Origin of the sequence: Mobiluncus mulieris ATCC 35243 (genome assembly GCF_000160615.1) — a bacterium.
Lineage (GTDB): Bacteria > Actinomycetota > Actinomycetes > Actinomycetales > Actinomycetaceae > Mobiluncus > Mobiluncus mulieris.
This window is the reverse complement of record NZ_GG668520.1, coordinates 253,356-310,680: the sequence shown is the minus strand read 5'-3', so window position 1 is coordinate 310,680 and position 57,325 is coordinate 253,356. Positions and strand designations below refer to the sequence as shown.

The following is a 57,325-nucleotide window of genomic DNA, read 5'->3' as shown; positions in this document are numbered from 1 at the left end:
TGGCACCAGCGCCTCGCTAGATATCCAGGAACTGCTGTAGCCAGGCGTGCTGCTTGTAGCGGTGTGTCAAACCCACCCCCTGGTGTTTGGCGAATTCATAGACCTCTACCGATTTATCGCCCGCCCACTGATTGATAATCGAGTACGTGCAAGACGGCGGCACGTATTCGTCTTGCAGCGACACCGAAAAGTAGCACGGTGTGGCGGCCAGGCGCGCGAAATTCACCGCGTCGAAATACGCCAGAGTCTCGCGCACCGCCTCTATCCGCTGTGGTTTCACCCGCAGATACCGAGCCAATTCGTAGTACGGCACTGTGTCAGTGAGCATCGCCCCACGTAACAGATTCCCCAGGAAGGCCACATCCGCCAGTCCCGCGCGCACCTGCGGATGCCACGCACTAGTGATAGCCGCAAGCCCCCCACCTTGAGAGGCACCCGCACAAAACACGCGCTTAGAATCAACAAAAGGCAAGGTCAACACCCCGTCCACCGCCCGGATTGCGTCTGTTATCAGGCGGCGGTAATAATACGTCTCGCGCGACTCGATGCCGTTAGTGAAGAACCCCAAAGCATGCGGGCTCACCGGATACGGGTCGGGGGTGTCCCCGCCGCTGCCCCAATCCCCGCCCTGGCCGCGGGTATCCATCAAAAAATGCACAAAGCCGCTCGAGGGCCAGAAAGGTTCCTCGCCAGGCAGGCCACGACCCCCACCATAGCCGCGGTACTCGACGATTACGGGTTGCGGGTCGGCCTGGGTGAACCCGGGCTTCCCCGCCAGCCAGCCTTTGATGGAATCGCCGTTAAATCCCGGGAAAGTCACATCATAGTATTCCAGGGTCTCCAGTGGGGTCGGGGTTGGTTCCAGGCTCATCCCAGCGGGGGTCTCGCGCGCTTGCGCCAAGGTTTTATCCCAAAAATCCTTGAAATCCTGGGGTTGTTTCACATCGGGTTCAAAAACCTGCAATTCTTCGAGCGGCAAATCGGTCAGCATCAAAATCCTTTCCACGCAGCGGCTAGGGGAATTCTAGCAGCGTTACTGCGGGTCGAGACCACGAACACATAAGCAAATTCTCACCGATTCTCAATAACAAAACCCAAGGTCACAGGGTTATCTCGAGGTCGAGATAACCGGATTTCGGGGTATATGTAAGCTTGTCAAGTTTTTTAAGTGGGGTTTGGTTTGTTAGTTTGTTTTGAACCTTTCGGGGTAGCTTAAGTTTAGGGCTAGTTCTTGTAGTACTTTCGGCCAGTTACTTACTGTTCGACCTTCGAGACGGGATAAAACGCTCCCAAGCGATTTCCCACCCCCTCACCGACGCGGGATACTTCCTTCCCAACTCCAAATCTGTGAAGCCCTGCTGGCCACCGGAGGACTTGCTGGCTAAATTTCCACGGAATATGAGAAAGCTCGCATCTAGTGACAGTGCTGGTGGTATCGAATAGCACCTCATGAAACCGGTAAAGCGACCAGCGCTATCTCGGCAAAGTACTTGGTGACAGCTCGGCAAACCAACCGATAAGTTCCCGGCAAAACGACCGATAAGTTTCCGGCAAAACGACCGATAAGTTTCCGGCAAATCGACCGATAGACTGATAAAATGCCGGTATGCTCACGAAAATTCCTGGCGCTCCCGAGGACTATCTACCCCGGTATTTAGACGAAGAACTACGGGAATTGTTCCCGCAGCTGCCCGCGATTGCGATTGACGGCGCCAAGGGCGTAGGGAAAACCGAAACCGCACAGCGGTGGGTAGAGCATGTACTGGCTTTGGATAATCCCGAGGTGGGACAACTCATCGCCGCCGATACCGTAAACCAGCTGACTAAATACGCAACAACCTGCATAGATGAATGGCAGAAATACCCACCCGTGTGGGACGCGGTACGCCGCCTCGTGGATCAACAAACACCCAACAGGTTCCTGCTGACCGGCAGCGCCACGCCCGTTTCCGGGGTGGACACACACAGCGGAGCGGGACGTATCGCTTCGCTGCGACTGCGCCCCTTGAGCCTGGCCGAGCGTCCCAGCACCAGCCCCAGCGTGTTCATTAGCCGCTTGTTCTTAGGCGACGCGGAAATATCCGGGGAAACCAATTTTGGACTCCCGGATTATGCCCAGGCTATCTGTGAGACCGGGATGCCCCAGATTTTCCGCGCCTCCCCACGCGCCCGACGGATTTTGATAGATGGCTATATTCAGCGCATTATCGACCATGACATCCCCGAACAAGGCGTGTTGATGCGTAAACCCCAAAGTCTTAGAGTCTGGATGAGTGCCTATGCCGCCGCATCCTCAACCACCGCCAGCTACTCTGCCATTTTGGATGCCGCTAGTCCCGGAGAGCCCGATAAACCTGCGAAAAGCACCACCCAGAATATTCGCGAGTTGTTGACCCAACTGCGGATTCTCGATCCGGTACCCGGTTGGGCACCGACTGGAACGTCCCTGAAACGACTCACTTTCGGACCCAAGCATCAACTATTCGACCCCGGTATCGCCGCTGCTCTGACGGGAACCACCCCCGAAACACTGCTCAGTGGCAACCCCGGCAGTATGGAAACCTTCGGGCAGCTCTTTGAGGCACTGGCTACTTTAACTGTGCGTGCGGCCGGACAAGCCGCTGAAGCCAAGTGCTACCACCTGCGCACCCGCGCCGGGGAACACGAAATCGACCTGATTTTGGAGCGCTACGATGGGAAAGTCATTGCTTTCGAGGTCAAATTAGCCACCACCGTGAGTGAAAACGACCTGAAGCACCTGCACTGGCTGGGCGAACAAATCGGAAAACGGCTGGTCGAACGCATCGTAATCACCACCGGACAGTTCGCATTCCGCCGCCCCGACGGCATCGCCATCGTCCCACTCGCTCTGCTGGGGTAACGCTAAGATACCTTTGTACGAAAGTTAACCGCCAAGGGTCGCTCTGCCTGTCGGAGTATTCGCAATCGCTGCGCGATTGCGTACCCCTTAGCCGAAGCGGCAAATACCAGCACGCTTCAGGCTCTGACCGAGGTGTGAGTGTTGGATTTTATAGGTGCCATCCGGGGGCTGCGGGCGAAGCTTTTAATTGTAAGCAAGTCCACATTACAAATTTGTGCCCAAACCTGCGCAAGCACCTCATGAACCCCAAAGTGCCGCGCACCCGCTAAACGCAAAATTTGCGGATAATTTGCAAAAAATGCAAATAAGTATTGTAGACTTTGAGTTGTGCTGCTATCTTTCACCGTTGAAAACTACAAGGGGTTCGCAACCCGCTCCACTTTAAGCATGTCGGATGCTGTTTTGGAACGGCGAAGAACTCCTCCCAAGGGCGATTCATGGGCGGAACACACGCAGCGTGTCGCGGGAATCTTCGGAAGTAACGCTTCGGGGAAAACTACTTTCTTAGAGGCATTAGCTCTGTTAATCAGGTCAATCCGAGACGCACACCGGTCTCCATCTGAACTTCACCAACCGAATAGACTGTTTCCCGAGTTGAATCCCCAGCCTACATGCTACGAACTAGAGGTGGTTCTCGATGACGTGAGGTGGAGATACCAGGTAGCAGTTGATAGCTCCGGCGTCCAGGAAGAAACCCTTACCAGGTGGCGAAAGTCGCGACCAGTGAAACTGATTGAGAGATTCGGTTCCAAGGGTATTGTTGCGGGTGTCCCCGACCTTTTACTGGAAAAAATTGGCGTCAATCCGGATGTACTTTTCATTAATCTGGCTCGGATGTTCAAATCTGAGGCGGTCATGGAGTTCGTAAATGGTTTAGCTAGATTCCTGTTTATCTGGCCCGATGAGGTGGACAAAATGGTTCGGCATAACTGGTTGACCAATGTGCTACTCGGCGACAGAAGCTGGGTCAAGCTGGCGGTAGAGACTTTGAAGCTAGCCGACCTGGGGATAAGCGGAATCTCAGTTGATGAGCATCAGGTGCCGGCTAAATACATAGAAATCGCTAACGCGGTTAGCAAGATTTTAAGGGGAGGTGCCGAACTCGGAGAGACCGGAGAAATCGGTGAACTTCCCGAAGAGGAACTGGAACAGATTGCGAAAAGTATCGTGTTGCAGCATGTTGCCCCAGCTGATGGCGAGACGGTTAGTTTCAACCTGGTCGACGAATCCAGAGGCACTATTTCCTGGCTGAACACCGCGATTCCAGCTATATATGGTTTGAAAAAGGGAGCTGTCGTGGTCTGCGATGAACTCGATGAATCGCTGCATCCTGTTTTGGTGCGGGAATTGGTGGAACTATTTAAGAATGAAGCGATTAATGCTAAAGGTGCCCAGCTTATTTTCAACACCCATGATGTGACGTTGTTGGATAGGTATCCCGATTCTGCCTTGGCGCCTCATGAAACGTGGTTTACCGAGAAAAGCGCAGGTGAGGGCTGTGTACTGTACCAAATCGATAAAGGAATTCGAAAAGAATCAAATCTGGCCAAGCAATACTTCCAAGGCGCATTCGGGAGCGTCCCCAACATCAACACTGCCGATTTGTACGAGGTCTTGACAGATGGCTAGGAGACATTCACGTAGTGCCAGACCTACGTTCCTGATTGTCACCAATGGAGAGGTTACCGAGAGGCAGTACTTTGAGCACTTTAGAAGATCTGTTCCCAGCCTGCGGATTAAGACGATTAAAGGAGCCTCGCCTAAACAAGTAGTAGAAGCCGCCAACAAGTTTTCCCGCGAGGCCAAAAGAGAAGGTGCCCAGTACACCAAAGTTTGGGCCGTTTTCGACCAAGACAATTTCGGAAAAGAAATCAAAGACTTGAGGCAATCGCGACAGTCGTGCGTGCTGATTACTTCGATTCCATGCTTTGAGGTTTGGCTGATTTGGCACTTTGAGGATATGGGTGGTGCACCAGAGACAAAGCAAGTCCAAGACAGGTGGGAAAAGGTTATAGGAAAGTATCTGGCTGTGAATAGTAAACGGGCGCAAACTGCGAAAGCTCGCAAGCAGATTCCGGGTGACTTTCCCTACGATAAATGGTCAGAAGCTCACCAACGTTACCAAAGACTGAACGGAGAAGAAATTTCTGCCCCAATCGGTGACATTCTCATGGAATTACGCAATGTATAACAGACACTGGCGATTTTGGATAGCCATGCACTCGCCGCACCCTCTACAATTTTGAGCCAGCGCCTCATGGATGCGGGGGTGATAGCGGAAAGCGATTATGGCAACGTGGACTTCATGACCTGAGTTGCACATATTTGTAGCATATGGTGGGTTTTCTGGCTGTTTGTGCTGGTGGCGGGGTTTTGGGGTGGTGGTTTTGGGTCACTCCGTTATGGGTTAGTGTTGTGGCGGGTACAGCCTCGACGAGACGTGGCATCCAACAGTCGGTCAAGCAACTCATCACTGAAAAACTCACGACGCAACTCACCCGCCGCGCCCTCCACCGCCACAACAGCAGCCTTATCATCAACAGCACTCATAGACATAATCAGCATCCTTTCATCTCACCCACCACTTACACAATCTATTTGACACCCTCTCATCGCTCGTATAACGAACTGTGGCACGTGGAGCAGTCCTTGACGCATATCCAAAACCGATTTGCGTGCCAGGCCGATTTTCCACCGGCAACGCGACGCTATCGACGCGCATCTGACTGTGGTCATGGCCGTTTTGGCAGTCTCCCGCTATTTGTACCAAAAGACCGGAATCACCACCAAGAAACTCGTGCGGAAACTCGGGCCAATCTGCAGAACACTAGCCAGAATCGGTAACACAGAAATCCCGATAGACGACCCCATACCAGACGAAATCCAACAAATCCTGCAGAAAATCCCCTTCAACCCCCACACCTAAAATGGGTCACTCCAATTGTGCAACTCAGGTCTGATATGTTCTTGAATGGACACTGGTATCGTCATTCCTTTCCTTCCTGACTAATAGAAAAAATCATTCATCAGGAACCTAAGCCACGAACGAGCCAGTGTCCCCCACAACACGAGGAAACACCCAAACCCGCCAGCCCCTAAAACTGAGCCACCAAGTAGCTCAATTCCAACCGCTCAAACGGCTCACTTTTATTTGACCACACACAACCATCCACGACCTACGCCACACCGCCATCTGTATCTGGCTAGCCGCTGGAATAGACCTCGCCACCGTAAGAGCCTGGGCCGGACACGCCGACCTCACCACCACATCACGCTACACCCACTGGCTAGGAACCAAAGCCGACCAAACCTCCCTAGCCACACTCAACCAAGTCATCCAAAACACCACCAGCCCCAGCCCCGTCACCAGCATCAGCGCAGTAAACGGGGGTACGCACGGGGTACGCGAAAAATGAAACACGACCATGTAACACAAAATCAAACAGGCTACCACCTGGGAAAACAAACAGTCGGGGTACCTGCAATCGCTGCGCGATTGCGTACCCAACGCACAACAAGGATTCAAAGAAAAAAGCCGGGGTACCTGCAATCGCTGCGCGATTGCGTACCCCTCCCTCGCTCGCATCACAAGCTCGAAGGCTTCGCCTTCGGTTTGGATGCTCGCTCGGTCGGGGTGGCGGGATTTGAACCCGCGGCCTCTTCGTCCCGAACGAAGCACGCTACCAAGCTGCGCTACACCCCGTGTGTAACTCTTCGAGTATAACGGCAAGCCGCCATTTTTGGAAACTCACCACATACGTGGCAAAAAAGAGTGAGTATCGTGGTTTTGCGGGAAAAATCCCCGCAAAACCACATTTCTTCACTGATTTCTGCCACACTCCACCAAAAACGCGGCTGGCGGACAAAACACGCGCCACGGCGTAAACGGCGAAGTCCCCAGCCCAGGACTCACACTCACCCGCATCGCACCGGGTTCCATCACCCGGCTTGGCTGTCCGTCAACCCAAGAAAACACCCCCGAGGCAAAACGCGACCCTAAATCACAGTTCGTCACCAAGGCACGTCCCCCTGGCCAACACACCTGACCCCCATGCGTATGCCCACAAAACACCACATCCGCGCCCGCCGCCTCGAAAGCATCCAAAACCCGCGCATAAGGCGCATGAGCCAAACCAATCCGCAATCGCGCACGATTCCCGGGCGACTCGCCCTCCCGCCCGGCGCTGGAATTCCCGATGGCACCTAATGAATCCGCCCGAAGCGACACCCCACCAGCCGCACCCGCACCCGGAAACCCCGGGAAAACATCGCGACCGATATGCGGATCGTCGACCCCCGCCAAAGCCACCCGCCACCCCGCAGCCGATAACTCCGTCTGGCGGTTATTCACATCCACCCACGGGGAATCCGCCAGGAAATCGCGAAATACCCGACCAAAATCCCCGGAGCCCCCCTGACTTCCGGTTCGCTCAGACCGCGAAACCCGCCGCGCGCCACTCCACATACCCGCGCGCGCCGAGCCAGCCGAGCCAGCCGGGACAGCCGCCGCGAAACACCGACCGGATCCACGCAATCCAGCGAGCCACCCAGCCACGCCCTTTACCAGGTATCCCAAGGGATTCCCCGCCCGGTTTGCGTAATAATCATGAGCCCCAAACACGTACGCCCCCGGAACCCCGCTGGCCACCAGCGGCGCGAAAGCCCGCGTGGCCAGGTGCGCGTCGCCAAAACTGGTGGCCAACATATCCCCGGTCAACACGACGAAGTCAAAATCCTGGCCGGCGCGAGTCGCCAAACGACGCAGCCACGCCGTTAAATCCTCGCGCCCACGATACAAATGCGTGTCGCTCAAGTGCAAAATCCGCAGCGGAGGCACCGCCCCGGGGGTCGACTCAGTCGCCGCTGTGCCACCGTCCACCGCGTCGCGCGTAGGATTCGGCGATGGAAAAGCCGATGTTTGCGCCGAATTCATGAGGCGCGAGCCGCAAACCCGGGCGGGAACCTGGAATCGAACCAACTGATAGTCATGGGAAGCTCGCTCAGCTGCCCAGGCTGCTGTGCCTGCGGCTATGCCACCAAGCGCCACCCACTGTCCTAAGGCCATAACTTCCCTCTCTGTCTATGCCGGAACTTCCCTAGGCCACGTTCGCAACCGCAGTGACGGCCACGACTGGCCGCCACTGTCACTACTTTAGAAAAGTTACCATTTGATAAGTATCCGTTTTCATTGCGTCGCCCCGCCGGGTGCCGGAGCCGGCGCGGGAGGAGCCGGCGCGGGAGGAGCCGGGTTGCCGCCCGGGTTCGTGGAATCCCCCGAACCGCCGGGGCTCGTGGCATTTCCGCTACCTCCGTCCGCTCCACCGTCCGCTCCACCATTCGCTCCACCATTCGCGCCGCCATTCGGTCCACCATTCGCTCCACCATTCGCGCCACCACCAGGTTGAGCGGGGGTAGTCGGATTGTTGGCGCCATTACCCCCGGCGTTGCCAGAACCACCGTTATGTAATCCCCCGCGGCCGTTTCCTCCCGGGACACCCGGGGCACCCGGGGTCGGAGTGCTGACATTCGGAGTGGGCTTGATGGTAGCATCAGGATCCGTCACTTTCGCAAAGGCACGTCCCCCTCCCAAACTCACCTGAGGTAATGGGGCGACTGGCACGCCATTCAAAGCGCCATTCATGAACGTCGCCCAGGCTGGAGCCGCCAGGGACGCACCGAAAAACGAGCCGTAATAGCGTCCCCCGATAACCTGGTGACCCACCGGAATATTACCGTTAGAATGCCCCACCCAGATGGCGGCCGACAGCTGCGGGACGAAACCCGCGCACCAAGTATTGTCGTTCACGTCGGTGGTGCCGGTTTTACCCGCCGCCGGGCGGGAAATCGCGGCGGTGGAACCCGGACCTCTGCGCAGTGCCCCTTGCAGGGTAACAGCAACCTTGTCGGCCACATCCGGGGTTAACACTTGGTGGCAGTTCGCGGTGGGCACATCGTAGGATTTCCCGGTGGAATCCGTCACTGAGGTGATGCCTACCGGCGAACAAAACACCCCGTGGGACGCGAAAGTCGCATAGGCATTCGCCATCTGCAGCGGGGTGGCGTTACCCGCCCCAATCACAAAAGCCGGGTTGGGAGTCAGCGGTGTCCCGTTAGGCTTGGTAACACCCAATTTTGCGGCAGTATTCGCAATATCGCACAAATCCATTTTGGAGGCCATATCGATAAACACCCCGTTGACTGAGTACGCGGTACCACTCTCCACGGTCATCGCACCGCGCTTGAGTTCGCCGGTTTCCGAAAAGGAATAGTCCACCGCCAGTTCCGGAGCACAAGAGATATTCCATTCGTGTCGCGGCACCAGGTAGCGACCGCCAACCACATCCAGCCCGCCGTGGCCTTCTTGGTACCACTGGGTGAGGGTAAAGACCTTGAAGGTTGACCCGGTAGGGAAACCCGCATTACCCCCGTGGTTGTAATCGGCATTATACGAAGTCTCGGTCACCCCGTTATTACCGGGTTCAACCCCAAAATTGGTGTTTTGCGCCATCGCCAGAATTTTGCCGGTTCCCGGTTGAACGCTGGACAGTGCAATCTTGACATCCGAGGGGTCGCCTACGGGGATACGCCCGGTTATTGCGTCAAAAGCGGCTTGTTGGGTTTTGGGATCCAAGGTGGTTTTAATCTCTAACCCCCCGCGCAACAGCAAGCGTTGGCGTTCGGCGTAGGTCGCTCCGAATTCCGGCGAAGACAGAATCTCGCCCACCACCCAGGAACAAAAATACGCCGCGTTGCCGGCCAGACCGCAGCCTTGCTGGGCATTCGAGACTTTCAACAGTTTCGCTACAGGGAATGCGGCCGCTTGGTCACGTTGCGCGGCGGTGATATATCCGTCGCGCACCATCGCCGCTAAAACCGCGTGTTGGCGTAGGGTGGCGGATTTCGGGTTGGTTACGGGGTCGTGTCCATTAGGTGATTGCGGAATTCCAGCTAAAAGCGTGGCTTCAGCCAAAGAAAGGTCTTTAGCGGATTTCGAGAAATAATGTCGCGAGGCGGCTTCCACCCCGTAGACCGACGGTCCGAACTGGGCGATGTTGAGGTAGCCTTCCAGGATGTCAGATTTCGACATTTTTTGTTCCAGGGACAGTGCTAGTTTGGCTTCCCGCGCCTTGCGTTCAATGGTGGTCTCGGAGGCGGCATCAATCATATCGGGGTCGCCAGCAGCCCGGCCTTGTTCTATCAGCAGGTTTTTAACATACTGCTGGGTCAAGGTAGAGGCTCCCTGCAGGTTGTTGCCTGCCAGATTCGACAACAGCGCACGGCTCATGCCCTCAATATCCACCCCGCGGTGTTCCAGGAAGCGGCGATCTTCGATGGCCACCACGGCTTGTTGCAGGGTACGCGCCACGTCCTTCAACGGCACCGCTATCCGGTTTTCCGCGAAAAATTCAGCGATTTGAGTGCCGTCGGCAGCGGTGATAATGGATTTCATCGAAGGCTGCGAAGCCGTGAAATCACTGGGTAAATCGTCGAAGGATTGCATTCCTTTGGCGCTGACCAGAGCGGCGGTTCCCACCACCGGCAAGGCCAGTCCGGCGGTAAAAATCCCGGCCACGGCACAGGCCGCCACAAAGGCTATCAGCAGTCCTACCACCCGAATTTTGCGTACTGGACACCCGGTGTTCACGGTTTCATTCCCCATGTCTCAAGTTTAGAGCCTCTCCGCTCGGGTTTCCACTAGATTCAAAATCAGCTTGGCGGCGGCATTTGTGCCGCTGCCAAGCGAGGTTTCCCCGCGTTGCGTCCGGGGTGAATGTCAGGACTTCCCGCCGCCACCCGTGGTGGCCTAATTCGTGTTGACCTGGGATTGTACCCTAAAAAGCTTGGCTTCGCCCGCCCAATCATCAGAGCGGCCTTGAAGTTTTACCGTTTCCTGACTAGGATTTTAGACGTTACGGACGTCTAGTAGAAAGATGAGTATGTCAGTCAATGGAGACCAGACGTGGGCCGCGCAAGCTCTGTGCGCGGATATCCCCCCAGATCAACTTTTCGTTCAAGGAGCTGCCCAGCGCGAGGTTCGCTCGATTTGCTTCGGCTGCCCGGTGCGTATCGAATGCCTTGCCGATGCCCTGGATTCCCGCGCCTCTTTCGGGGTGTGGGGGGGCTTGACAGAGCGGGAGCGCCGCGCCATGTTGCGTAACTATCCCGAGGTCAAGTCCTGGGAGAAATGGTTGCGTGAAGCCGACGACACTTTGGCCGAGGAATTGCGCACTAAACACGCTCCTCACGTTTTGGCGCATGTGCGAGCCTCGAAACGCGCTACTGCCGTGAAAATAGGATAGAGTGCAGACATGACGAAATGGGAATATCTCACAGCTCCGCTGCTGGTTCACAACACGAAACAGATTCTTGACCAGTTCGGTCAAGACGGCTGGGAGCTGGTTGCGGTTGTGCCCGGTCCGGGTGGTTCGGATTCGCTGGTGGGTTACTTTAAACGTCCCCTCTAGGGGTCGGTTTCACGAGGTGCCAGCGTAAATTCTTGGCACCTCGTGAAAATATATCCCCCCGGGAGTCACCAAAGCCAAGCGGGGCAGCCGTAACCGCGTCGCCGGTTCAAGAGGCACGTCGGTTCAACCGTTCCCAGTCAATGATGGTAATTAGCCGGTTTTCGTGGGTAATCCAGGCGCGATTACAGAAATCCGCCAGGATTTTATTCGCGGTTTCCCGCGAGGCTCCAATCATTTGTGACAGTTCCCGTTGGGTCAGCCCGCGTGGCAACACCAGTCCGCCTTCGCTGGTTTCGCCGAAACGCTCCCCCAGATACAGCAAAACCGCTGCCAAACGTCCGGGCACGTCCAAGTCCCGGATTGTCATAGTGCGTTCATAGCGTTGTTGGGTTAACGCCGCAAAGGATCGCAACAGTTGCATTTCTAAATTGTGGTTGTCGGCCAGAACCTGGCGCATATCCTCGACGTGCGCCCAGGTGACCTCGACTGATTCCATAGAGGTAGCGGTATAGAACCACACATTCTCGCCCACCAGTGCTTCCAGGCCGAATACGTCACCCGGACCGAGGATTTCCAACAGGTGGTCACGCCCTAGGGTTGACAACCGCGTCAACTTTACTTTCCCGGATTTCAAGGCAAAAACCCGATTCAAGGGGTCGCCAGAGTTGGAGAATTGAAACCGTTCCTCCATGGTGACCCGGTTAACTTTATCGCCCAGCTTTTTCATGACCCGTTCGAAAAACTCGCCGGTGCGGATGCGCATAGTCGCCAGATTGGTTTCTTCGACCACTTATCCCTCCCGGTATTCTTTGGCGCGGATTCTGGTGGCGACCGCGCGCCAGCTAAAATTCACCGGAGTTTCGGCTCGCGCCTCGTGAAGTCGCAGGCTTCACGAGGTGCCATCCGAAACCCTGGCTTTTCGTTTTATTGTAGTGCTTCTGTCTTGGCCAGGGCCTTGTCCGCGATTTGGTCGGTGCGACCGCGACGCCGCGCGGTGTGACCCACAACCCCAATCATTAACAGGGCGACCCCCATCGCCAGGAAATCCCCCGAGAAACCCGAAGAGGCCAAGAAATAAGACAAGTTCTGGAAAGGAATAAGCTTGGAATTCGACAACCACGTCAAGGTTGAATCAAGGTTATTCTTGATAAATACCGGCATCACCACAAAGGATAATCCGCCAAGAGTCACCAGGATTCCCACCAGGAAGGGACCCAGCGAGGACAAGCGAGCCGCGAGTCCCATTATCACTACCAGCGCCAGGCCTAATACCAGGTAGCTCAGGCCTTCTATCGAGTAGCGACCCGTATTAAAAGTGGATTCTGCGGTTGCATAGAGCAACCCGTGAGAGTGCTTCAGGAAAGCCCAGGCAAAAGGCAAGGCCAACAGACAGGTCAGCAAAGACCCGAAATGTGCCCCCGCGCGCGAGATTTTCGCGGGCTTGATAGAAGCGCCGGCCAAAACGGTGGCCTCGTTGAGCTGGGTGTCTTCCTTGCCCAGCAGTTGCGCGGGTCGCGGCTGCCACTGGGGTTCTCCAGTTTCACCCGTCGGGGGATTAAGCGGGGCAATAGTTTCGGTGGTTTGCCCTCCCAGCAGGGATTTGCGACGTACCACCGTGGTTTCCGAATCCCCATCCGTGGTGAAATTGGCCTCAGCTTGCGCAGCTACCTGCGGTTCTTGCGGTAATTCTGGTTGCGGATAGGGACTGGGCACGCCGAGGACAGGGGCAGGCTTTTCGCCCGGCGCAGCCTCGTTCGAGTCCGCGCTTCGCGGTGGCGCGACCGCCGTTTCCGGGTCTGGCACCGCGTCGTCCTCCGGTTGGATTACGGTTTCATGAGGTGCCTCGGAGGAAACCGGACTTTTCTCTACCGGGGCGGGACTTTCCTCAGCTGCGGCGGGGCTTTCGCCCGCCGCGTTATCTTCCGATTCTGGGTCTTGCGGCTCGGGATTTTTCGTTTTCCCCAAGACGGGACTTGATAGAGTTGAATTTTCCGGGGAGTTAGCCGTGTCCGTAACCGCCGCCGCTGCTTCCGGTTCCCTCGTTTCGACCGGTTGAGGCGGCACATCCGCCACCGTAGTGGGCGGCACATCCGGGGTATCGACCCCCGGGGTTTCCCCTGAATCCTCACGACCAGCAGTGGACGTGATTGACGAATCTTCGGGAAGAACCACCGGTGTTTCCGTTAGGCTCTCTTCAGAGAGAAAGATAGCATTTCCTGTCAAATCTGGCTCTTGCTTGCGCAGATATTCTGGCAGGTCTTGGGTCTGATTATCGGTTTCGTTCACGGGTCTCTCCTGTCGACAGTCTCCCTCTAAGTTAGCTCAAAACCCCCGTGATACTCTGCTGCCACACCGTTATAACTTACGCCCGGAACGTAAATGGCACCTCATGAACCCTAAATGACCCCAGTGGCGGCGAGCTCCTCGAGCTGATCACGCTTACCCGACTGGCGACACCAATACAGGGTTAAACCGCAAGCTATCAACACAAACCCGAAGGCAGTCAAAGGCCCGCCCGACACGTGCATCGAAGCGGTGAGACGCTCGGAAAAAAACTGTACCATATGCTCGGTCCACCCGGAAGTGGAAACCTCGCCGAAAGTCAAAACTACCCCAGGAATAACCCCGCACACGAAACCCGCCACGAACAGACCCGCCGCCGAACGCGAACCCGCGTAAACCTCTATAAACAACAGCAAAATCCCTAAAATCGGCAGACCATACTGTGCCACCGGCGGGAACTCCGTGATATGCCCCGTCGCGCCTGTAATCACCGCCAGACGATCATGCAGCGGAATTAAAGACAGCATCCCCCCCGTGTTACACACCAGGGCAATAACTATGGACAGGAAATGATCGCGGTGGCGCGACCGCGGCACCACCGGCTCGCCCGGCTGTTTATCTACCGTTTCCATCACCTGGTGTTCTTTGCGGGTCATTTCGCGCCCCGAAAGATACGCCACCTGGGAAGCCAAGGAAGCCCCCACCATCACAATCGCCATGGTCGGGAACAAACCTGAAGCCGTCAAAGTCGAGACCCCACCCAGGAAATCCCACCACAAGGAACGATCCGAAACCCCGGTTAACGTGTCGTTATGCGAGGCCACCAGGGAACGAATGGGACCGGCCAAAACCGTGAGCAACACCGGCCACAAGGCGGAAACCGCCCAAGACAACGACGAGAAATACCCTGTCACCACGCCAGTCAAGGCAAAAAGCGAAGTCGCCGCGAGGATTTCAAACAACCCCAGAATCACGGCGGGAATCCCGCCGGCATGGGCAGCATCCATCATGGTTTTACAGCCGTAAATCATAAAGCTCATCGCTACGGGCGTGATGAAAAGCCCTGAGAAAATCCCAATCAGGTTGGATTTCAAGGTATTGGGCGGCGGTTTGGGGGCTTTGGGTTCCGCTGGGGGCTTGGATTGGTCACGAACCGGGGCAGTGGAATCGGCGGTTTCAGCCGAAGGCTTCGCGCCAGGCGCGCCAGGCGCGGCGCTCGGTTCGACCCCGGCCGGATTGGTCAAGTCACCCGCACCCAAGTCCGGCGCATCATCCACAGCGTCCGGCGCCGTCAACTCTATCGTTTCCCCCGGCTCAGGCTGGATTTGATTCGGGGTCTGGGCGGGGGCTTGCCCTGGAACAGGTGCGCCTTGATTTAGAGAATCCGGCACCGCCTCGACTGAAAATGCAGTCAATTCGTCTGGTTCAGACGATGTCAGCGGCACTGGATTTTGTGCCGGGTTCGACACACCTGGCGCGCGATTCGCGGCTCGACTGGGGGCTGGTTTTGGCCGGGGTCGCGCCGCTCTGCCGGTCGGGGCGGCCGGAGCGGCCGGAGCGGCCGGGGTGGGTGACGCGGGTGACGCGCCCTGCCCGGCAGCGGATATGCTGCCGGCTTGGCGCCTGGATCGACTCGTCATTCGCGCGACTGACGGTGTCGCTTGAAAAGCCTCGGGGTTTGCAGCCACGCCGGGTTGGTTCGGTGCGGCTGATGGTCTCGGATTCATGAGGGGCATGCCGGATTGGCTGGCACTCCCCGAAGAAAACGCTGGACTAGTGGGGGTTCCCGGCGTGGGATTTCGGCGCGGCATCGCTGGTGCGCCACCTTGACCCGGCATCCCGGGCGGGCCAGGGTGGGGCTGTCGCGCCATTCCTGCGCCAGGCATACCCGGCATCCCCGGCATTACGGGTTGGGGTTGTCCCGGCATTGGTGTCATTCCCGGCATCCCCGGCATTCCACCGGGTGGAACCGAGCCGGGCATTCCGGGTCGTCCTGCCGGTCGCGGCTGCCCCGGTTGCGCGGCTGCCCCGGGCATTCCGGGCATTCCTCGACCTGGGTTTAGGGGCTGTCCGCCGCGATGACCCGGCGTGGGCATCCCCTGGTTTGGCACCGGTACCACCGGCCACTCCCCAGCACCGCCGCGACGATTACGGCGCGACGGGAAACCGACCCGCCCCGAATCTGCGGGCGGTTGAAACGGTGGTTGGGGCGTATCAGACACAATTCGATTGTATAACGCCGGTCATAACACTTCCTAAGTTTGCGCTAAACAGGTCCTGAAAACAGAAGTTTTCCTTGGCCAGATAGTGGTTTTCTCAGTTTTCCACAACCGGGCTAAAACCCCTTTAATCCACAGGAAAATAATCTGTGCCTGGTTCTCGGCCTCTGCCGCCCGCCACACTGGGGTCATGGAAAACATCGCCACGCTGTTATGTACTCGGGATGAAACCCAGTTGGTTCAACACGTTACTCGCCTGGCTCACTTGGCGGGAATCGTCCTCAAGGTTGACCGCCAGCCTTCGCCCGGCTATTGGCCAGGCACCGCTCTGGTTTTGACATCCCCCCAAGTTCGCCATCTCGCGCCCCGCCACGCCGTGGCGGTGTCTTTGGCTGGCAGCGGCTCTAAAAGTGACCTGGTGTTGCCCCAAGACGAAGAGCAAGTCCTCGCTTTGCTCAGCTCTAAACGACCCCAGGCTCAAGTGATCGGGGTGCGCGGTTTGGTTTCCGGGGTGAACACGACCGTCACAGCGGCCTTGCTTGCCCAGTCTTGTTTCGAGGTTGCCTGGAGCCAAGAACAAATCACATCTAAAACCTCTGGCGCTGTCGATTTAGGAAACTATACTGATTCCGACTGGAAAAATACCGTGTGTCTAGTGGATTTCAGCGGCTCAACTTTACCGCTCGGAGCCTATTTGGCTCCGTTTCACGGCACTAGCTGGGATTGGCGCCAGCTACTGCGCCCCGGGCTGCCCGCCCCTTTCCGTCTCGCGGCGGGACTCCCCCGGTGGGGCGAGGTCGCGGTGCTCAGCGGCTCGGGTTTTATTCCCCCCAGCCAGCTTTCGCAAGCTCAAGCGGTGCTCCGTGCCCTCACCCAGGCTTTTCGTCTGGTCGTAGTGGACTTCGGGATGGCGGTAAATCCACTGGATTTGGCGGTGGCTGCCCAGATTTGGGTGGGAAACTGCACCCGGCAAACCGTTTTGGCCTGGGAAGACGTGGTGTTGCACCCGAGCAAAGCAGCGAACAAAGTGCCGACGTACTTGATGCAAGAATCCGCCGGGAGCCTTCCCGTCAACCAGGTCAACCATGCTTTAAAAGCGACACATCTAGATATCCCCGTATTCCGCCTCGCTAATCACCCCAAAGACCAAAAACTGTGGAATCAAGAAGGTATCTATTGGCCGGCGCGTAAAGCGGTGCGTCGCGAATTTGAGGCCATCGCCCATCGCGTGTACCAAGACCTGGACGCGTTTCAAAACCAGTGGCCATCGTTGCGGATTACACCTCATGAATCCGCCCCCACCAACGCAACCGGCTGGCAGGTGGAAGCATGAGTGTGCTCGCGATGCGCCGGGCAGTGGCGACCGGCACCGCCCCGGAGGAAGCATTCCTGCAGGTCGCTCCCCCTTTCGCCACCACGTCTGAGCTGGCAGCGGGGGCGCGGGGTTTACGTCAATCTCTCGAAGGCATCGATGCCCCGCTGGGTGCCTTGCTGTCACGACCCGGAGTGACCGACGTGCTGGTAAATTCGCCCGAAGAAGCCTGGATTGATGCGGGACACGGCCTGGAACGCGTCGAGGATTTCCATCTGGATTCCGCTGGGTCTTTGCGGCAAATGGCGGTGCGGATGGCTGCGGCCGCTGGGCAACGCCTGGATGATGCGACTCCGATAGTTGATGCGACCCTACCTTCCGGGGTGCGCCTGCACGCGGTGTTACCCCCGCTTTCCGGGGCTTCCACCGTGTTGTCGTTGCGCGTGCCGGCTCCGCTGGCGATGAGTCCAGAACAGCTGATTGCCTCGGGCATGATTACCCCGTGGCTGGCCGAAGTCCTGGGGCGACTTGTCCAAGGCAAGGTATCCGGGCTGGTCACGGGGGCTACGGGCACCGGGAAAACCACGTTGCTGGCGTGTTTGTTGGGGCTGATTGACCCCGGGGAACGCCTGATTTGTATCGAAGAAGTCTCGGAGTTGCGTCCCAATCACCCCCATGTGGTCCACCTGCAGGCTCGCAAGGACAATGTACAGGGTGCCGGCGGGGTATCGCTGTCGGATCTAGTGAAAGCCGCGATGCGGATGCGACCCGATCGGCTGATTCTGGGCGAGGCTCGCGGCCCGGAGGTGCGCGAGATGCTTTCGGCTTTGAATACGGGGCATCGCGGGGGCTGGGCTACGATTCACGCCAATTCGGCCGTGGAAGTGCCCGCCCGACTAGAGGCCTTGGGAGCTTTGGCGGGGATGAGCCGCGACACCGTGTGCGCCCAGGCACTGCCGGCCTTCGAGGTGGTGGTGCATTTGCGGCGCTTCCAGGCAGAGAACGGGCGAGTGCGACGCCAAGTAGTGCAACTAGCGCGGTTATGTCGCAATGCGCGCGGCGAGTTGGCCGCCGAGGCCGTGTTAGAGATTGGCGCCGACGGGGTGGCACGGGGGCTCACGGCCTGGCCAGAGTTCGCCGCACGACTGGGTTTACCCGCGCGGATTCCCAGCGGCGACAGCGGTTTTAGTGCTGGGGCGGGTGGTGCCGCAGGTGGTGTCGACGGTGCCAGTGACACCCCGCCGTCCGCTGGAGGTTCTGGTGGAGCTGTTGGTTGCGTCGGGGTTCATGAGGGGATAGCTCTGGGGAGGAGGCGATTGGATGGATAACACCCAAGAAATATCTTTAGTTGTGGCTGTGGTGCTGCTGGTCGGCGCAGGAATTATCGCGGGAATAGGCGCGAATATCCGCAAAGTCGACGCTGAATTAGGCCAGGCACCAAAGCAGAGGAAACGCCGAAAAATCGGCTCGCGCCTCATGAAACCGAAACTAAAAGAACTTGACGCGGGAATGCTGTGCGCCGAGGTCGCGACGCGGCTGATTGCCGGGGCGGATATTGCTTCGGCCTGGGAAGTGACTTTGCGTCGTTTACACCCAGATTTGGATTTTGCGGCGGCAAAAGCCTTTGCCGAGAATCCCCACGAAAACTGGCGCCACCGATTCCGGGGGCAGGTTGCGCGCAATCCGTTGGCAACCCTGCACCACAAAGAAGCCACAGCGGCCGCTCTGCGCGCCATGTTTATTGCTACCGCCGTATCCACCGAGGTCGGAGCGCCTTTGGCCGAGATTTTGACCCGGGTGGCCGATGGGATTGCCGCCCAACTTGAAGCCGGGGCGAAACGTCACGCTGCCCAGGTCGGCCCGCGTGCCACCGCCCGGTTGTTGGGGGTGCTGCCCCTGGCGGCGCTGGTAATGGCCAGTTTCATTGGGGTAGACGTGCTGGGGATGGCGTTGTCTGGGGGCTTGAACACGGGGATTTTCGTGGTCGGAGCGGTGTTGATGGTGGTGGGCAATCTGTGGTCACACGCGATGATTCGCCGTGCCATGAACCCGGGGGTTAGCGGCCTGGATCCGACCCTGGCAATGGATATTATCGCGGCCTGCCAGGAAAACGGGGTGTCGTTGACGGCCTCTTTGCAGGCCGTGAGTGCCGCCAGTAGCGAGACAGATTTGGCTGTAGTGGCGCGGATGCTGCTGTTGGGGGCGAGCTGGGAGGAAGCCTGGTCGGATTCGGATGGGAAATGGGAACAGCTTTCCGACGTGTTGCAACCCGCCTGGGAGGAGGGAGCCTCGCCCGTGCCGCTGCTGGTGCGCGGCGCGGCGCGAACCCGGGCGCATTTGACCCACGAGGCGGTCAATGCCGCCGAGAAACTCGGGGTGCGGCTGGTGGTGCCGCTCGGGGTGTGTTTACTGCCGGCGTTTTTTGCGCTGGGAATCGTGCCGGTGGTGGTTTCCACCCTGGAGGGACTGCTGGCGAACTAGACTTCCCCGCAAATCTGCGGGGCGGGTCGACTGGGTGCCCAGTCGACAATTTCCAAGAGAATGAAGGAGAAAATAATGGAAAAGAATCCGAAGAATATCGACAATGCTGCGGTGGCGGTGGATGCCGGGCAGGTTGCCGGGCAGAGTGTTGGGAAATGGGGGAAACTCTCGCGTTTCTTGGCCTGGAAGCTGCGCGCCGAAGAAGGCATGGCTACCGCCGAATACGCAATTGGAACACTTGCGGCGGCGGCCTTTGCCGGGCTGTTGTTGATGATTATGAAGGGCGGGGAAATCAAGGATGCCCTGCAGCACATTATCCAAACCGCGCTGCAAATCTGATGAAAACACGTCAGTTAGGTAAAAGCCGCGTGAACGCGTCACGGCGTGTCGGACTGCGAACCCGTTTGGGTTCGGAGTCCGGCATGGCCACGGCCGAACTGGCTTTGACTTTCCCGGCGGTAATCCTAGTGATAGTTGCTTTGGGTTTGACCGGGATGGCAGGCATGACCCAGGTACAGGTCAGTGCGGCGGCACGAGCGGCTTGCCGCGCCGTGGCTATCGGGGAAGACACCGGCAAGGCGCTGGCGGCCGGGGAACAACTCCTGGGTCGCGGGGGGAACCTGACCGTAGGTTCTGTCGGGAAAGACGTGCACTGTGTGGCCTCACGGCAGTTGCCATCCATGTTGGGACTGCTGGGAATGACGGCTCGTTCCGAGGCGGTGATAGCCCGTGAAGATTCTTGGTAAAGCGGGCGTTTGCCTCGGTGGTTTCACCAGGCAACTGCGAGGGGAACGTGGCAGTGGCACCGTCATGGCGGTGGGGTTAATCCTGCTGGGGGTCTCTCTGATGCTGGGAGTGGCGCAAATCGCAGTGGCGGCCGCCGGTGCGACCGCCGCTCATGAAGCCGCCGATTTAACGGCACTTATGGCCGCCACCGACGTGTTGACCGGCGGCTCGGGCTGCGCCACCGCCGCAGAATACGCCGCGAAAAACCGTGCCACGCTGGCATCATGCCAAGTAAACGGCTGGATTGTGCAAGTGGAAGTCGTGAAACCCCTAGGTTTCGGGCTGGTAACCGAAGCGCGTGGCAGCGCGAAAGCCGGACCGGAGTTTGCCGGGCCGTGACCTGAAACCGCATCATTACAAGGCTAACCTAAGTTGGGCAAATTCTTTTTCCCCTACGACCCGTGACATAATTGCGTGTCATGAGCCAAAAAGACGCGAAAAAACAATCCAACCGCATCCCCGGCAACAGCGAGAAACCCCGGGATAACACCCCGCACACTCAACTGAAACGCCGGCTGACCCACCGTCAGATTGCCATGATTGGGCTGTCGGGCGCCCTGGGAACCGGATTGTTTTTGGGATCAGGTTCTACGATTTCTTTTGCGGGTCCAGCCACGATTGTGTCCTATTGCCTGGCGGGAATGGTAGCGCTCGCAGTCGTGTGGGCCTTGGCGGAAATCGTCTCGGTCTATCCGATTCCCGGCGGGCACGGAGCGGTAGCGGCTTCTTTCCTGGGGAAAAGCGGGGGATACCTGGCGCGTTGGAATCTGGCGATAGAGATGCTGGTGGCCGTCGGCGCGGAAGTAACCGCTTCGGCTACCTACCTGCAGCACTGGTTTCCCGGCTTGCACATCGGGGTGGGCACCGTGCTATGTTCCCTGTTCATTGTCGGGCTAAACCTGGCTACGGTACGGCTCTATGGGTTTGCCGAATACTGGTTTTCGATGATTAAGGTCACCGCCGTGGTGGTGTTCATCCTGCTGGGCGTGTCGCTGATTTTCACCGGCTCCCCCGCGCATCCCGAACCAGTGGGCTTGAGCCATCTCACGGCTCACGGCGGTTTCGCTCCCCTGGGTTTGACCGGCGTCCTGCTGGCTACCTGCATGGCGGTGTTCAGTTTCGGCGGTATCGAAAACGTGTCGATTGCGGCGGCGGAATCGGAGAATCCCAGTCGCTCCATTCCGCGTGCCGCGAAAACCATGATTTGGCGCCTGTTGTTCTTTTACGTCCTGGGGATTGGTGTAATCCTGGCTCTGCAGGATTGGCAGGAAACTGTGAAGGCTTCCGGTAATGCCGAGGCCTCGCCTTTCGTGAAAGTAATGGACATGGTAGGTATTCCCGCCGCCGGGCATGTGATGAACGCGATTCTGTTGATCGCGGCGCTGTCGGCGGCCAATGGTTGCCTGTATTCGGGTTCCCGCATGATTCATTCTCTGGCCTTGGACAGGATGGCTCCGGCTTTCGCGGCTCGTACCGCCGAAAACGGGGCGCCGCGCGGGGCAGTTACCTTGGCTACCTTGTGTTTCGTGGTGGCTTCAGTGCTGGCGATTGTCAGTCCCGCCGAGGCTTTCATGTACCTTTACGGTTGTGCCACCGTGGGAATCTTGGTGACTTGGGTAATTATCATGCTGACACATTTAAAGTTCCGTAAGCATTACGCTTCGATTACTGATGAGCGTCCTCCAGCGCGCCTGTGGGGGTATCCGGTGGTGAACTGGCTGGTGATTTTGATTAGTATCGCGGTGTTTGTTGCCCTGCCTTGGGCGGGTCTGGCGGTGGCCTGGTATGCCGGGATTCCCTACCTGGTAATTCTGGTGGTTTCCTACCTGGTGCTGTCACGTGTCAGTCATCTACCCGAGCCTGCTCCGTTGGAAATCCACCGTGAATCCTGAAGCATTACGGGCAACTTGGTAGTCTGGCTCGATGCCGCCAACTAAACAACAACTTTATGCTGAGCACATCCGCGACTAGCATCGGGCATGACGCCGGTTTCGCCGATAATCATGAGTTTGCTAGCACCCAGGGCGTCAGCTTTCGCTTTCACGCCCTCCCCATCTTTCAGTTCGGAGACGACCCCAGGCAAGGCTGGCGCAGAAGCATCATTCGTAAACGTCAAAATCGGGCCATCACGCAACACCGATGCGGCGACCGCGTCCGGGGAACCCGACCCGTATTCTTCGTCACATACACATTCTTCGGGGTGCCGTTAACCTTCACTCACTGTTTCGCGATAGCCACCGCCGGCACGGCTGACACACCGGCCAAACCAAGCATAGAACCAGCCGCAACCAGCCCCACCAGCCATCTCTTCACCCCCATAATCAAACTCCTAACGTTAGACAACAATCGGGTAGGAAAATACTAATAAAGTACCCCCCGCACGCTGTTCACCACCAGCGAACACCACCCGACAATTCCGCACCCCACCAAAACCCTACCTCGGCACAAGAATAGAGACGTCACTGTGACAACACGGGTCTAACCCGACGAACACGCGCGCATTCATTTCCGCCGGGTATTTGTCCAGGCTTCGAAGTTGCCAACCGCATAAAGGGGCACATTTTTCATCCAATCTTGGTCACGGAAATCCGAAGAGCTGAACCGGCGCGGGGCGGTCTCGGGATAGCGTTCAAAAAAGGCACGCAGGCTTTTTGAACGCAGATTTTCCTGAGCTTTGACTTCCAAGGGGTAAATGTTTTCCCCGGCTTGCACCAAGAAATCGATTTTTGCCTGTGAGTTTGGCGCTGACCAGTAATAGGGCGTGAACTCACCTTCCGAAAGCAACTGCTGACACACGTATTGTTCCGTCAAAGCCCCCTTGAACTCTGTGAACAAGGTGTGCCCAGCCGCTATGGCGGCAGAATCGATGTCCGCCAATGCCCCCAAAATCCCCACGTCCAGGGCAAACAATTTAAACGCTGCGTCATCAGCATAAGCTCGCAACGGAATGCCCGGTTTAGAAACCCTCGGCACCATGGTTGCTATACCAGCTTCGGTCAGCCAAGTTATGCCGCTGCGGTAATCGCGCGCTCTCGCGCCTTCTTTGACGTTGCCGAAGATGAACTTCTTATTTTCTCGCCCCAGATGTGCTGGCAACGAATGCCAAGCCGCGAGAGCAGGCTCAGCTTTTGCGCCGAGATGCTTGGAAATGTCGCGTTCATAACCAAAGAGAATAGCCTGTTGAATCTGACGGACTCGGCTGAAATCGTGAGATTGCGCAAAAGATGCCACACATTCAGGCATCCCCCCAACGAAATAATACTGTTTGAGTAAATCTTGGAGCTTAGTGGACAAGGCACTCAGCAATTTCCAATCAGCGGCATCAATAACTTCACGCAACGTGGTATTCCCAGTAGCCTCCAAAAACTCGCGGAAGCTCAAGGGAAAAAGATTCAGTAAATCAACTTTCCCCACTGGGAAACCACTACCTTTATGAAAGGTAATCGCTAGCAGCGAACCGGCCGCAGCAATGGCATGTTCCGGAGCGTTTTCGCAAAAATACTTCAGCGAAGTCAGCGCCGGGGGACATTCTTGAATCTCGTCAAAAATAATCAAAGTTTTCCCGGGGGTGACCACTTCCCCGGTCTCGGCTTGAATCATCAGCAGCAGGCGGTCAATGTCGAACCCAGCCTCAAACTGTGCAGCAAAACCCGGATTAGTGTCCAAGCTGATATAGGCCACGTTCTCGAAGTGCTGTCGACCAAATTCACGCAGCAGCCAGGTCTTTCCCACCTGCCTGGCTCCATTTAGAACCAGAGGCTTACGCCCCGGCAAGTCCCGCCACTCCAACAGCTTTTTCATTAAAAAACGCTGCATTCTTCCCTCTCCACTCACGACTAGCCCCTAAAGCTTTCCACGCACACATCGCGATACGACTAACTATGTCCTGATTATCCCACAATTTGGCGAAAGTAAGTACGTAAAATCGCCAATATTGGCGATTTTCAGGACCTAAACCATTCATTCATACACGCCCGCGAGATTCCCCCAGGCGTGGATAACTAGGAAGATTTGGGCTGTAGATGCCAATAATGGCAGCTACAGCCCAAATCCCACCTTTTATCACCATACGCGACCCGAACCGGGGTGTTGGGCGCGACGGAGCACGGGGCACCTCAGAGAGCCTGGGGGGTGAGCGTTTTGCGACAATAGTCGCGCAAAACGCGAGGGGGTACTCCCCCTTCCGCCTCTCGCGTGCGCCCCCGCGACGAAGCGCCCACCACCACTAAAAAAACTTACCCCGGCACGGGACTAACCCCGGGAACTAATCGAGACTGTTGGGATTAAGCAAGAAATCGAGGACACTCATAGTGAGGATTCCGTGCTGGTCATAGGTGGGTTTCACGGTATCGCGCACCAGCAAGATTTTCTTGAAACTGTCCGGGACCTCCACAAGCGGAGCTTTCTCTTGGCGTTCCTTTTCCAAGTCCGGGATACGCCAGGCCGATTGCAGGTAGCAGCGCCGCGAACCCAGATTTGCCACGAAATCTACCTCGAGGTTTTTCCGTATGACTTTGCCATCTTGACGAGCCTGTTTTTCCACGCAACCGACATCGACCGAGAAACCCCGCAGGCGCAGTTCGTTATAGATAATGTTCTCCATCAGGTGGTTTTCCTCGACTTGGCGAAAGTTCAACCTGGCGTTACGCAGCCCCACGTCCTCGAAATAGTATTTTTGCGGACTCCCGATATACTTCCGACCTTTCACGTCATAGCGAGACGCCGCCTCGACCAGGAAAGACTCCTTTAGATACCCGATATAGGACGCGATGGTGTTCGCGCAGAGTTTTGACTTCAGGACACTCTTAAACGTCGCCTCTATCCGCGACGGGTTCACCAGCGAACCAACCGAGGACGCCAGCACATTCACCAAGTCCTCTAACTCTTGAGTTTTCTCAATTCCGTTCCGGGCAATAATGTCCTTTAAATAAGTTTCCGCAAACAAGCGCTCCAGGTAGCGCGACTTTTGCTGGTCACTGCGCATCGACAGCACCAGCGGCATTCCCCCATAGAGCACATACTCCGCCCAACCGCCATACCGGTCCCCGTCGAATCCACTCATGTACTCTGCAAAAGACAGTGGCCGCACCCGAACCTCGTCCCCGCGTCCGCGAAACTCGGTCAGCACATCAGTGGAAAGCATCTTCGAGTTACTGCCTGTCACGTAAACATCCACGTTGTAGGAACGGAGCAACCCATTCAAGACTCCGTAAAGGCGCGGAGCCGCCGTCCCTTTCAGCTCTTGGCTTGTAATCGCATACTGGACTTCGTCAATGAGCACGTAGTATTGGGAGGTTTTGTCAAGGAGCCTGGATTTCAGGTAATCGTTAAGCACGCCGGGGTCGCGGTAAGCTGTCGCATCTTCCGTATCCAGCGCGAGTTCAATAATGTGTTCATCATCTACGCCCAGTTCCCGACGCAGATAATCGGCGAAAAGCCTAAACAGCAGGTAGGTTTTTCCGCAGCGCCGAACCCCGGTAATGACTTTAATCATCCCGTTTTGCATTCGGTCAATGAGCTGATTGAGATAAACGTCCCGGCGGATTTCCACACCGTTAGTCTACTTCACTTTGAGCGATTTTGTTACATGTAGCAAAAACGCTCAAAATACGGGTGTGCAGCAAACCTGACTCAGGACTATATGCAAGCCCTGAAAGAAGACGACGGCACCCGTTACACCACGGATGAGATTATGCGCGAAGTCATGGAAGACGAGTGACCCAAGCAAATGACTTATCAAGTCCGCTGGACCAATGCCGCTCGCAAAGACCTAAAAAGTATCCCCAAAAAAAACAACGCCTCCTCCTCGTAACGTGGATCCGTGACCACCTGGACGGATGCGAGGCCCGAGGGGCAATAGGACACAGGCGCCAAGATTAGATGGGCTTCACTCAAGAAGATGGGAATAAAGCTGCGGGGGTGTCTGCCGGATGGCAGACACCCCCAACGTGGTCAGGAATGCGAGTTTCTGACCATCAGCCAGTTTCAGATGCGGCTAAGGTATAGCTGTCCACCAGTGCGGATTGTTTTCGGTCGAGTCCCCATCATTCCAATAGAAACACTTTAAACCAGTTTTGTCACCGGCACAGGAATAGCCTGCTTCTTCGAAGCGTTTTCCGTAGGGGAAGGGTTTGGCCCATTCGGGGTGTTCCGCGCCTTTACGGCACTGGGAAAGATAAAAAGCAAAGTGATCTGCATCCACGTTGTTGGGTTTGGGTTTGGCTGCAAGGAACGTTCCAAAACCGTAAATAGCCGTAGGATCCGTCATGTCACCGTAATTTCGGTAATTCGAATCGGTAAACCAACGTTGCGCGTCGCTCAAATCCTTAAACATCCAAGGCCACATATCCAGAAGGCGTTGCGGAGTCATGTCAGTGTAAGGTTCGGCTTTAAAAACCATCGGCATCCCAATTGCATCGTAGAAAATACGGAATTCGTCTCCATCGTCCAGGCAGTACGAATACGAAGCGATGTCGCTCGGTAAGTGCTCGGGTTCGCCTGCTAATGGGTAGTTGGCGCGCATTTCTGCGAGGGTCATGTCTTTCAGTTTAGGTTTCGGAATTATGCCGGTGGTGGCGGCTTGGACGGTAGTATCGGGCATGACGCCGGTTCCGCCGATAATCATGAGTTTGCTAGCACCCAGGGCGTCGGCTTTCGCTTTCACACCCTCCCCATTAGATGGGCTCAACAGGATAACCCCGTCTTTCGCGGCACCAGCGACCATCGCGTCTTTCAACCCAGTACCCGACGCCAAATACACCACACTGCCGGACTTTTGAACCTTCCCGTACTTCGCGATAGTGAACGCGGTCTCATACCGGTTCGCCCCCGCCAAACGAGCCGTCGCCTTACCACCAGCAGCCGTGTTGAGAATGGTATCCGGTACGACAGCACCACCACCCAGGGCAGTAACCTTACCGGCTTTCAGTTCGGAGACGACCCCCGGCAAGGCAGCTGCGGAAGCATCATTCGTAAACGTCAAAATCGGGCCATCACGCAACACTGACGCTGCGACCGCATCCGGGGAACCCGAACCCGTATTCTTCGTCACATACACATTCTTCGGGGTGCCATTAACCTTCACCCACTGTTTCGCGATAGCCACCGCCGTAGCATTACGATCCGCCCCCGCCAAACGAACCACCTCGGCACCTGTAGCTTTCGCCTGATCCTCGATAGCCTGCGGCACCGCACCCACACCACCAAGCAACACAATCTTGCCGGGCTTCACCCCACCCAGATTCAGACCCTTACCATCAGTGAGCACCACCGGGCCATCCCCGATAGTCGCCGCCGGCAGGGCATCCACCGGGTTACGATTAGAAGCCACATACACCACCGGCCAGGTGGTTCCCCACGTATGCTTCGCCACCGCCAGAGACGTCTCCACCCCAGACGAGCCAGCCAAACGCTCATGCGCCAACCCGCCAGCCACCGCCGGCACGGCTGACACGCCAGCCAAACCAAGCATAGAACCAGCCGCAACCAGCCCCACCAGCCATCTCTTCACACCCATAATCAAACTCCTAACGTTAGAAAACAATCGGGTAAGAAAATACTAATAAAGCACCCCCCCCCGCACGCTGTTCACCACCAGCGAACACAAGCCTATCCGGAAAGCCGGACGCGCCCAGAACACGGAGCGCGGAATACCAGGCAAGCCCGAAGCACGGAGAATAAACATTGCCACCCGGGACGAAAACGGCGGAATACCAGGCAAGCCCGGCGGTACGGGGCACCTCAGAGAGGCTGAGGGGTGAGCGTTTTGCGACAATAGTCGCGCAAAACGCGAGGGGGAACTCCCCCTATCGCCTCTCGCGAGCGCCCCAGCCCGGGCAAACCCCCAGTGCAAACACCACCCTTGTGAGAAAAACCTGTGTTTGCGATAATTAGCACATGGGCATCACTGTGGAATTACCCCCTGATTTGGCGGAAAAAGTCAGTCAGCTCGCTTCTGCACGCGGTGTCGACTTTAGCGACTTGGCCGCTAGTTTCATCCGTGAGGGCATCGTCTCGGCGCAATCCACTCCTGTACATCCTCCGTTTAGGGTTGTGAAAGATCCCAATACCGGGTGGTCATCGCTTTCCCTGGGGCGGGTAGTGACTTCTGCGGAAGTCAAGACATTTCTAGCGCAGGACGAAGATGACGAACTACCTGATTGATGCCAATGCGCTGATAGCCTTTAACATCAGCACCCACCAGCACCATGATGTGGTTCTGCGGTGGTTTGCGCAAGCGGATACGGTTCTGACGTGTCCCATTACGGAAGGCGCGTTATTCCGTTTCATAATCAGAAACCATTTCGATTTCTCTGTCGCATGCCAGCTGTTGACCGATTTTTGTGCTATTCCCAAAGTACAAAGGATTCCTGACGATTTGCACTATGATGACGCCAACTGGACAGGAGTTCGGGGATTCCGTCAGGTTACCGACGTTTACTTAGCCGAGCTAGCCCTGCATCACGATGCTTTGCTGGCAACTTTCGACCAGGGCATTGCCTTCCTGCGCCCAGAGGCAACATTTCTGATTCAATAAGCGGCGCGGAATACCAGGCAAGCCCGGATCACGGGGCACCTCAGAAAGGCTGGGGGGTGAGCGTTTTGCGACAATAGTCGCGCAAAACGCGAGGGGGAACTCCCCCTGTCGCCTCTCGCGAGCGCCCCAACGGGCGGGGGATTTGAGCCGATGCTCGGTCAGCCTACGTGTCGGGCAGGATTTGTAAACGGCGCAGTCGCAGGGAATTTGTCACCACTATCACCGAACTGGCTGCCATGAGTGCCCCTGAGAGCATCGGGTGCAATAATCCCGCCGCCGCGAGGGGAATCACTAAGATGTTGTATCCGAAAGCCCAGGCCAGGTTTTGTTTGATTACTCGCAGGGTTGCGCGCGAAATTCGGATTGCTGCGGGTACGGCTGTGAGGCTCGGGTTTACCAGGGTGATGTCTGCGGCTGCGAGCGCCACGTCGGTGCCACTGGCCAGCGCCACTCCCAGGTTGGCTTGAGCCAGGGCGGCCGCGTCATTCACTCCGTCGCCTACCATGGCCACGGTTTTGCCTTCGTCTTGCAGGTCGCGCACCACTGCTAGTTTCCCTTCGGGGGTGACTTCGGCGACGACCTGTTCGATGCCCACCGCGTCTGCCACGCGCTGGGCGCGCCCTGCGGTGTCGCCGCTGAGCATAACCGGCTCGATGCCCAGTTCCCGCAGTTGGCTGATGGCCGGGGCGGCTTCGGGTTTGATTTCCTCGGTGAACTTGCCTGGCTGGGGTGGGGTTTCGGATTCATGAGGTGCCAGCCCCATCCCCGGCGTATTTTTGTCAAACAAGTCAACCCGAGATATTTGTTTTACGCGAGTCAAAGTACCGGTTTTATCAAAAACTATCGTGTTGATTCCCCGAGCCTCTTCCAGAACTTGCGGGCCAGACAAGAGAATTCCCGCCCGCGAGGCTCTAGTGGATCCCACCAGCAGGGCGGTGGGGGTCGCCAAGCCCAGGGCACAGGGACAGGCCACTATCAGCACACTGATTCCGGCGCTCAAGGCGGATACCAGGGGTTTTTCCGCCAGCAACCAGCCAGTAAAGGTCAATACTGCGATACCTATTACCACCGGCACAAACACCGCCGATACTCGGTCGGCTAATCTTGCTACCGGGGCTTTGCCGGCCTGAGCCAAAGTGACCAAGCGCGTGATTTGCGCCAGGCGGGTTTGCGACCCCACCCGGGTGACTTCGACTATCAGCGTACCCTCGGTGTTTATCGTTGCTCCGATTACCGTATCCCCGGTGGTCTTCGCTACCGGCATAGATTCGCCGGTCAACATGGATTCGTCAACGCTGGATACCCCCTCAATAACCCGCCCGTCGGTGGCGATTTTCTCGCCGGGTTGCACCCGGAAGAACTCCCCCAGCTTTAAGTCAACCACGTCAACCACAGTTTCTTGCCAAACCACATCCGCCGCTGCCGTGTCGCTCGCTGCGCGCCTCACGCGAGTGGCGGTTTTCGCACCTAGATTTAGCAGGGCATCCAAGGATTCCCGGGCGCGGGATTTGGCTCGTGCCTCTAAAAACCGCCCAATCAGCAGGAACACGGTAATCATCACGCCGGTTTCAAAGTAAATCTCGGGCGCGTGCCCCATCCCGTCCACGTGGCTCGCGGCTTCCAGTGGATTCAGGGACATATTCATCGTCATCCCGATATGTCCTGCCGGGGTGAACAGCACCGCCGCCCAGGAATAAATCGTTGCGACCAGGATACTCAGGGACACCAGGGTGTCCATAGTGGCCGTGCCCCCGCGCAGTGCCTGCCAAGCCGCGCGGTGAAACGGCTTAGCGCAATAGCCTATGACCGGCAAGGATAATCCGGCCACTAGCCACTGCCAACCAGGAAACTGCAGCGCGGGAGCCATCGAAAGTATCATCACAGGTAGACCTAAAATCAGGCCTATTACCAGTGATTTCGCCAAGCCGTGACTCCGGGAGGTTTTAGGGTCTTTTACTGCGGCTTCCCCGCCCACCGCTCGCGGGGATTTAGGGTTCCCATCGGCGTGTCGGCTTGACTTTAATCCCTTATCACTCTGCGTTAATTGGCTTATTTGGGAAGATGAGTTTATTTTATGAGGCGCCACCTCGGCTGGCACCTCATGACCCGCGTGACCCCCCGCAACATCCCCCGCAAGCTGCGCCGTGTACCCAGCTTTCTCTACCGTCGAAATAAGGTCAGCTACCGCTACTGACTGGGATAACGTGACGTGGGCGGTCTCTAAAGCTAGGTTGACTTCCGCCTCTACCCCGTCGAGGCGATTAAGCTTTTTTTCCACTCGCGCCACGCACGAAGCACAGGTCATGCCCCCAATTTTTAGCGTTACTTCCCTGGTGTTTGCCGCTGTGTTTACCGCTTTGGTCATTGGCGCTCGATGGCTTCCACGGTATAGTCCCCGGCGCTTTTTACTGTCTCAATTAGCACCTCATCTGCCGGGATATCCGCACCGGTGACCACAGCCGTCCCGGATTTGTCCTCGTCGCGAGTGACTTTCACCTGAGAGATCCCCTCTAATTCGCTTAAATCCTCGGTCACGTGCTGGACGCACTTATCGCAAGTCAAACCCCGCAGTTTCAATGTTACTCTCGCCATTGCTGATTCCTTTCTCTCGTAACCCTAACTTTGGAATGCTAACTTAATCTTCCAGATAGCGCAGCAGTTGGGCAGCGAGCCCGGTGTAGGTCGCGGGGGTCAGGGCTTGCAGGCGCGCGGTGACATCGGCAGGCAGACCGAGCCCGGCCACGAAGTCGCGCAGCCCAACCCCGTCAACTCGCCGTCCGCGCGTAAGCTCTTTGAGCCGTTCGTAGGGGTTTTCCATGCCAGGTACCCCGGCGATTCCAGCCACTCGCATACACTGTTGCACCGCCTCACCCAGTACTTCCCAGTTTTCGTCGAGTTCGCGCGCCATCACATCAACATCCACCTTCAGCCCCGCCAGCCCGCGTCGCAGATTATCAATAGCCAACAGGGAGTGTCCGAAGGCGGTGCCGATATTGCGCTGGGTGGTGGAATCCGTGAGGTCGCGTTGCATCCGGGTGGTCGCCAGGGTTTCAGCGAGCACGCCGAACAGGGCGGAGGATATTTCTAGGTTAGCCTCGGCATTCTCGAAACGAATTGGGTTGATTTTGTGCGGCATAGTGGATGACCCGGTTGACCCTTGCGCGGCCAAATCCTGGGCGAAATAGCCGCGCGAAATATAAGTCCAACAATCAGTGGCCAGGTTGTGGGCGATGCGGTTGAAATGCGCGACCGTGGCGTACAGTTCGACCTGGTAATCATGGGATTCAATCTGGGTGGTCAACGGGTTCCAGGTCAAACCCAGGCGCTCCTCGACGAAACCACGGGAGAGAGCCGGCCAATCGGCGTTGGGTACGGCCACGGTGTGGGCGGCGAAATTCCCGGTGGCGCCGTTAATCTTCCCTAAGTATTCTTGAGTTTCCACGTGCCGCAGTTGCCGATTCATTCGCCACGCGAACACCGCCAGTTCGTGCCCCAGGGTGGTGGGGGTGGCGGGTTGGCCGTGAGTGTGCGCCAGCATGGGAACCTCGGCGGTTTCCCGCGCGAGGCACGCGATTTGGTCGCGCAAGACCCGGGCGGCGGGCAGCCAAACACGCTGAACTCCGTGTTTCAACAGCAGCGCATAGGCCAGATTGTTGATATCCTCAGAGGTGCAAAATATATGCACTATTTCTTTGAGTCGAGTCAAGTCTGTGGTTGACGTGGTTGTCGATTTATCCCCGGTTGTCCCCGTGGTGGCGCATTCTTCGGTGGTATCTGCGGGTTCACGAGGTGCTTGCTCCAAAGCCTGCTTCAGCAAGTATTCCACCGCCTTCACATCGTGTTTAGTCTGGGCTTCGGTGACGGCGAGCGTGGCAATCTGTTCCGTACCAAACTCGGACACCAGTCCCCGCAAATATGCCTTTCGGGCATCGGATAAAATCGGGGCGCCCTCCAAAACCCGGTTATCCGTCAACCATGTCAACCACTCAATTTCGACAAATAACCTCGCCCGGTTCAAAGCTGCCTCCGAGAACCAATCCACCAGCGGCGCCACTACTCGCCGGTATCTCCCATCCAGGGATCCCAGGGCTACCGGGGGTTCCAGGGTACCCAGGTCAATGTGTTCGGTGGGAAATTCGATGGTCATGGATTTACCTTTCTGTGGGCTGATTACAGGAATTATGATGGTTTTAAATGCTGGTTTACCTGGATTTATAGGCTTATTTTTCCGGTGGGGTCGCGGTGGCGGCGGCGCGAGCTGCCGCCGGGATAGCGTCTAGAATCCGGTTCATGGCGGCATCGTCTCCCAGGTGCGCCGCCGACACAAACCAGGCCTCAAACACAGAGGGCGGCAGCATGACACCCTGGCGGTGGAATTCCCAAAACATCGGGGCAAACCGCCAGGTCTCCTGGCGCTTCGCCCCGGCATAATCCACCACCGGGGACTCGCTAAAGAATACCGAGAACAAGGATCCGGCTCGCCCGATGCTGTGCGGCACGCCTTCCCGGGCTAGCACCTCATGCAATGCCCCCGCCACCGTGTCGGCCACCTGATCCACTGCGGCGTAAACCTGCTGGTCAGCCGCCTGTAAGGTGGCTAATCCAGCCGCACAGGACAACGGGTTGCCCGACAAAGTCCCGGCCTGGTAGACCGGGCCGGCCGGTGCCAGCTGTTCCATCAGTTCCGTGCGCCCGCCCAGGGCGGCCAGTGGCATTCCTCCGCCGATAACCTTGCCGAAGGTCAGCAAATCCGGGGTCCAATCCGTGCCGAAAACCACGCCGGGGTTCTGCGCGCCGGGCTGGCGCAATACCTCGCGCCCGGTGGACAGACCCCACCATCCCGAGGCCGAGACCCGGAATCCGCTCAAGACCTCGTCTTGAATCATCAAAGCGCCGTTTTCGTGACACAATCTGGCAATTTCTGGCAAAAAATCACCCCGCGGGGCAACGACGCCCATATTCGCGGCCGCACCCTCGACGATTACCCCGGCAATCGCATCCCCGCGCGCGGCGAAACACTCTCGCAAGGCTGTCACGTCGTTATACGGCAACACGATAGTCAGCTCGGCTATCGCCCCCGGCACCCCGGCGGAGGCCGGTAGCCCCCCGGTCGCCACCCCGGATCCCGCCTCAGAAAGCAGCGAATCGCTGTGTCCGTGATAGTTCCCCGCGAATTTCACTATCAAATCCCGCCCGGTCGCCCCGCGCGCCAGGCGTATCGCGGTCATGGTGGCCTCGGTACCGGTGGAAACAAAACGGACTTTTTCGGCCAGGGGGACGCGCCGGCGTACCTCCTCGGCCAGCAGGGTTTCCGCCTCGGTGGGCGCCCCGAAGGACAAGCCCCGGGTGGCGGCCTCTTGCACGGCGGCGACCACCCGCGCATCGGCGTGACCCAGCAGCATCGGCCCCCAGGAACAGACTAAGTCAACGTAGTCTTTGTTATCCGCATCCCACACGCGCGCACCCTTGGCTCGGGTAATGAAAGACGGGGTGCCCCCCACCGCACCGTAGGCTCGCACCGGTGAATCGACCCCGCCGGGAATCACCGCCCGCGCGGCCGCAAACATTGCTTCGTTTTGGCTCATTTTTTCCTCTCATTCCGTTATTAAAAGGTTGACGTGATTGACAATTTTACGAATTTCCCGCTGTTCGCCCCCGGTTTCGACCCCACCTGGGGTTCCGACCCCACTCGATTCTGCCTCTCACCCCCTGCGCCTCTCACCCCCGCCTGTCCCCGCCGACTTCCGTGCAATTGGCACTGTTGGCAGCGATGGCGGTGGCAGCAACGACGATGGCGGTGGCTACCTCGGGTTTCCGGCGCCGCACCCGTTCATGAGGCGCCACCCCCGACACGACCGCAAATTCGTAAACCACGTCAACTATTAGTTCAGTTATTCCTGCGGTTTAGACCGCGCCTCATGCCAAGCCTTCGGCGACCTCCAGGGCATAGTAAGTCAGCACGATATCCGCCCCGGCGCGCACAATCGAAGTCAGGGACTCATCAATAACCCGCGCCCGGTCAATCCAGCCGCGCGCCGCAGCCGCCTCTATCATGGAATACTCCCCGCTGACCTGGTAGGCGGCGACCGGAACCGGGGATTCGGCGGCCACATCCGCCAACACGTCCAGGTAAAAACTCGCGGGCTTCACCATGACGATATCCGCGCCCTCGTCCAAATCCAGCAGGGCTTCCCGCCGACCCTCACGGCGGTTAGCGGGATCTTGCTGATAGGCGCGACGGTCGCCCTGCAGTGAACACCCGACCGCATCCCGGAAGGGTCCAAACAGTCCCGAAGCATACTTGGCGGAATAAGCCATGATTGCCACGTCGGTAAACCCGGCTTCGTCGAGTGCCGCGCGAATCGCGCCAACCTGGCCGTCCATCATCCCGGAGGGCGCCACCACCCGCGCCCCCGCCCGCGCCTGGGACACGGCGGTTGCGGCGTAACAGGACACCGCCCAGTCGTTGTCGACCGTGCCGTCCTGGCGCAACGGCCCGCAATGCCCGTGAGTGGTGGTTTCATCCAGACAGTTATCGGCCATAATCACCAGGTCATCGCCCACGGCTTTCGCCAGCGCTTCGAGCCCCCGGTTTTGAATCCCTGCCGGATCCCAGGCCGGGGATCCGGTAAAGTCTTTGTCCCCGTCGCGGGGCACCCCAAAAACAATCATGCCGCCAATCCCCGCGTCCGCCGCGCGTCGCCCCAGTTCCGCCAGCGATTCCGGCGTGTGTTGGTACTGGCCGGGCATCGAGGGAATCTCTACCGGGGCATCGATTCCGTCGCGTACAAACACGGGCATCACCAGTTGACGTGGTTGCCACCGGGTTTCCGCTACCAGGCGGCGCATAGCCGGGGTGGTGCGCAGGCGGCGCGGGCGCATAATCGGGGTGGCCTCCAGGGGCAGTTTCCGGTTTGGCACGACTTTGCCAGACGCGTCACGGGGCTCCCACACCGAGCCCGCCACGCTGGTTTCCCCGGGCATCGCCTCGCCGCAGCCGCATCCCGAAGATTTCACGCTTTCCCCGGTTCCAGAACCAGGCTCGGCTCCCCCGGCGGGGTTCGCCATTGTCTTGGTTACCCCCAGATTTGCGGCCTGCGACAGTCCCATAACTAATCCTCCTTGTTTGGATGGCACCTCATGAACCTTCAATCAGCCTTGTCCAAGCCCGCAACAATCTCGCGGTAGGCCGCGAGCACCCCCTCGGTGTTGGTGGTGGGGCACACCGCGCCGGCCGGCCACCCCAGTTCCCGCAACACCTTCGCGCTGGATTTCCCGAAAGCCATCGGCACTGGCCACAACTTGACCCCCGCCTTGGACAGTTGCCGATGGGCGGCCTGGGCGACAGATCCGGCGGTAATCAGCGCCACCGTGGGTTCGCCCAACGCCAGGGCTTCCCCCCAGGTCAGTGGCAGTTCATCCAGGGCAACCGATTCATAGAGCCGCAACCGTTCCACGTCATATCCCTTACGGTTCAAGCCCTCCGCCAGGGTCGGGGCGGCTCCCACCGCACAGGGCAACAGCACATTGCCGCTACCGGAGGGGAAGGCTTCCACCAGGGTTTCGGCACTGGCCGGGTCGGGTCCGACGAAATCAACGCGCCCCCCGTAGGCGCGAATCGCATCGGCGGTGGCACTGCCAACGGCCGCGACCTGGACTTGCGCAAGCAGTTCACCCAGTTCATAGTGTTCATCGAGAAACTTGGCGGTCGCTACGCTAGAGAGCACCACCCAGTCGTATTCACCCTGTTGCAGGCGTTGCATCGGATCAAACCAGTCCTCGGAGGCGGTCGGAACCTTTTTGGTAACGGGCGCGCACGCAACGGGCAGTCCCGCTTCGGCTAGTTCTTTGGCCAGGATGTCCTGGGGCACCCTGGGTACCAACAGTTTTGGTTTCATCTCATTCCCCTCCGCTCGTTTCGAGCCGTACCGCTGGACAGCCAGAGAACGCGGGCATTCCAAATACTGTGCATACCCCTAGTCTAGGCCATTCCTCCGTTGTCTCCTAGTTCATGAGGTGCCATTTGGGGTTTGTCGCGTTTTGCCGATTACCCACGCCCTGGCCTATTTGGAGCGGCTGGCGGCCTGGAGGTTCGCCATCTCCCCGCTGCGTAGCCAAAAAACCGGGCCGCGCTACCTGGGGGTGGACAGTTCGCTTGAGTCAAAACTCCGAGTAGTAGATTAGCTGGCTGTATTTCTTTTTTATTAAGGCTTGCACATTGAGTTCCGGCGGATTAAGCTTTGAAATAAATTCTGGCGGTGTCAGAACATAACCATCATATGGCTCCTTTATATCGGAGCGCAAACGGAAATTGAGCATATTCTTTTCCTGGTCGTAATCTATAGAGTGAAAGTCACGCAAGAGAAAGTTGGTTCCGGCCAGGTCAATCTGTATATTCCGGTAGGCCAGACATATCTGTTCTAGACTGTTTTTTACATATTTGATTCGTATCTTTTTACCAGTTTTTGTGAGCAGATTTGCCATCTTGGCAACACCCGGTTCGTTATTCAGTCCTAACTTAGAAACAACTTGATCCCATGACATCTTATTTTCGGCGGGTTTTCCAGCCAGGGAGAGTCCAAAGTTAGAAGAAACATCTTGATGAATCTCAAATCCGACTTTATCCGGTTGGTAAACCTGAATTAGCTGAGCTAGAGTATCGTTCAGCTCGTCTATAGCCTTTTGGTCTTTAGCCTTTACTTTTTGTTTGATTTCGTTGAACCAAGCTTGACTTTTAATTTGTGGTATAGTCGAGTCCCAAAGCGGTGATCCATACAAAAAAGAGTTAAATTCTGATGGTTTTGAAGACCAATACATCCTGACGTTTCCGAGGCACTTCATCACTTCCCGTGCAGACAAATCCCCATCATAGTTAATACCCTTTTCATAAATATACGGATACGCCAGCTCAATCTGCCTCTTCCCATCCCCTGCAGTGAGCTTCATTTCCACAGAGCCGTTTACACATCCAACCAGCGTCAATGCTGCGGCGAGTATTATCGGTAATACAAATATTTTTCTCAAGATAAACTCCAATGTCATCCCGGAGTCGACCAAAACCATACTACAGTATTTTCACTTCAACGCTTAAAGCTGGTTTCAGTCGAACTCAGAATAATAAATTAGTCCTTTATATTTGGCATTTATGAGCTTTTCAAAATCCCAAATATTGGGATTAAAAGCGGATATGCGCTTATCTTCGGGGCTGAAATCTCCGCCGATTAATGGAAGAATCGCCCGTCTATACAGGCTAAAATTTATCATATCTTTTTCTCGATTAAAGGAAACTTTATACTCCTTCTTGTTCAGATACCACAAATTGTCGGCATCAACCATAAACTTCCTATAGGCCAGACACAGGCTTTCCAGGCTATTCTTTACATACCTAACCTTAACGGCTTGCTCGCTACTAGGTAACAGATTTACTAGTTGCACTACACCTGGTTCATCCTCTATACCCAGATTCTCTAGTATTTCTTTCCAACTCAATACCTCAGCCTTCTTGTTACCCACCAAATCCATGGCAAATGCGTAAGGGTAAGTACGTAATGAAAAACTAAATCCAACCTTATCAGGATGATAAGCTTGAATGAGTTGATGTAACGTGGTAATTACCTCGGTAATAGCATCCGAATTGCCCGTTTTAACTTTTTCGGCGATTGCAGATAAATCTCCCTCATATCCAACACCTTTTTCATAAAACCAAGGATAGGCAATTTCAGTTTTCCTCAACTTCACCTCAGTCGATGCTTTAGTAATCGCTACATTATCAGCACATCCACCCATTAAAACAGTCAAGGCAAGAATTATCACAGCTAATGTCTTTCTCCTCATGATGTCGCTATCCGGCTGTGAGTTGTGTTAAGTAATGCCTCTATATCTGTGTAGTATATTTTACTACGACTAGCACGAAAACCAGTTACAGTACCTAGGGCATAGACTTGGCTGGAACTATTAGTATAGGCAAACACGGGCGAACCTGAATCGCCACCTTTTAGAGTATCTCCATTAGCGATAATCACAGTTCTCAAGTTACAGTAATTAACCCCGGCAAGCCAAGCACATCCTGCAGTGTTGCTGGTTTCATCATGTGTGACACCTTTGTATGTTCCGACGAATTCCCGGTTGCTCTTTCCGGCGGATATGCCAATGTTCGCACCTACAATTCCACCCCCAGGCAGAGAACCAATAACACTTGCATACGAACTGCCGTTTCCTCTAAAAATAGTATGGCTATAATTTGCTCCAGTCAGCATAGCAATATCCAGGTTAAACGGTGCTTGTTGCATATAATTTGTCACCGCGTAACCCACATATTTGTTGCCGTAATACCACCTGCTTCCAAGTATAGCGCTATGACCGGCTATAGTCATATAATTCTGTCCACTGTCAATGTTCTGTACTTTGAATCCCAGAGAACACCTATCACCGTTATAAGTGGGTAAACCCCCACCGGCAAAAGGAGGTCTATCATCATAACGATTGCCCAGTAACTCGAATGGTTCCGAGTATGTAACATTAATCAACGCATCAGACTGTAGCGCGTCCAAAATCGCTGCCGGAGCGGGTTCCTCCATTTCTACATCCAACATTTGAGTTTCCGTGTTAATCCGGTAAAACATATACACCCTATGCTGCTCAGCCAGCCGCTTTGCTTTCACGAAACGCTGACACAACTGCGCCACCGAAACAAATCCAGCATCAGCCTCAGGCTCTACTCGCAACTCATCCCCACCGGCACTACGCGCACTGCGCAAACCAGCATCCACAGCCCGCACCTCACTACGAGCCACCGGAACCACCGGATTCTCCACACTCCGAGCGAAACCCACCGCATCGGGATGCTGACGGTACACCTCAGCCAAAGCACTCACATTCGCCCGTAGCCTAGATTCCAACGAATCCACCGACACATCGCGAGCCTCACGCGTCTCCCCCTTCGCCTTAAAAAACGAAGACGCATCCAAGCAAAAATCCAAATCACTACTGGAGATACTCCCATCCCCAGACTCGTCATTCTCCGCACTAACCCCTGTCACCGGCACCGCCATCAAGGCCAATGCCTCGAACAGAGGAACCACCTTACGCAAAATTCCTGGTAACATCACTTTTTCCTTCCCCAAAATAATCTAAGGTCTGATCCATTACCAACCTGTACTAAACTGCTGCCAGCCTCCGACTTCCCTGTCCAGGCAACGCTCCCAGCAAAAGCAACTGCAACCATTGTAACCTAGAAAATCGCCACTACCACAGCCCTTTTTCAAAGAAAACCTTGAGCCGAAGCGTTTATGCGGGTAGAACGAATCCGCACCCCAAAACCCGACACCGGTACCAATCTGCTTGGAGCTATCCCACGAATCTTCCGGTGTATCGCGAACGGATAATACCCTGTTTCACCTTAGAACTGTGTCGTCCCGGATTCCTTGGCGGCCTGGAGGTTCGCCATCTCCCCGGCGCCGTTGGCCAGCAATTCTGTGGCTAAATCCACGCCGAGTTGCTCGGCGGCGGCCAGGGCGAAATCCCGCTGGTCTGCGTCGGTGCCCAGCAAAACCGTGGTTTCCCCGCTGACTTCAACACTTTCCCCGTTGTCTCCCACCACTCGGGCACGCAGCTCCAGAACTCCGGCCAGCAATTCTGTGGCGTTGTTTTCCCAAGTCAACTGGCCGCGCACCCCCAGGGGGGCGGCGCACCCGGCCTCCAGGTAGCGCAATAATGCCCTCTCCGCGCTAACTTCCAGACGTGTCGGCTCATCGTCCACAATTCGCAGGGTTTGCGCCAAAATCCGGCCTTCCTCCGCCGCGAGTCCATCCGCGACGGTTTCCAAGGCGAGTGCGCCCTGACCCCCGGCGGGCAGAATAGTTTCCGAGAGGTCATCAGTGGCCACGTCTTCGACGCCCAGGCGGCGCAGCCCGGCGCGCGCCAACACGACCGCATCCAGGTCTTCCTTGGCGCGGCCTTGATCCAGGCCGATTTGCTCGGCTCGCGTCCCGAGTCCCCGCACGCGACCAATCCGGGTGGGCACATTGCCGCGAATATCAACTAGTGAAAGGTCGGGACGCGCGGCGGCCAACTGACGCGCGCGTCGTGGCGAACCCGTGCCCACCCGCGCGGCGGCGGGCAAATCCGCCAAACGCAACCCGTCGCGAGCCACCAGCACATCGGCGGGGTCAACCCGCGCCGGGATGGCCGCAACCACCAGGCCGGGAACCTCCACGGTCGGCAAATCTTTCAAGGAATGCACCACCAGGTCACAGCGCCCCTCAAGCAGTGCCACGCGCAGCGCGGCGGCGAAAACCCCCACCCCACCCAGGCTGGACAGTGAAGCGCGGTTCGTATCCCCCTCGGTGACAAAGGTTTCGATTCGCACCGCGAGGCCGCGTTGCTCCAGGTCAGCGGCCACCATCCGGGTTTGAGTCAGCGCCAGTTTCGAGCCTCTGGTACCAATCACCAGCGGCCGCTGCGCGCTCCCAATCATGTGCATAGTGCTAGTTTAAACCATTCCCCCGGGCGTGGCTATTTCATGAGGTGCTGGCCAAAGACTCTGGTGTAATCCGGTTAGCGAACCCGCCAAACAATCCACCGTCCAGGCCGCCTTGCTGAGTGCGAATGCCGCCAGGGGCACGGCTTACGGGATGAAACTTACTTACACTATTGTTTACTGTTGGGGCGACCACGGTTGGTCGTTTTAAGCAAAAACCGTACGCACCTCCCGCCGGGCGGTAGACAGGTATAGTTTAGGGGGGCTAAACTTGTAGGGTGACTAAGCCTATGAAATACCGTAAACTGGCGGCTTTGCTTCGCCAAGCGGGTTTCATCCCCCGACCGGGCAAAGGCGACCACGAGATGTGGCGTAACGGTTCAACCTCGGTGGTAATCACGAAAACCTGCGAGGTGTCACCAAAGGTGACCCGCGACGCGCTCAATGCTATAGAAAAGGTGAAGGGCTATGAGTGAGCTGAATGTGACCGCGACCCGCTGGGAGGGCGGCTGGGAGCTGGAAATCGGACCCGACCAGCACACTTCGGTGCGAAGCCTGGCTAAGGCTCGCCAACAAGTGGTGGACTTCTTGGATACTGTAACCCCAGAGGTCAATCACAGCACCTGGACAATAAACATAATCCCCTGCCTTGGGGGCTTGGAACAAGCGGTCAGAGCCGCCAAACAATCCACCGTCCAGGCCGCTTTGCTGAGTGCGAATGCCGCCAAACAATCCCGCAACGTGGCTCGCCAACTGCGCAACCAAGGCTACACGGTAGCAGACTGCGCCGTTATCCTGGGGGTAAGCCGATCCCGCGTCTCGCAACTCGTGAATTCCTAAACGGTGTCCTACCGGAAACTGTGAACCCGCACCGGCGCCTACTTCGATAGCCGCTTACTTCTTAACGTGGCCGCCATCATGACGGATCTCAACGCAGCTGACTAGGGTATTTCGCACTAACCAGTTCAAACGCGACACTAAAGCGCTGTTCAAAAACACTACGATGCCACGAAATTAGCCCCCGGCAATCGAGGCTCTCTGCGGACAAAACCGCGCCGTGCTACTGGTCGCAACCTAGGAGTTATATTTTGCCCAGCTTAATAGGTAAAAGAGCTTTAGGCAGGTACGGCTATCTTAGTTTTTAGGGTTTCGACAGTTTCCAGAAATACGTGGTTTACATCTTCCCTGGCATGTGACATGTATTCGATAGTTTCTTGTAACAGCTTGCTGGGAATCGTGGCTCGCAGAGTCGCGGCGATGTCTATGAGCCGGTAGACCTTGTCGAAGCAATCCTCGCCCCAAGTGTAGGCATCCAGGAACCAGTATTTAGACTCGGGAACCGCATCCACCAGGCACGCCGCCAAACGACCCAGCAGACTTTTATCACCAGTAGGGTCAGCCAAGTCCGCAATAATCTCGGTCGGATACGCGCGCATAAGATGATTTTACCTCACTTTTGACGTTTCTGTCCTACAGGAATTTCAACCCCATTTACCCAGCATCGCACGCCTCTGCCTTTAATGGGAAAGAAGTGCAGACTTCGTGTCGGGTCAAGCCCCGCAATTATTGGAAACTCCAGGCGAACTAACACCCCATCGTATGGAGACATGAACACTAGGTTATGACCAACCAAATCCGGATTTTGCGCCAACAGATAATAGTAAGCCTGGCGCAGTTTTTCCCGCTTCCAGCCGGCGGGAAACTCTGTGTGTCTCGACTTACCTCCACCGTCTTTTAAGCATCCACTACCGTGTCCACCGATGAAATGATCTGCGTTACGGTCATATACTCCAAGTATGGCAACCTCATAAATATCTTCGAAAAGTGGAACCCGGCAGTTATATTTTTGTGTCCAGGCTGGCAAAGCTGGCCAACCAGCAGCTCGTTGGAGCATCTCATAGTTGCTTTCAGGCACAGGTTGAAGACTATCATGTACTGGATTTTCCCTTAGTCACCGCGTGCGCCCTTAACGGTGGAAAACTGCCTGGGCTGCATTATACGAACAAGATACGCTAAGCCATACAATGTACTATGAATGGGGGTGGGTGTGATGGCTTTTTCTATTCGCCTGACCGCAGCAGAAAAAGACTTGGCGACCAGCTATGCCCGGTTGCAATGTATTTCTGTGGGCGAAGCCTTTAAACAGGCTCTGTTTGAGCGCATCGAAGATGAATATGATTTGGCGGCGGCGCCCCGCGCCTACGCTACTGGTTGAATCGCAAGCCGTGGGCGACCACGGCAGTGATGCCGGTGCCCGCCACCCAGGCGCCCTCTAAATCCAGGCCTTCGACCCGCGCCGCCGCCGCCTCGATTTCGCGGATTCGTGCCCGTTCGGACAAATCCGGGTGGGTCATGGCGTCGCCCCAAAACACTCGTCTTGAATCCAGGATTTGCGACTCATGAAGCCGCACCCCCAACATCCGGGAGGCATCAGCGAGCGCGCGTTCCACGGTAATCCCATAGACGAAGCCCTTGGGGTCACCCTCGCGGCCATAAGAGATTCGCAGCACATGCGTGTGCGGGGCGGCGCCGACCATCGTAGAGGGCCATTTGGCGGAATAGTGCGTAATCGCCTTGGCTTGCAGGGCTGCGGGGTCGCCGGCGGGAGGGGGGCCGACCAACATGCCGGAACCGTGCGGGGTGCAATCCAACTCGGGGCTGTTCACCGCCAGGGTCACGTTCATCACCGGAGTGCCGGGGTGGAGCTCAAAGCCGGTGGTCAAATCCCCGATGGCCTCTAATGCGCCCGCGTCAAAACGCACCGAAGCATCCCGCCCGGCACGCTGGGCGTGAAACCGCAGGCGAAGCATCGAGGCCGCGGCCGAATTGAGAATCCTCAAGGCCGGGTTGGCGGGTAGCGCCACGACCACGCGGTCGGTGGCCAGGCCAAACGCGTTGCCGCTTTCTGCGGGCGGGCCGCCGGGGATTTTCCGGTTCGACACGGTGTGTTTGCACCACACCACCCAGCGGGGGTTGTCTTGGCCAATGCCGGCCTCGAGGTGCAGGGCGCGCACGTGGTTGTCGATGCGCCCCCCGGCCGCAAGGATTCTTTCGACCAGGGCGTCTACCAGGCGAAACATGCCCCCGCGCGGCATCATTACCACGGGGCGCTTCGGATCGCGGGTGGCACGTACCGCCCCGGTCAGGCTGCCTTCGCGCGCGAGGGCTTCCAAAAGGCCGGGGGTGACTTTGCGCGGGTCTAGCCCGCTGGGGTGGGTGGAGTGTATTCCCCCGGCGAAGGGGGTGACGAAGGCTTCGAGGACGGCTGACCCCAGGCGCGCGGTGACCAGGTCGGCCAGGTTGGTGGCATCCGCGCCGACTTCGGGGGGCAGGGTGAGGTCTTCGCGAGCCCGCGCGACGGCTTGGGGCCCGGCCACGGCGGTGAGGCTCTCGACGAAAACCGGGTCGTCGAGGTCGGCTGGGATTCCTAGTGTTCCGAAGGGAATCCGTACGGGCGCACCGCGCCGATGATCCCACACCCACGAGTCACTCACGGGTGGCACTGGTTCTAGCCCCAGTTCCCGACACAGGCCGGTTACTTCGGGGGTGCGCGTGGCGTAGGATTCCGCGCCGATGTCCACAGTTGCCCCGCCGAAAACCCCGGAGCACACCAGGCCGCCGGGTCGCCCGCGTTCTTCGAGTATCAGGGGTCGCAAGCCCTGTTTGGTGGCGGTATACGCGGCGGTGAGTGCGCCGAGTCCGCCGCCGAGGATTATCATGTCGAAACCCTGGTCTGCGAGCGCGCCGGCTTTGGTTTCAGTGGGCTTGGTATCTGTGCCCTTTCCATCCGCTGCGGGCGCGGTTGCGGTTGTCTGGTTCGGCTCGGGGTGTTGCGCCGGGTTGGTCACGGGGGTTCCTTTCATGAGGTGCCATCTGGCTTCACTGGCTTATTCTCTTAGTTCCCAGTTTGTCACATTCCCCGCATCCTCGCCGGGAAAACCAGGCCAGCCCCTCGTGAAAAGTAATCTCAAAACCGGGTCACACGGATACCATCCACTCCACCCGAATAACTGGTCATTGTTCCCCAAGCCGGAATGTCTCCGAAATTCAGATTAGTACCGGCCGCCAGGCGTGGACGCGGGCTACCAGCTCGGTCAACAATCCGGGGTCGGTTTCGGGTTTCACTCCGTGGCCGAGATTGAAAATATGCGCCGGAGCCGCCTGCCCCGCCTGGAGAACCTTGTCAGCTTCTGACCATATCTTTTCGGAGTCACTTTGAATCAGTAACTCGGGGTCAAGGTTGCCCTGTAGGACTGTTTCGGGCAGGCGCGCCGCCGCCGTATCCAGGGAAATATCCGTCCCGACCGACACCACATCAGCAGTCTCCCCCAGCGCTTCCAACAGGTGTGAAGCCGCGACTGCAAAGTTGACGTGGTTGACACCTTTCGCGGCTTCGAGAGCCATCCGGGTATAGGGCTGGGCATACTCGCGGTACTCCGATTCCGTCAAGACTCCAACCCAGGAATCGAACAGCTGCACCGCTTCGGCTCCGCCCCGGATTTGGGCGGCCAGGAATTCCCCGGACAGGCGGGCGCACCAAGTGGCAAGTTTTGCCCAGGTTTGCGGCTGGCACCTCATGAACTCGCGCGTCCGTAAACAAGCGCGACGTTGTACCTTCGACACCCCGGGCTGTCCCGATTCAATCAGGTACGAGGCCAGCGTGAACGGCGCCCCGGCGAAACCCAACAGGACTTTTTCGAAGGCCAACTCGCGGCGCCCCAACGCGGCCGCATCCTCGATCACCGACCAGTCCGAAACCTCCAGTCCCACCAGGCGCTCCACGTCAGCCACCGAGCGTACCGGCGAATCCAAAACCGGCCCGATTCCGTCAACCATGTCAATTCCCACTCCGCATAAATACAAGGGAATCACAATATCAGAAAAGAACACTGCCGCGTCGACGTCGTGGCGGCGCACCGGCTGCAGGGTAATCTCGGCGACCAAGTCCGGGGTGGTACAAGCCGTCAGCATCCCCACCCCAGCGCGAGCCGCGCGGTATTCCGGCAGGGAGCGGCCGGCTTGGCGCATGAACCACACCGGGGTCTGGGCGGGACGAACTCCCGCTAGGGCCGCCCGGAAAGGGGAATTAGACAACATCGGGGTGTTTAAAAGGACTGTATTCGCCGCCATAATCCCAGTTTAGCGAAACCCCCAACCCCGCCGTCTAATAACACATATAACCCCAGTTCAAACCGGGTTTACAGCGGCACACCCTCAGCTTAGGCAAAGCTTTGATACTGACCATATGGCCATAATTAAAGCGTTTAGCTAGTATGTTTGGCGATGCCATTCCAACTTTACACGGTAAACCACCTGACCCACGCGATTTCCCAGGTTGCGCGCGCCGCTGACCTGGTGCAAACGCATACCTCGGAGTGGCGCGACACCCCGGGGGTGCATTCCCTGGTCTCTTTGGTGACATGTAACCGCGTGGAAATCTATGTTTCGGCCGAGCCCCAGATTCGACTCGTGCCGCTTGATGGAACCGATTTGAACTGGAATTATCTGGAAGGGCGGGAAGTCGCCGAGCATCTGTTTAGGGTGGCTTCCGGCCTGGATTCCATGGTGGTGGGCGAAGCCGAAATCGCCGGCCAGGTGCGCCGCGCTTTCACCGCTGCCCTCGACCAAGGCACTATAAAAGGCCTGATGATAAAGATGTTCGAAGGCGCGTTGGCGACCTCGCGGCGCGTCGCCACCCACACCGAGCTAACTGGGTTGGGTCGCTCGGTGGTATCCGTCGCCCTCGATTTGGCCGCCCGGGACTTGCCCCTGACTGTTCATGAGGTGCCACCCGCCAACCCCGCCGCAACACACACATCACCGCTTGACGTGGTTGACGAAAACCCGACCGGCGTGCCCTCTTGGCAAGGCCTGAAAGCCCTGCTGGTCGGCACCGGAGCCTATGCCGGCACGGCCGTGGCGCAACTGCGGGCGCGCGGCGTGCGCGACATTGCCAATATTCAAACCTCGCGCCGGGTCGTGTCTTTCGCCCAAATTCACCGCACCCGCGTGGTGGAACCCGAGGACACGGTGGCGGCGCTACAGGAGGCCGACCTGGTTTTGGCCTGTCGTGGTTTAGGCTCCCCGGTCTTGTCAGCCGACCAGGTCGCGGCGGCCACCCCAAATCGCCGCCGCCCCCTGGTAATCCTGGATCTTGCCCTACACGCCGACGTGGATCCGCGAGTCCACCAACTGTCGGGCGTGAAAATGTGGAACCTCGAGGATATCCGTGCCCACGTCCCCGCCCTGGCGATATCCCAAATCCAGCGCGCCAATGAACTCATTGAGGAAGGCCTCGCGGATTATGACGCGGCAGTGGCCGCGCGGCACATGGATCCGGTGATTGTGCGGCTGCGTGCCTTGTTCGAGGCAGCGGCTTGTGAAGAAATCGCCGCCCTGCCCCCCGGCGAAACCGTCGCCCGTGAGGATGCGGAACGCGCGATTTGGCATGTCGTCAAGAAACTGGCTCACACCCCGACGGTGTCGGCGCATATGGCGGCTGAATCCGGCCTGGGTTCCCAGTGGGTGGATGCCCTGGCCACCGTGTGGGGTCTAACCCCAGAAGTTTTAGAGGATGCGTTCAGCGGGTAAGGTAGAGTAATGTACGATGTTTCCCCCTACGATGCTTTAATGCTGGTCAGCTATGGTGGACCCAACCGACCAGAGGATGTGTTGCCATTTTTACGCAACGCCACCGGCGGGGCGGGAATCCCCGATTCTAGGCTGCGTCAAGTGGGACGTCACTATGAACTGTTCGGGGGACGTTCCCCCATTAACCGCCGCAACCAAGAGTTGCTCGCGGCTTTGCGTCACCGCCTGGGCGATAACCTGATTTACGGTATCGGCAACCGCAACTGGCACCCGTATTTCACGGAAACTCTCGAAGACCTCGCGCGGCGCGGGGCGCGCCGGATTTTGACGCTGTTCACGGCGGCCTACACGTCTTACTCGGGATGCCGCCAATACCGCGAGAATCTGGCGGCGGCTCTCGCCTCATTCCAAGAAAAACACCCCGAAATAGAGTTAACGCTCGACCGGGTGCGGCCTTTCGCGAATACGCCGGGTTTCGTAGCCGCTAATGTGGCGGCTGTTCATGAGGCGCTAGCCCAGCTAGCCGACTCACAGTCGAGTCCCGCCGGGACTGTTCCCCCGAAAACCCACCTGGTTTATGTGACGCATTCTATTCCACTCGAGATGGCCAGAAACTCGGGGGGACGGGTTTCTGAAATTGACGTGGTTGACGAAAATGGGGGCTTGTCGGCATCTCGGATGGCACCTCGTGAACCCGAAGCCACCCCGGGGGACACCAAAGCGACCCACAAACCCGCCCTGTTCGACGACCGCCCCCACCCCGAAGGGCACTCGACCCCGCGACACCCCGAACTTGACCCGGACACCATAACCGGTCTGGCGCAAGTCACCAAACAACAAGACTGCCTCGGGACAGGCTGGACATACCTGGCGCAACACCTCGCCATCGCCAACGCCATCAACCGGCAACTGCGCGCCGGCGGCCTGCAACTGCCCTGGTCACTGGCATTTTGTTCCCGCTCCGGGTCGCCACATCAACAGTGGCTGGAACCCGATATTAACGACCACCTCTCTGACCTGCAGGTATCTGGCATCCGCAACGTGGTGGTCGCCCCTATCGGTTTTATCTCTGACCACATGGAAGTCGTGTTTGACCTGGACACCGAGGCCGTGCAAACCGCGCGGGAAGTCGGCCTGAACTATGTGCGCGCCGCCACCGCCGAATCCTATCCGGGGTTCCTCGACCAACTAGCGGACTTAGTGGCGGAACGCGCCGCCCTGGCACGCGGGGAGCACCCCGAACTGATAGTGGAACCCGGTACCTATCCCGCCCTGGGTGAAAACTGCGGGGTGGATTGCTGCCGCTACCCGCGCCATCTGCACGGTTAAGACTCTCGAAACGCACTAGACTGGAAGCTAAAACCGCATTCATTTCTAGCGTCTATAAGGAGTAAACATGGGACACCCCGGACACATCCCCGCACACGTACCAACCGCCCCGGAAATTACCGGCGACCCGCGCGACTACGCGGTCGACTATCGCGAGGTCAACGCGCGGGAAAACTATTCCCTGCACATGGTATTTAAGCGCACCCGCCCGCTGCCCGATGACGCGGAGCATTTGGGACGCATCAAGGCACGCCTGGAAGAGTGCCTGAAGGGCACCGTGGTGCGCGGCTGGTATGACGTTTCCGGTTTCCGCGCGGACGCGGATTTGATGATTTGGGCACTGGCCGACAACCCCGAGGCGCTGCAGGCCGCCTACCGCCGGGTCGGTGCCCTGGGAACCTGCCACGGACAGCGGGCCTTGCTGGAACCCGTGTGGTGTGCCATGAGCCGCCACCTGCCCGCCGAGTTCAACGAGTCCCATCTGCCGGCGTGTTGGGGCGGCTTTGCGCCCCGCAAATACATGACGGTTTATCCTTTCGTGCGGTCTTGGGACTGGTATTATCTGCCCGCCGCCCGGCGCTCCGCAATCTTGAAGGAACACGGCCTGAACGGCGCGGATTACAACGATGTCGCGATTTCCACGCTGGCGGCTTTCGCCCTGGGCGACTGGGAATGGACCGTAACCCTGGAGGCCGACAAGATGGATCGGGTCATGGGCGTGTTGCGCAAACAGCGCGAGGTCGAAGCCCGCTTGTTCGTCCGCGTGGACACGCCGTTCTACACCGGGGTGCGGGTCGAACCCTGGGAGTGGGTCGATTTGCAGCCAACTGCGCCGCGCGACGAAGTCGCATAACGGCGCAGTCCCAGGCGTGGAGGCACTTCGGCGGCGGTAATGATTTGCCGCCGCCGGAACTCCTCTAGTACAACCTGGTGGATTCCTACGCTAAGTAGTCTCGCTGGTTTTCGTTTTTCGCGGATTCATGAGGTGCCTGCCGGGATTCTAGACGTAAAGCGACATATTCAAACGCGCACCTCATGAACCCAAAACACCCGGCCGAACCCCTAACGCGAGCCTAGGGTTGGCGCGAATTCAGTTCCCGGCGCAAAGCCCGCGCACCCGGCAGATGCGCGCCCAGCAGCGCATGAAACTCCGGGCCGTGATTAGAATGAAAATAATGCGTCAACTCGTGCGCCACCACGTATTCCAAGAACTTCGGGTCGCGCGCGCTCAACTCCAGGTTAAACGTCAACGCGCGGGTATGTGGATTGCAAGAACCCCACCGGGTTTTCATTCGCCGAAGAGTCGCACCCCGGCAAGCACCTCATGAAGCCGGAACCGACGCAACCCGCGCACACGAACTGCGCTCCGTAAGCACCCCCGGCAACAGATTATCCGTCGGCGTAAACGGCGCAAACGCCCGGTTACGGTGCATCGCCACCAGCAACTCACCCGCACGCCGCCCCATCAACACCCGATCCGGCGAACACTCCGTAAACGCCTGACCCGCAGTGGAACCCGGATTCACTATCTGAGTCAAAGAAAGAATGGAATAATCCCGGGGACACTGGCGACCCTGCAGCCGACACGCCAACCACAAAGCCTCTAAAGCCAAGGAATTATCCCCCATCACCGCCGTGTAACCACCCGCCACGCCCACCTGGGAAGCGTAATACACGCCCGTCTCGAAACTGACCGGACACCACACTATCTCGCCCTCCAAGTCCAACCGCTGATAACAATCGCGCACCGCGTCATACAAAAGCGCCCGGGAATGAGTTTTCTGGATTTCACTGGTTTCATCTCGCAACAAACACAAAATCCGGCGATGCCCCAGCTGGTGCAAATAATTAGTGGCACGCCTAGACATGTCATCAAAATCCGCATCCACATAAGGCGCGGCGTTCTTCCGCCCCGAACGCCCAATCAACACGGTGGGCAGTTTATGCTCCAAAAGCAACAGTTCCCTCGGATCATCCTCGGTGACATCCATCAACACCATGGCGTTAACCGCCCCGGAAGCAGCCAAACGACCCAGGTAATCCTGGTCAGCCTGACGCGGGGTGGGCAAAACCAAGGAAGTACCACGTTCCTGAAGATAAGCCCCCAGCCCATCCACATAGTCCAAGTCGCTCGTCGACAAAGACTCACGCCCCATCGTGAAATGAATCCCCACCGTGTGCAGCGAGCGCGAAGCCAAGGCTTTCGCCGCCGCATTAGGGGTATACCCGAGCTCCCGCGCCGCCTGGAGCACCCGTTGGCGGGTATCGTCTGAAACCGGCCTGTCCCCATAGAGAGCATAAGTAACCGTCGAAGACGATACGCCCGCCAACCTGGCCACATCAGCTCTGGTTGCCAAACATACCCACCTTTCCTGTGTGATTTCGGGAATCCAAGTACAGAACCACCCTAGCACACCCGGTTGAAAACGACACCTAGTGAACCTCCAACCACACCGCCCCGTCGGCCGGCAGCAACTTGTCCTGGTTCCACGCGGCACCTGTCCGACCCACCTGTGGATTCGAGGCGACGACGATTGTGCCCATCGCCGGCAGCGGGTGGTCACCGTGACTTGTATTCACCGCCACCACGGTGTTCCCACTGCGGAAAGCCAAGAGCCCCGGCTCGGTGTCAAGCCATTCGATGCACTCGGCCGTCCCCAAGGCGCGTTCCCGCCGGGCGACGAGCGCCTCCCGGTACAGGTTCAAGGTGGAATCCGCGTCGGATTCCTGCAGGTCAACGGCAAGTTCGCGGTATTCCGGGGGGAACGGCAGCCAAGTTCGGGGACTGGTCGAGAAACCCAAGCTGGTTGCGGTGCTGTTCCACGGCAGGGGAATCCGACACCCGTCACGGCCGCGAACCTGGTGTCCGGTTCGCTTCCAAGTCGGGTCTTGGCGCAGCGTGTCGTCCAGGGTCGTGTGATCACCCAAACCGAGTTCCTCGCCCTGGTACAGATAGGCGCTGCCGGGCAGGCCGAGCATAAACAGGCTGGCCGCCCGAGCCCGCTTCCGCCCCAAAGCCACATCCGGCTGTGGGTCATCGATGCCAATTCCCATAGACAAATTGGGCAAAGGCTCGTCATAGCCATACTTGGAGGCGTGGCGCATCTGGTCGTGATTGGACAGCACCCACGTCGTGGGGGCTCCCACCGCCGAGTTCTCGGCCAAGGATTCCTCGATGATGTGGCGCTGACGCGGCGAGCCCCAATGCGACAGCAAGTACTCGAAGTTGAAGGCCTGGCTCATTTCGTCTTCGCGCACATAGAGAGCCTGGCGATGCAGGGTGGGCACCCAGCTTTCGGCCACCATCATGCGGTCACGACCATAGTGTTCATCCAGGAAATGCCGCCAGCGCCGGTAGATTTCGTGCACCCCGTCTTGATCCCACATTGGACCGGAAACCGGGGTTTCTTGCCCATTGCGCAGCCGTTTTTCCCACACTTCCTCGTCTACCGGGTCGTCGGGGAAACCGGCCGCTTTGACCAGGCCGTGAGCCACGTCGACCCGAAATCCATCGACCCCTAAATCCGACCAGAAACGCAGGTAGTCCAGGAACAGTTTGTCTACCTCGGGGTTCTGCCAGTTCCAGTCGGGTTGTTCGGGTGCGAACAGGTGCAGGTACCACCAGCCGGCATCCTCAGGCAGTCCCGAGTGGGGTTGCACTGGTTCCCAGGCACTGCCCCCGAATTCGGAACGCCAGTTATTGGGCACCCCATCCGGGTTGTAGCGGAAGATGAAACGTTCCCGTTCCGGGGATTTAGGGCCAGCGGCGAGAGCTTCCTGGAACGAGGGATGCTGGTCGGAGCAGTGGTTGGGCACCATGTCGATGATGCATTTCATGCCACGAGAGTGAATCCCCGCCAACAGTTTCTTGAAATCATCCAGGGTGCCGAAAAGGGGGTCAATATCAAAATAATCACTAACATCGTATCCGGCGTCTACCTGGGGCGACTTGAAAAACGGCGAGAACCAGATAGCGTCTATGCCCAGGCGTTTGAGGTAGTCGAGGCGTTCGATAACCCCGGGTAAATCGCCCATGCCGTCGCCGTTGCCGTCGTTGAAGGAACGCGGGTATATCTGGTAGATAACGGCCGAACGCCACCATTCGTTCGCGTCTTTACGTGGTACGGCGGGGGCAGCTGGCGATGTGGTTTTGGGTTGCGGATTCATGAGGTGCCTTTCTGTGTTTTGAGGTTTTTTCGTGATTGGTGTCCGGTCGGGGACAGGGATTGTTGGGTTTTGGATAGTGGGGAATGGATTGTGAACACACCTCCGTTACTTCAGGCTTCCGGCGGCGAGACCAGCGACGATGCGTCGCTGGAAGAACAGCACCAGCAGTACCAGGGGAATCGTCACCACCACACCGGCCGCCATTTGTGAACCGTATGGGGTTTCGAACTGTGAAACCCCACCGAATTTAGAGATAGCTACCGGAGCGGTTTGAATATTGGGGTCGTTTATCATCGTGACGGCAATCAGGAATTCGTTCCACGCCGAGATGAAGATCAGAATGGCGGTGGTGAACATCCCCGGGGCGGCCAAGGGCAAGATGACACGGCGGAAGGCTTGGGCTGGGGTACAACCATCTACCATGGCCGCCTGCTCTAGTTCGGCGGGCATCATGCGGAAGAAAGAGGTGAGGTTCCACACGGCCAGTGGCAACGCGAAGGACAGGTTGGGCACAATCATGGCCTGGTAGGTGTTGATCCATTCCCAGTCGGTAAAGAGTTTCAGCAGGGGCACTACTATTGCCACCAGCGGGAACATGGAGGTAGCCACCACCAGAATCAGGATGACTGATTTGCCGCGAAATTCGAGTCGAGCCAGGGCGTAGGCGGCAAAGGTTGCTATCACCAGGGCTATCACCGTGGTGACAGCCGACACGATGGTCGAGTTAATCAGGGCTTGCATGAATCCACGGCTGGGGTCGAACACGGCCTGGTAGTTTTCTATGGTGAGTTCGCGCGGCCACAAGCTGGTTTCAAAGATTTGGGTGGGTTTACGCAGCGAGGAAACCAGCATCCAATAGAAGGGTGCGAGACAATACAGGACAATAAGTAAAATCCCAATCCAAGAGAAAATCAAGGATAATAGCTTGCGCTGTTTGACTCGCCTTGTTCTGTCCGTAGTGTATTGGGAAATATCGGGTTGCGCAGTTTTTAGGGTATTCATTTAACGGCTCCTTTGTGGGAGTTTCGGCGGAATAACCGCAGTTTCGTGGGTGATTTATGTTCGCTGCCTGAGATTATCTCAGCATCAAATATCTTCACGAAGGAAATTGCTATTATAAACACGTAGAGGAACAGAATAATCGCATTAGCGGCCGCCGAGCCGTAACGTAAATTAGAGGCCTCGTCTTGCACCAACATGGATAGGGTTTCCACGGAACCTTTGCGAGCTCCGATTAGAATGTAGGGCAAATCGAACATCCTCAAGGCATCCAGGATACGGAACAGTACTGCCACCACAATGGCCGGCTTCGCTAGGGGCAGGGTGATAGAAAAGAAACGGCGTATCGGCCCGGCTCCATCTAGCTTCGCGGCTTCGTAAACCTCGGAAGAGATTACCTGCAGCCCAGCCAGAGCCAACAGGCCGATAAACGGCGAGGTTTTCCAAATATCGGCTATCATTACCGCCCACTTGGCGCTCCAGTTACCCGCAGACCACAGGATATCGGTGCCGAAAAGCGCATTTGCGGCTCCATGCGGATCAAATATCCATTTCCACAAGATAGCCGAGACCGCAGTGGGTACCGCCCAGGGAACCAGAATCGCCGCCCGCACCAGGCCGCGTCCCCGCATGGCTCGGTGCATAATCAGAGCCATCCCAAGGCCGATAACAGTTTCGATAATAACCGTGACAAAACCAAACAGGGTGGTGTTGCCCAAGGCAATCCAAAACCGAGTATTTCCGGGATTAAAAATATCGGCATAGTTTTGCATCCCCACGAATGGAGCCGTGTCATTCACAAACCCGGTTTCCGGGTCAAGCCCGGGGGTGCCAAAAAGAGAAGACCAGACTGCCGCCAGCGAAGGCCACACAATCACAACAGTGATTAAAAGTAAAGTCGGAGCCACTAGGATTCCTGCTAGTCGTCCAGCGGATTTAGCGCGCTGCGACTTAGCTTTATTCACAGGGACTTTGATTCCCACGATAAAACTCCTTGAAAAGATTGATTTAATGCGAGTCGGGTCGACGCGAGTACCAACACTGGGTTCCCCGCTCGCAACTCTGAGGATGTGGGGTGGAAAGCGAGCTAAGTCTTAGCTCGCTTTCCACCTGCGGACTGTGAGGATCAGTCCTTTAGTGACTCAAGCTTCTTTTGCAGATCCTCCAAGGCATCCTTGCTGGATTTTTCGCCTTGCAACGCCGGATAAATCGCGTCTTGAATCGCCGCCGTTACATCCCCGTACTTGGCGACCTGCGGGCGCGGCACTGCGTTCTTGATGGATTCCGCCAAAGTCGGCAAGTAGGGATACTGTTTGACGCTCTCGGGGTCGGTATAGAGCTTGTCATACACCGGGGCGAGGGATTCTTCTTTCAGCAGATACTGCTGGGATTCTTCGCTAGAGAACCACTTGACGAAGTCAAGGGCAGTAGCCTTGTTCTTGCAATAGGAAGAAATCCCGACGTTGTGTCCACCCAGGGTAGATGCCCCCGGGTGATCGCCCATCGCCGGCAGCGGCGCCACCCCGAACTTGCCAGGAATGGCTTTTTCATTCAAAACATACTGGTACGGCCAGTTGCGATAGAACAATACCCGACCGGCTTCGAAAGCGGCGCGGCCTTCCTCTTCCTTGTAGGTCAAGGCTTCCTTCGGGATGAAGCCACTCTTGAAGCCCTCTACCAGATAGTCCAAGCCCTTCTCGGCTTCGGCACTGTTCACCTTGGCTTTGCCGTCCTTGTCAAAGAAAACACCACCACCAGCGTTGATTGCCTCGGAAATGTTACAGGTTGCGCCTTCGTACTTGGCTAGCTGTCCGCCGTAGCAACCGATGTTCTCGTGCCCGGGCAGTTTCCGGACGGCTTCACACTGGGTTTTCATTTCATCCCAGTTCTTAGGCGGTTCGGTAATTCCCGCTTCTTTCAAGAAGTCAGAACGGTAGTACAGCATGGCACCATCCGAAGAAAACGGCACGGCGTACATATTGTCCCGGTACAAGCCGGTTTGCCACACCGGACCAAAGAATTTGTCTTCGGGGAACTGATCCTTTGGCAGGGGCATCAACATTCGGTGCGCCGCGAACTCCCCGACCCAAACCACGTCCACGCTCTCCACGCAAAACGCATCAGACTTGGTTTGGGCATTGTTAATCATGGCCTGGCGTTGTTCATCCGGGGAAGTCGAAAGTTCAATAAATTTAACTTTCTCGTCTGGATGTTTTTCATTCCACTTGTCCAACAAGCCTTGCATTTTCGCGGCATTATCCTTGCCTTGCACATAAGTTATGGGACCGTGGCCACTAAAATCGCCGTCTTTGCCTCCACTCGCGGTACTAGCCCCACCGGAAGAACCGCCGGAAGAACATGCCGCCATACTGATTACCAGGCCGGAAAGGGCCAGACCTGCCAGCAATTTTTTGATTCGCATTTTTAAAAAGCTCCTTCGCCTCGAGTTGCCAATGGCACCACGCGCATCGACGCGCGTCAATGCCGTAAACCCTTTCAGTATAGACCTCTAAAGTATTCGAAGTCATCAATTTAGTAATTGTTCAGACAATTAATCAATCTCAGAACCACCCCACCCCCACCCGTCTTTCCCGCCAACAAGCCAAAAAAGCCCCCGGAAAACCACCACCCGCACGCCGCCCCAAAACCAGACCAGAATCCAAATGGGTGGGGTTATCCTTGTTTTGTTGACATTTAGTTTGTCGGGTTTTGCTCGGCTGGAGAGATTGTGAACTATGTCTGTAAGGAAAAGATACATGCCGGAGTTTCGGCGTGATGCTGCCTCGCTGGTGATTGAG

At 57.3% G+C, this 57,325-nt stretch carries 51 protein-coding genes, 1 tRNA gene and 4 pseudogenes; 22 read left to right on the top strand and 34 right to left on the bottom strand.

The window, feature by feature from the left end:
* Window positions 1–16: 16 nt before the first annotated feature.
* Complete coding sequence (locus tag HMPREF0577_RS09265) at window positions 17–991, bottom strand: acetylxylan esterase (protein WP_004013601.1); 975 nt, start codon at window positions 989–991, stop codon at window positions 17–19.
* A 615-nt stretch (window positions 992–1,606) separates the two neighbouring features.
* Between HMPREF0577_RS09265 and HMPREF0577_RS09260 the strand changes: the two genes are divergently transcribed.
* The 3 genes from HMPREF0577_RS09260 (at window position 1,607) to HMPREF0577_RS09250 (ending at window position 5,072) form a co-directional block, all read left to right on the top strand.
* The gene (locus HMPREF0577_RS09260; RefSeq protein ID WP_004013600.1) at window positions 1,607–2,881 is read left to right on the top strand and encodes an ATP-binding protein; all 1,275 of its coding nucleotides are present in this window, start codon (window positions 1,607–1,609) and stop codon (window positions 2,879–2,881) included.
* A 387-nt stretch (window positions 2,882–3,268) separates the two neighbouring features.
* Window positions 3,269–4,510 (top strand): AAA family ATPase, encoded by a 1,242-nt coding sequence (locus tag HMPREF0577_RS09255; RefSeq protein ID WP_004013598.1) that lies wholly within the window; start codon window positions 3,269–3,271, stop codon window positions 4,508–4,510.
* Window positions 4,503–5,072, top strand: coding sequence for an RloB family protein (locus tag HMPREF0577_RS09250; protein WP_004013597.1), 570 nt, complete (start codon window positions 4,503–4,505; stop codon window positions 5,070–5,072). Before HMPREF0577_RS09255 ends, HMPREF0577_RS09250 begins: the two co-directional genes overlap by 8 nt.
* 209 nt (window positions 5,073–5,281) lie before the next feature.
* Here the strand turns inward: HMPREF0577_RS09250 and HMPREF0577_RS11495 are convergent, their stop codons facing one another.
* A complete protein-coding gene (locus HMPREF0577_RS11495; protein ID WP_169305152.1) occupies window positions 5,282–5,431 on the bottom strand; it encodes a hypothetical protein in 150 nt (49 codons plus the stop codon).
* 69 nt (window positions 5,432–5,500) lie between these two features.
* Between HMPREF0577_RS11495 and HMPREF0577_RS11700 the strand changes: the two are divergent.
* Window positions 5,501–5,807 (top strand): annotated as a pseudogene (locus HMPREF0577_RS11700) (IS1634 family transposase); the annotation flags it as partial.
* Window positions 5,808–6,048: 241 nt separating this feature from the next.
* Window positions 6,049–6,105: pseudogene (locus HMPREF0577_RS12085) on the top strand (hypothetical protein); the annotation flags it as partial.
* 405 nt (window positions 6,106–6,510) lie between these two features.
* On the opposite strand, the gene HMPREF0577_RS09235 reads toward HMPREF0577_RS12085, so the two are convergent.
* From HMPREF0577_RS09235 to HMPREF0577_RS09225, 3 genes are all read right to left on the bottom strand, one after another.
* Window positions 6,511–6,584 (bottom strand) — tRNA-Pro (locus HMPREF0577_RS09235).
* 117 nt (window positions 6,585–6,701) lie between these two features.
* Window positions 6,702–7,946: a metallophosphoesterase gene (locus HMPREF0577_RS09230; protein ID WP_004013593.1), complete on the bottom strand. Its 1,245-nt coding sequence runs from the start codon at window positions 7,944–7,946 to the stop codon at window positions 6,702–6,704.
* Window positions 7,947–8,066: 120 nt separating this feature from the next.
* On the bottom strand, window positions 8,067–10,541 hold the full coding sequence (locus HMPREF0577_RS09225; protein ID WP_004013592.1) for a transglycosylase domain-containing protein: 2,475 nt from the start codon (window positions 10,539–10,541) through the stop codon (window positions 8,067–8,069).
* Window positions 10,542–10,812: 271 nt separating this feature from the next.
* Between HMPREF0577_RS09225 and HMPREF0577_RS09220 the strand changes: the two genes are divergently transcribed.
* Both HMPREF0577_RS09220 and sp36 read left to right on the top strand, forming a co-directional pair.
* The gene (locus HMPREF0577_RS09220) at window positions 10,813–11,181 is read left to right on the top strand and encodes a WhiB family transcriptional regulator (protein ID WP_004013585.1); all 369 of its coding nucleotides are present in this window, start codon (window positions 10,813–10,815) and stop codon (window positions 11,179–11,181) included.
* 9 nt (window positions 11,182–11,190) lie between these two features.
* Window positions 11,191–11,346 (top strand): Sp36 family protein, encoded by a 156-nt coding sequence (sp36, locus tag HMPREF0577_RS11485; RefSeq protein WP_004013584.1) that lies wholly within the window; start codon window positions 11,191–11,193, stop codon window positions 11,344–11,346.
* 106 nt (window positions 11,347–11,452) lie between these two features.
* Here the strand turns inward: sp36 and HMPREF0577_RS09215 are convergent, their stop codons facing one another.
* From HMPREF0577_RS09215 to HMPREF0577_RS09205, 3 genes are all read right to left on the bottom strand, one after another.
* Window positions 11,453–12,136 carry a Crp/Fnr family transcriptional regulator gene (locus HMPREF0577_RS09215; protein ID WP_004013583.1) on the bottom strand — a complete coding sequence of 228 codons (684 nt, stop codon included), beginning with the start codon at window positions 12,134–12,136 and terminating at the stop codon, window positions 11,453–11,455.
* A gap of 134 nt (window positions 12,137–12,270) precedes the next feature.
* On the bottom strand, window positions 12,271–13,632 hold the full coding sequence (locus HMPREF0577_RS09210; protein WP_004013582.1) for a hypothetical protein: 1,362 nt from the start codon (window positions 13,630–13,632) through the stop codon (window positions 12,271–12,273).
* Window positions 13,633–13,742: 110 nt separating this feature from the next.
* On the bottom strand, window positions 13,743–15,851 hold the full coding sequence (locus HMPREF0577_RS09205; protein WP_004013581.1) for a hypothetical protein: 2,109 nt from the start codon (window positions 15,849–15,851) through the stop codon (window positions 13,743–13,745).
* 187 nt (window positions 15,852–16,038) lie between these two features.
* Between HMPREF0577_RS09205 and HMPREF0577_RS09200 the strand changes: the two genes are divergently transcribed.
* The 7 genes from HMPREF0577_RS09200 to HMPREF0577_RS09170 all read left to right on the top strand — a co-directional run bounded on the left by HMPREF0577_RS09200 (window position 16,039) and on the right by HMPREF0577_RS09170 (window position 22,319).
* On the top strand, window positions 16,039–17,181 hold the full coding sequence (locus tag HMPREF0577_RS09200) for a CpaE-like family protein (RefSeq protein ID WP_004013579.1): 1,143 nt from the start codon (window positions 16,039–16,041) through the stop codon (window positions 17,179–17,181).
* Window positions 17,178–18,488: a TadA family conjugal transfer-associated ATPase gene (locus tag HMPREF0577_RS09195; protein ID WP_004013578.1), complete on the top strand. Its 1,311-nt coding sequence runs from the start codon at window positions 17,178–17,180 to the stop codon at window positions 18,486–18,488. The genes HMPREF0577_RS09200 and HMPREF0577_RS09195 overlap by 4 nt, the downstream gene beginning before the upstream one ends.
* The gene (locus HMPREF0577_RS09190) at window positions 18,481–19,641 is read left to right on the top strand and encodes a type II secretion system F family protein (RefSeq protein ID WP_004013577.1); all 1,161 of its coding nucleotides are present in this window, start codon (window positions 18,481–18,483) and stop codon (window positions 19,639–19,641) included. The genes HMPREF0577_RS09195 and HMPREF0577_RS09190 overlap by 8 nt, the downstream gene beginning before the upstream one ends.
* 75 nt (window positions 19,642–19,716) lie before the next feature.
* Window positions 19,717–19,980, top strand: a complete 264-nt coding sequence (locus HMPREF0577_RS09185) for a DUF4244 domain-containing protein (RefSeq protein WP_248613782.1) — start codon at window positions 19,717–19,719, stop codon at window positions 19,978–19,980.
* 29 nt (window positions 19,981–20,009) lie between these two features.
* Entirely contained in the window at window positions 20,010–20,387 is a 378-nt protein-coding gene (locus tag HMPREF0577_RS09180) for a TadE family type IV pilus minor pilin (RefSeq protein WP_231282655.1), read from the top strand.
* Complete coding sequence (locus HMPREF0577_RS09175; protein ID WP_050756890.1) at window positions 20,371–20,766, top strand: Rv3654c family TadE-like protein; 396 nt, start codon at window positions 20,371–20,373, stop codon at window positions 20,764–20,766. Before HMPREF0577_RS09180 ends, HMPREF0577_RS09175 begins: the two co-directional genes overlap by 17 nt.
* Window positions 20,767–20,846: 80 nt before the next feature.
* Window positions 20,847–22,319, top strand: coding sequence for an amino acid permease (locus HMPREF0577_RS09170; protein WP_004013573.1), 1,473 nt, complete (start codon window positions 20,847–20,849; stop codon window positions 22,317–22,319).
* A gap of 74 nt (window positions 22,320–22,393) precedes the next feature.
* Here HMPREF0577_RS09170 and HMPREF0577_RS12080 read toward each other — a convergent pair.
* The 4 genes and pseudogenes from HMPREF0577_RS12080 to HMPREF0577_RS09150 all read right to left on the bottom strand — a co-directional run.
* A pseudogene (locus tag HMPREF0577_RS12080) lies at window positions 22,394–22,746 on the bottom strand (cell wall-binding repeat-containing protein); the annotation flags it as partial.
* Between the two features lie 183 nt (window positions 22,747–22,929).
* Window positions 22,930–24,228, bottom strand: coding sequence for an ATP-binding protein (locus HMPREF0577_RS09160; RefSeq protein WP_248613781.1), 1,299 nt, complete (start codon window positions 24,226–24,228; stop codon window positions 22,930–22,932).
* 463 nt (window positions 24,229–24,691) lie between these two features.
* The gene (locus tag HMPREF0577_RS09155) at window positions 24,692–25,978 is read right to left on the bottom strand and encodes an ATP-binding protein (RefSeq protein WP_004013570.1); all 1,287 of its coding nucleotides are present in this window, start codon (window positions 25,976–25,978) and stop codon (window positions 24,692–24,694) included.
* Window positions 25,979–26,422: 444 nt separating this feature from the next.
* Window positions 26,423–27,943, bottom strand: a complete 1,521-nt coding sequence (locus HMPREF0577_RS09150) for a cell wall-binding repeat-containing protein (protein WP_004013569.1) — start codon at window positions 27,941–27,943, stop codon at window positions 26,423–26,425.
* A 380-nt stretch (window positions 27,944–28,323) separates the two neighbouring features.
* Here HMPREF0577_RS09150 and HMPREF0577_RS09145 point away from each other — a divergent pair, with 380 nt between their 5' ends.
* Entirely contained in the window at window positions 28,324–28,590 is a 267-nt protein-coding gene (locus HMPREF0577_RS09145; RefSeq protein ID WP_004013567.1) for a hypothetical protein, read from the top strand.
* The gene (locus tag HMPREF0577_RS09140; protein WP_004013566.1) at window positions 28,571–28,963 is read left to right on the top strand and encodes a PIN domain-containing protein; all 393 of its coding nucleotides are present in this window, start codon (window positions 28,571–28,573) and stop codon (window positions 28,961–28,963) included. Before HMPREF0577_RS09145 ends, HMPREF0577_RS09140 begins: the two co-directional genes overlap by 20 nt.
* A 163-nt stretch (window positions 28,964–29,126) precedes the next feature.
* Here HMPREF0577_RS09140 and HMPREF0577_RS09135 read toward each other — a convergent pair whose 3' ends face one another.
* The 11 genes from HMPREF0577_RS09135 to hemC all read right to left on the bottom strand — a co-directional run bounded on the left by HMPREF0577_RS09135 (window position 29,127) and on the right by hemC (window position 41,444).
* The gene (locus tag HMPREF0577_RS09135) at window positions 29,127–31,328 is read right to left on the bottom strand and encodes a heavy metal translocating P-type ATPase (RefSeq protein ID WP_004013565.1); all 2,202 of its coding nucleotides are present in this window, start codon (window positions 31,326–31,328) and stop codon (window positions 29,127–29,129) included.
* The gene (locus HMPREF0577_RS09130; RefSeq protein WP_004013564.1) at window positions 31,325–31,555 is read right to left on the bottom strand and encodes a heavy-metal-associated domain-containing protein; all 231 of its coding nucleotides are present in this window, start codon (window positions 31,553–31,555) and stop codon (window positions 31,325–31,327) included. The genes HMPREF0577_RS09135 and HMPREF0577_RS09130 overlap by 4 nt, the downstream gene beginning before the upstream one ends.
* Before the next feature lie 43 nt (window positions 31,556–31,598).
* Window positions 31,599–33,110 (bottom strand): adenylosuccinate lyase, encoded by a 1,512-nt coding sequence (gene purB, locus HMPREF0577_RS09125; protein ID WP_004013563.1) that lies wholly within the window; start codon window positions 33,108–33,110, stop codon window positions 31,599–31,601.
* A 73-nt stretch (window positions 33,111–33,183) separates the two neighbouring features.
* Window positions 33,184–34,548, bottom strand: coding sequence for a glutamate-1-semialdehyde 2,1-aminomutase (gene hemL, locus HMPREF0577_RS09120; RefSeq protein WP_004013562.1), 1,365 nt, complete (start codon window positions 34,546–34,548; stop codon window positions 33,184–33,186).
* A 133-nt stretch (window positions 34,549–34,681) separates the two neighbouring features.
* Entirely contained in the window at window positions 34,682–34,837 is a 156-nt protein-coding gene (locus HMPREF0577_RS11600; RefSeq protein WP_004013561.1) for a hypothetical protein, read from the bottom strand.
* Between the two features lie 42 nt (window positions 34,838–34,879).
* A complete protein-coding gene (gene hemB, locus HMPREF0577_RS09115) occupies window positions 34,880–36,073 on the bottom strand; it encodes a porphobilinogen synthase (RefSeq protein ID WP_004013560.1) in 1,194 nt (397 codons plus the stop codon).
* A 38-nt stretch (window positions 36,074–36,111) separates the two neighbouring features.
* Entirely contained in the window at window positions 36,112–36,861 is a 750-nt protein-coding gene (locus HMPREF0577_RS09110; RefSeq protein WP_004013559.1) for a uroporphyrinogen-III synthase, read from the bottom strand.
* Between the two features lie 262 nt (window positions 36,862–37,123).
* Window positions 37,124–38,026: a hypothetical protein gene (locus HMPREF0577_RS09105; RefSeq protein ID WP_004013557.1), complete on the bottom strand. Its 903-nt coding sequence runs from the start codon at window positions 38,024–38,026 to the stop codon at window positions 37,124–37,126.
* 36 nt (window positions 38,027–38,062) lie between these two features.
* On the bottom strand, window positions 38,063–38,776 hold the full coding sequence (locus HMPREF0577_RS09100) for a hypothetical protein (RefSeq protein WP_248613780.1): 714 nt from the start codon (window positions 38,774–38,776) through the stop codon (window positions 38,063–38,065).
* 17 nt (window positions 38,777–38,793) lie between these two features.
* On the bottom strand, window positions 38,794–40,068 hold the full coding sequence (locus HMPREF0577_RS09095; protein WP_004013555.1) for a chymotrypsin family serine protease: 1,275 nt from the start codon (window positions 40,066–40,068) through the stop codon (window positions 38,794–38,796).
* A gap of 293 nt (window positions 40,069–40,361) precedes the next feature.
* A complete protein-coding gene (gene hemC / locus HMPREF0577_RS09090) occupies window positions 40,362–41,444 on the bottom strand; it encodes a hydroxymethylbilane synthase (RefSeq protein WP_004013554.1) in 1,083 nt (360 codons plus the stop codon).
* A 275-nt stretch (window positions 41,445–41,719) separates the two neighbouring features.
* On the opposite strand from hemC, the gene HMPREF0577_RS09085 reads away from it, so the two are divergent.
* Both HMPREF0577_RS09085 and HMPREF0577_RS09080 read left to right on the top strand, forming a co-directional pair.
* Complete coding sequence (locus HMPREF0577_RS09085) at window positions 41,720–41,917, top strand: type II toxin-antitoxin system HicA family toxin (RefSeq protein ID WP_169757470.1); 198 nt, start codon at window positions 41,720–41,722, stop codon at window positions 41,915–41,917.
* On the top strand, window positions 41,910–42,281 hold the full coding sequence (locus HMPREF0577_RS09080) for a hypothetical protein (protein ID WP_004013551.1): 372 nt from the start codon (window positions 41,910–41,912) through the stop codon (window positions 42,279–42,281). The genes HMPREF0577_RS09085 and HMPREF0577_RS09080 overlap by 8 nt, the downstream gene beginning before the upstream one ends.
* 275 nt (window positions 42,282–42,556) lie before the next feature.
* Here the strand turns inward: HMPREF0577_RS09080 and HMPREF0577_RS09075 are convergent, their stop codons facing one another.
* Together HMPREF0577_RS09075 and HMPREF0577_RS11690 are read right to left on the bottom strand one after the other, a co-directional pair.
* A complete protein-coding gene (locus tag HMPREF0577_RS09075; RefSeq protein ID WP_004013550.1) occupies window positions 42,557–42,877 on the bottom strand; it encodes a hypothetical protein in 321 nt (106 codons plus the stop codon).
* A gap of 14 nt (window positions 42,878–42,891) precedes the next feature.
* Window positions 42,892–43,356 (bottom strand): hypothetical protein, encoded by a 465-nt coding sequence (locus tag HMPREF0577_RS11690; protein ID WP_169757468.1) that lies wholly within the window; start codon window positions 43,354–43,356, stop codon window positions 42,892–42,894.
* Window positions 43,357–43,491: 135 nt separating this feature from the next.
* Between HMPREF0577_RS11690 and relB the strand changes: the two genes are divergently transcribed.
* Window positions 43,492–43,656: a type II toxin-antitoxin system RelB family antitoxin gene (gene relB, locus HMPREF0577_RS09065; protein WP_248613779.1), complete on the top strand. Its 165-nt coding sequence runs from the start codon at window positions 43,492–43,494 to the stop codon at window positions 43,654–43,656.
* Here the strand turns inward: relB and HMPREF0577_RS09060 are convergent.
* A complete protein-coding gene (locus HMPREF0577_RS09060; protein ID WP_004013547.1) occupies window positions 43,646–45,304 on the bottom strand; it encodes a protoporphyrinogen/coproporphyrinogen oxidase in 1,659 nt (552 codons plus the stop codon). The genes relB and HMPREF0577_RS09060 overlap by 11 nt on opposite strands.
* A gap of 184 nt (window positions 45,305–45,488) precedes the next feature.
* A complete protein-coding gene (gene hemE, locus HMPREF0577_RS09055; protein WP_004013545.1) occupies window positions 45,489–46,571 on the bottom strand; it encodes a uroporphyrinogen decarboxylase in 1,083 nt (360 codons plus the stop codon).
* A 153-nt stretch (window positions 46,572–46,724) separates the two neighbouring features.
* Here hemE and HMPREF0577_RS09050 point away from each other — a divergent pair, with 153 nt between their 5' ends.
* The 3 genes from HMPREF0577_RS09050 (at window position 46,725) to hemQ (ending at window position 50,214) form a co-directional block, all read left to right on the top strand.
* Window positions 46,725–48,032 carry a glutamyl-tRNA reductase gene (locus tag HMPREF0577_RS09050; RefSeq protein WP_004013544.1) on the top strand — a complete coding sequence of 436 codons (1,308 nt, stop codon included), beginning with the start codon at window positions 46,725–46,727 and terminating at the stop codon, window positions 48,030–48,032.
* A gap of 9 nt (window positions 48,033–48,041) precedes the next feature.
* On the top strand, window positions 48,042–49,361 hold the full coding sequence (locus HMPREF0577_RS09045) for a ferrochelatase (protein ID WP_004013543.1): 1,320 nt from the start codon (window positions 48,042–48,044) through the stop codon (window positions 49,359–49,361).
* Window positions 49,362–49,428: 67 nt separating this feature from the next.
* Complete coding sequence (hemQ, locus tag HMPREF0577_RS09040) at window positions 49,429–50,214, top strand: hydrogen peroxide-dependent heme synthase (RefSeq protein ID WP_004013542.1); 786 nt, start codon at window positions 49,429–49,431, stop codon at window positions 50,212–50,214.
* A 220-nt stretch (window positions 50,215–50,434) separates the two neighbouring features.
* On the opposite strand, the pseudogene HMPREF0577_RS09035 reads toward hemQ, so the two are convergent.
* The 7 genes and pseudogenes from HMPREF0577_RS09035 to HMPREF0577_RS11685 form a co-directional block, all read right to left on the bottom strand.
* Window positions 50,435–50,662 (bottom strand): annotated as a pseudogene (locus HMPREF0577_RS09035) (M48 metallopeptidase family protein); the annotation flags it as partial.
* Window positions 50,663–50,683: 21 nt separating this feature from the next.
* Window positions 50,684–51,718 carry a LacI family DNA-binding transcriptional regulator gene (locus HMPREF0577_RS09030; RefSeq protein ID WP_036342803.1) on the bottom strand — a complete coding sequence of 345 codons (1,035 nt, stop codon included), beginning with the start codon at window positions 51,716–51,718 and terminating at the stop codon, window positions 50,684–50,686.
* A 76-nt stretch (window positions 51,719–51,794) separates the two neighbouring features.
* A complete protein-coding gene (locus tag HMPREF0577_RS09025; protein WP_004013537.1) occupies window positions 51,795–53,528 on the bottom strand; it encodes a glycoside hydrolase family 13 protein in 1,734 nt (577 codons plus the stop codon).
* A gap of 105 nt (window positions 53,529–53,633) precedes the next feature.
* Window positions 53,634–54,530, bottom strand: coding sequence for a carbohydrate ABC transporter permease (locus HMPREF0577_RS09020; RefSeq protein WP_004013535.1), 897 nt, complete (start codon window positions 54,528–54,530; stop codon window positions 53,634–53,636).
* Entirely contained in the window at window positions 54,527–55,510 is a 984-nt protein-coding gene (locus HMPREF0577_RS09015; RefSeq protein ID WP_004013534.1) for a carbohydrate ABC transporter permease, read from the bottom strand. The genes HMPREF0577_RS09020 and HMPREF0577_RS09015 overlap by 4 nt, the downstream gene beginning before the upstream one ends.
* Before the next feature lie 143 nt (window positions 55,511–55,653).
* Window positions 55,654–56,949 (bottom strand): ABC transporter substrate-binding protein, encoded by a 1,296-nt coding sequence (locus tag HMPREF0577_RS09010; RefSeq protein WP_004013532.1) that lies wholly within the window; start codon window positions 56,947–56,949, stop codon window positions 55,654–55,656.
* Window positions 56,950–57,078: 129 nt separating this feature from the next.
* Window positions 57,079–57,325: hypothetical protein (locus HMPREF0577_RS11685; protein WP_211204931.1), on the bottom strand; the 247-nt coding region annotated here is incomplete at its 5' end.

Excerpts from the sequence above, each read along its gene's own strand:
- hemQ (WP_004013542.1), top strand. The coding sequence starts at position 49,429 with ATGGGACACCCCGGACACATCCCCGCACACGTACCAACCGCCCCGGAA.
- HMPREF0577_RS09265 (WP_004013601.1), bottom strand. The coding sequence starts at position 991 with ATGCTGACCGATTTGCCGCTCGAAGAATTGCAGGTTTTTGAACCCGAT.
- HMPREF0577_RS09185 (WP_248613782.1), top strand. The coding sequence starts at position 19,717 with ATGGAAAAGAATCCGAAGAATATCGACAATGCTGCGGTGGCGGTGGAT.
- HMPREF0577_RS09140 (WP_004013566.1), top strand. The coding sequence starts at position 28,571 with ATGACGAACTACCTGATTGATGCCAATGCGCTGATAGCCTTTAACATC.
- HMPREF0577_RS09095 (WP_004013555.1), bottom strand. The coding sequence starts at position 40,068 with ATGTTACCAGGAATTTTGCGTAAGGTGGTTCCTCTGTTCGAGGCATTG.
- HMPREF0577_RS09050 (WP_004013544.1), top strand. The coding sequence starts at position 46,725 with ATGCCATTCCAACTTTACACGGTAAACCACCTGACCCACGCGATTTCC.
- HMPREF0577_RS09060 (WP_004013547.1), bottom strand. The coding sequence starts at position 45,304 with ATGAAAGGAACCCCCGTGACCAACCCGGCGCAACACCCCGAGCCGAAC.
- HMPREF0577_RS09110 (WP_004013559.1), bottom strand. The coding sequence starts at position 36,861 with ATGAAACCAAAACTGTTGGTACCCAGGGTGCCCCAGGACATCCTGGCC.
- HMPREF0577_RS09130 (WP_004013564.1), bottom strand. The coding sequence starts at position 31,555 with ATGGCGAGAGTAACATTGAAACTGCGGGGTTTGACTTGCGATAAGTGC.
- HMPREF0577_RS09080 (WP_004013551.1), top strand. The coding sequence starts at position 41,910 with ATGAGTGAGCTGAATGTGACCGCGACCCGCTGGGAGGGCGGCTGGGAG.
- HMPREF0577_RS09260 (WP_004013600.1), top strand. The coding sequence starts at position 1,607 with ATGCTCACGAAAATTCCTGGCGCTCCCGAGGACTATCTACCCCGGTAT.
- HMPREF0577_RS09250 (WP_004013597.1), top strand. The coding sequence starts at position 4,503 with ATGGCTAGGAGACATTCACGTAGTGCCAGACCTACGTTCCTGATTGTC.
- HMPREF0577_RS09150 (WP_004013569.1), bottom strand. The coding sequence starts at position 27,943 with ATGGGTGTGAAGAGATGGCTGGTGGGGCTGGTTGCGGCTGGTTCTATG.
- HMPREF0577_RS09020 (WP_004013535.1), bottom strand. The coding sequence starts at position 54,530 with ATGAATACCCTAAAAACTGCGCAACCCGATATTTCCCAATACACTACG.
- HMPREF0577_RS11495 (WP_169305152.1), bottom strand. The coding sequence starts at position 5,431 with ATGAGTGCTGTTGATGATAAGGCTGCTGTTGTGGCGGTGGAGGGCGCG.
- HMPREF0577_RS09145 (WP_004013567.1), top strand. The coding sequence starts at position 28,324 with ATGGGCATCACTGTGGAATTACCCCCTGATTTGGCGGAAAAAGTCAGT.
- HMPREF0577_RS09220 (WP_004013585.1), top strand. The coding sequence starts at position 10,813 with ATGAGTATGTCAGTCAATGGAGACCAGACGTGGGCCGCGCAAGCTCTG.
- HMPREF0577_RS09190 (WP_004013577.1), top strand. The coding sequence starts at position 18,481 with ATGGATAACACCCAAGAAATATCTTTAGTTGTGGCTGTGGTGCTGCTG.
- hemB (WP_004013560.1), bottom strand. The coding sequence starts at position 36,073 with ATGGGACTGTCGCAGGCCGCAAATCTGGGGGTAACCAAGACAATGGCG.
- HMPREF0577_RS09255 (WP_004013598.1), top strand. The coding sequence starts at position 3,269 with ATGTCGGATGCTGTTTTGGAACGGCGAAGAACTCCTCCCAAGGGCGAT.
- HMPREF0577_RS09230 (WP_004013593.1), bottom strand. The coding sequence starts at position 7,946 with ATGGCCTTAGGACAGTGGGTGGCGCTTGGTGGCATAGCCGCAGGCACA.
- HMPREF0577_RS09135 (WP_004013565.1), bottom strand. The coding sequence starts at position 31,328 with ATGACCAAAGCGGTAAACACAGCGGCAAACACCAGGGAAGTAACGCTA.
- HMPREF0577_RS09045 (WP_004013543.1), top strand. The coding sequence starts at position 48,042 with ATGTACGATGTTTCCCCCTACGATGCTTTAATGCTGGTCAGCTATGGT.
- HMPREF0577_RS09025 (WP_004013537.1), bottom strand. The coding sequence starts at position 53,528 with ATGAATCCGCAACCCAAAACCACATCGCCAGCTGCCCCCGCCGTACCA.
- purB (WP_004013563.1), bottom strand. The coding sequence starts at position 33,110 with ATGACCATCGAATTTCCCACCGAACACATTGACCTGGGTACCCTGGAA.
- hemL (WP_004013562.1), bottom strand. The coding sequence starts at position 34,548 with ATGAGCCAAAACGAAGCAATGTTTGCGGCCGCGCGGGCGGTGATTCCC.
- HMPREF0577_RS09225 (WP_004013592.1), bottom strand. The coding sequence starts at position 10,541 with ATGGGGAATGAAACCGTGAACACCGGGTGTCCAGTACGCAAAATTCGG.
- HMPREF0577_RS09200 (WP_004013579.1), top strand. The coding sequence starts at position 16,039 with ATGGAAAACATCGCCACGCTGTTATGTACTCGGGATGAAACCCAGTTG.
- HMPREF0577_RS09195 (WP_004013578.1), top strand. The coding sequence starts at position 17,178 with ATGAGTGTGCTCGCGATGCGCCGGGCAGTGGCGACCGGCACCGCCCCG.
- HMPREF0577_RS09010 (WP_004013532.1), bottom strand. The coding sequence starts at position 56,949 with ATGCGAATCAAAAAATTGCTGGCAGGTCTGGCCCTTTCCGGCCTGGTA.
- HMPREF0577_RS09105 (WP_004013557.1), bottom strand. The coding sequence starts at position 38,026 with ATGGTTTTGGTCGACTCCGGGATGACATTGGAGTTTATCTTGAGAAAA.
- HMPREF0577_RS09170 (WP_004013573.1), top strand. The coding sequence starts at position 20,847 with ATGAGCCAAAAAGACGCGAAAAAACAATCCAACCGCATCCCCGGCAAC.
- HMPREF0577_RS09160 (WP_248613781.1), bottom strand. The coding sequence starts at position 24,228 with ATGAAAAAGCTGTTGGAGTGGCGGGACTTGCCGGGGCGTAAGCCTCTG.
- hemE (WP_004013545.1), bottom strand. The coding sequence starts at position 46,571 with ATGGCGGCGAATACAGTCCTTTTAAACACCCCGATGTTGTCTAATTCC.
- HMPREF0577_RS09075 (WP_004013550.1), bottom strand. The coding sequence starts at position 42,877 with ATGCGCGCGTATCCGACCGAGATTATTGCGGACTTGGCTGACCCTACT.
- sp36 (WP_004013584.1), top strand. The coding sequence starts at position 11,191 with ATGACGAAATGGGAATATCTCACAGCTCCGCTGCTGGTTCACAACACG.
- relB (WP_248613779.1), top strand. The coding sequence starts at position 43,492 with ATGGCTTTTTCTATTCGCCTGACCGCAGCAGAAAAAGACTTGGCGACC.
- hemC (WP_004013554.1), bottom strand. The coding sequence starts at position 41,444 with ATGCACATGATTGGGAGCGCGCAGCGGCCGCTGGTGATTGGTACCAGA.